The following is a 57,671-nucleotide window of genomic DNA, read 5'->3' as shown; positions in this document are numbered from 1 at the left end:
CCCTCCATTGCTGAATCAGAAAATTATCTATCATGGCCTTTACCCGTGTCCAGGTATTGCGGTCGTTAGGCTCAAAAACGAATTGAATAGTTGCCTTTTTTACCGATTCTTCTACCATATTAAAAAAACGCCTAACCGGCACATATCGCCATTCGTTACTGTTCCCGGCAAGAGTCCTCGCTCCCCAAATGAGAGAATTGCCCCTGCCTACAAAAGACCGGATCACATTAACAGATTTCCCGGCATTCACATCTACATTGAGATTTTCCTGCTGCTCATCAGTAATTTTTATAACCGGCCTTATTACATAATCTAAATTCACATTGGCCGGAGCTTTCCAGACTCCTCGTGATTCATCAACCCGGGCATAAACTCCCAGAACTCCTGGAGTTGGTGGCATTTCCAGGGGAAAGTTCCGGATGGCCTGTTGAGCATGAAAGTAAAGTGCATTATTTAATGACTTTAAATTGGAGAGTGTCCCGCTAAGAGAACCATCGCCTCCCTGATGATCTATGGTAACATTGGCATCTCCACTTCCTTCTCCTCCGTAGTAGTAATCCAGAATGGTTTCCAGGTTCGGGAAATAAGTGGCTCCATATTTTATGATGGACTCTTCAGGAGATGTTTTATCCCTCATTAATTCAATGTTACTGAGAAAATCGGTTTCACCAGGTTCCTCCCAGATATCCATCACGGCAAAACGATCTTTTAGTTTTACACACATATTCATTGTAGCCCCAAAGAGATTATAAAAATCATCTGCGTTATCCATTCCCTGGGAATCTGGATAGGCATATAAAGTGATTTCATCAACTTTTTCAGTAGAATCTAATCCTTCTTCGAGGTCACTGAAAACGAGTTGAGGATTTGTGTAATCTCCTACCGAAACTATCCAGCAGGGACCACCACCATTTGCAAAATACATTTGGAGGGCATAATGCATATTGAAGTTGGACCTGTCCAGAATCCTGGCAAGAACTGAAGTTGGGTTATTTGCATCCCCTGTTATATTGACCACTAAACCAGTCTCACTAAAAGGCATACCGAAAAAACGTTCATACTCCAGTAAAGAGGTTATACGTTTTGGCTCTTTTAATAAAGTGTTTCCTCTGTCATCGATGGCTTTCTCGGTATAACCAATAAAAGCCGGAATGGCGGTTTCCACCTGAGCTATTGATGGTGGGAGTTTAGGAATTTCCTTGATGTAAACCCCCGGTGTTTTGTATTCCATAATTTTCTTTTTAAATGAGCGAGTTATCCTAAATCTTTAATAGTCCGTTAGACTGATTAATGTGTATATCCGAATAGATTTTTTCATTCTCTACCCGTATGCCGGCTACTTTTGGGGTTGGCAAGAGTAAGTTCGTACCATTCTTGAATGGCAACAGTGTTTCTGTTAATGCTTTAGGTTTCTTAGCTACAAGAATATTTGAAGCGGCCACCTCTAAATGATTACTGGTTGCTGCAATTTCGGAGGGTGTGAAGTCGGTGTTTTTTTTATACCTCCAGTAAGATCTTCTATTTTTTAGCCTGATTTCGAATATTGGATGAGATACTTTCTGACCTCCTGCCTCTATTTTTGTTTTTAAAAATCCTTGCGTATCCAAAAGGCTGTAAGGTGAATTTACCTCTTCGAAACCAAGCTCCACAACACCAAAATTCTGGTAATCATAAAGATCATTATCCAAAAGAATGGAATAGACGATTTCTGTGGCCCCGTTAATCTTCAGATTTAGATAATAAATTCCGGAGGGGATATTTGGAGAATCCTTGTCATTCTCATCAATCTTTGAAAAATTCAGTGAGATATCTTTAAATGGCTCAGCACTATTCTTAACAATCTTCTTGATCTTATTATTCCCTGTATCTTCAAGGCTTACCTCTAGCTGTGTTACCAGTTGATAATCTTTAAATTTAATTTTAAAATTATGTGGTAAGAGTACCTTGTCTGCCCTGGTTACAAACCTCCTGTCGTCTATGTCTTCCCAGTGTGCCGGATCATTCCCGTCAGTTCTTTGATTTGCCTCCCGAATAGTTCCCCCGAAATCGAGAATTGTTCCCATTTCATAAGTTTCACCGGCTTGATGGGCAGGAGCAGTTTTGGTGAGCGGCATGGAAGTATAGGCCGGTACTGTATTCTCATTCAATAATGTCGCCTTTTTATTGGTGAAATAATTAATTGAAGGAAGGGATTTTTCAAGTTCCAAATTGGTGAAACTTTTAAAAAAAGGAAGTTTTGTGGTTAGGGAAAAAGAGAGATCAAGCTTTTTCGAAATATCATGAACTGGTTTAAAACGCAACTCTCCAGCTTCAATAACTTCGTCTACCTCAACTCCTAGGATAAATCCCGAAGAGGTTTCGGCAAAAAGAATTTTGTTGTCTCGCAGTTTATTTGCGGTAATAGGAGATATTTTAAATATTGAACCAGCTGAATATAAACCGCGATTAATCCTTTGGGTAAGTAATTCTTCCTTCTCCTTTTTGTTCCTTTGAAAAAAGGAAATCCCATCGCCCATTGTAAGAAAATAGTCGTGTAGTATTTGAACCTCTACCAATCTTTTAAACACTATTTTACCCATTTTTATCTTAATTGGTTATTTCCTCGTTGGTATGAATTTCTTCAATTGGTGGAGCGATTATTGAAGTATTTTCATGTATTCTTACAACCCGTACTTTATACATAGCGAAAGGCACCTGTTTTCCACCCAATGAACCCCATAAATGGTTAATTTGCTCAAAGGTTAAAGTGTATAATTCTACATTTAGACGCAGTTCATCTTTTATTTCCTGACTGATATTTATATCACTGGAGATGCTGGTGAATGGAGAATTCTTTACCGTAAAATTGCGCTTCGCCTGAAAAAACTGAATCACCAGAGACAACCGGTGGAGGGCAAATTCATAAGCATCCTGAAGATCTTTACCGAGAGTAGAAGAAACCAGTATATACAAGTTTAGAAATACGGCCGGCTCGGTATAATTTAAACTACTCCCTATTTTTGTAATATTTGATATATTTTTTAGAGAACTTTCTTCTTCCGTATTTACAAGGCTTATGACCAGCTTATTGCTAAGGTCCTGAGCTTCACTATCCATTGCTCCTATATTGTGTAAAATTATGTCGTCAGCGACTATAGGATCTGCAGGTCCTTTATTTTGAACAATATAATTGCTCAATTCATCTCTTAACAATTTAAGTGCAATTCCTAGCATTCTAAATTTAAATTAAAAAATTACGGGAAAGTATATGGAAATACGCGACTGATTATCAAATTATAAGATCAGAAATAAATCAATCAGAGTCAATCACTATTTCTAGTGATTTTCTAAAAGAACTTCATATGAAGGTCTAAAGACGGTAAAGTTGAGAGGCACTCTTTATAAGTTGAGCAGAATTCTGAACTCTAAATTTTTGCAAAAGATGCTTGCGATGGGAAATAACTGTATTATAGCTAATAAATAATTTATTACCGATTTCTTTTGAAGATAAACCATCGGCAATTAAATAGAGCACATCCATTTCTCTGGCCGAAATATTTAGTCTATGTAAAATTCTGGAAGCCTTATTCGTAAATTTAGTGGCAAAACAATTTTTTATTTTTTCCTCACCAGAATAGTCACAGATATAATTGAGAGCAATAATATTTTTTTCAAAAATTCTTAACTCTAGTTCATGTTTGATAAAGCACCAAAAACCTTTATTCGAGCCTATATGATATTTAAGAAAAATAGCAGATTCATTTATAGTTCGAGAATTATATAAGAAACCATAAATGCGGCTTTTTATCTCTTTTACCTCCCGGGCGTCTATTTTACTAAACCAGTAGTTCCAATCTTTGGTAATAAAATCTTTAGGCCTATAGCCCAAAATTTTATTTATGGAAGGGCTGCAACCCAGGAACTTTTTTTCCTTAACATCAAATATAATAACAATCATATTATCCGAATTTTCACAAACAGAAAGCATATGCTCCCTAACCTGTTCCCAGCAGGGATCATAAATACGGTCGTTCTGCATGGCCTGTTCAGGTGATATACGATAATACATTGACATACAGCTTAATACAATTGTTCAGAATAGTTAAATTTAATATAATTTCAACCATTATGCAATTGATGACATTACTTTCAGAGCGATTTATGTCTAAAGCTTTTGATCATGAACAAAAAAATTGAAAAGTCTCTAAGTAGTAAATTAAATTCGGATGGTAAGGTTAAAAAATAAAGTTGAAGAACATAATAATAGCAAAAACTTTATTAAACCTTCGGAAGGATAGAATAATAAAAAAATATGACATGAAAATAAAGCCTCCACTTTCCGCCTATTCGAAAGGTTAAAAAGTTAAATTTGTTAAAGCGGGACAAATTCGGTGACCAATATTTTTATACCATCTGAAAGTCCCTAAAAATACTGGAAAGTATAAAAAATGGTCGTTCCCTCCGACAATCTAAATGGATTTACCGATACCATCAGGAATGTATTCCTTGAGTCCAAAACGCAATTCTGTGTGGTTCATCAAATACTCAACGCCTGCAGGTATGTGGTGGAAGAACAAGTACACCAAGGATAAATTGTCTTTTCCAACAGCTGAGGCAATGATGAAATTTATATATTTGGCTACAAGAGAAGCAAATTAGAAAACGGTCAATGCCTATCAGGAACTGGGGCATTATTTTAAATCATTTTCTTACGATCTATGAAAAAAGGGTCAGACTTTAAAAAAGTCCAACCCCTGTAGTTTAAACTTTACATACTTTGCGGGATAGTGTCCTCTAAAATGACAATTTTCACCCTAAATAATCGAGACAACAAATCGACCTGTCCACAGACAGAATCAAATCAACCACAGGTAAAGTTATTCCAGCATCCTCTTGACCTGAGGCTTAAGATCTGTTAAGTCTGCTATTTGTACAGGTCTCCCGCTCTCTATGCTTTTTCTGGCAGCAACCCCTACGAGGACAGACATAGCTCCATCACGTAATCCCGCAGCTCTATCATAAGGATCCTTCTGTTCGGGGTGTTCAAAAACCTGCTCATGTAGGCGTTTATCTCCTCCCCCGTGACCACTTCTTTCCATAGGTACCTCAACAGTTTCAAAATCCTCCCATAGCTTATGTGTAATTACCGGTTCCAGGGATAATTCATCCTTTTCCTGAGACATTTCTGCAGCATGTAACTCTTCCTGGCTCATTTTTACGTCCTGGGTATAGGGAATATCAAGTGAGGCTTCAATTCTTCCTTTTGTTCCATTAAAAGCAATACGCCAACCTTCAAACGGAGAGTATGTAGTAAGGGAATAATTCACCACAACATTGTTCATATATTTGATCTGAGCCGACATTTTATCGTAAATGTTAATCTCTTTTGCCCACACGCAGTTGTCACGGATGTAGCCATCATGCTCTTCATTTTCGACGTATAGATTCATCAAATGAGTATCCTTTGTTATATCCCAATAAAAATCACAGTTCGATTTATGGGGACAGACTCTGCAAAAATCTCCACGAAATGGATTATTATGCCCATAGAACTCAAGGTCCCCATAAGCAAAGACCTCCTTAGGGTCAGAATCCAGCCACCAATTGAGAAGGTCAAAATGATGAGTTGATTTGTGCACCAATAAAGTTCCACCCTTTTCCCTCAACCCATGCCATCTCCTGAAATAAGAAGCTCCGTGATAGGTATTTAAATACCAATGAAAATCTACTGATGTAACTTTTCCAATTGCCCCTTCAGAAATTAATTCTTTTACTTTAGTATTATAGGGACTCCAGCGATAATTAAAACCTACTATTAATTTTTTATCATATTGACTTTCGGCATCAATTATTTCCTGACACTTCTGTTCATCTGTTGTTAAAGGTTTTTCGGAGAGCACATCGCATCCCATTTCAAGTCCTTTTACTATAAACTCGTGATGTGTGGAATCTACAGTTGTTACGATCACAAGATCAGGCTCAGATTCGGTAACCATCTCAGTAAAATTTGTAAATGTGGGACAGTTAACCTGCATATATTTACGAGCATATTCAAGTCTTCCCGGGTTTATATCGCAGAGACCTACAAATTCCAGATCATCTGGATACTTCTCAACCAGTTCCTTTCCCCAATAACTGGTTCCACGAATACCCGTACCCACTAAAGCAACTTTCAACTTTCTTCCTCCAAGGCCGAACCCCCAGGATGGTAAAGGCAGAAAACTTCCTGCAGCTAAAATACTAATCGATTTGAGAAAAGCTCTTCTTGAATCTTCCATAAAAATTTAGGTATTAAAAACATATTATTATATTATTCAAATTCTAATTTTATCTTAAATAGATCATCCTGTACTTACCTGTAGAAGGTAAAAATCATCCTAACTACAGGAAGCTAATCAATTGTCCTTTTTCATTATTATTCTTTGCAGAAAAATTTCTACTGGTTATCCCTCATAAATTCTTCGGCTTTTTCTACCATCTCTTTATTTCCGCAAAAGAAAGGAACTCTTTCATGAAGTTCCGTAGGTTTTAGCTCAAGTATTCTGGTAAACCCATCGGTACACTTTCCTCCTGCCTGTTCAGTTAAAAAAGCCATAGGATTGCACTCATATAAAAGGCGTAATTTACCTTTAGGTGATGTTGTTCCTGTAGGATATAAATATATTCCTCCCAACAACATGTTTCGATGAAAGTCTGCAACTAAGGAGCCGGTATACCTGGAAGTATATGGTCTCCCATCTTTTTCATCTATTTCCTGCACCCATTTTATATATTTCTTTACACCTGTTGGAAAGTGCACATAATTGCCTTCATTAACTGAATATATCTTTCCATGATCCGGAAATTTGATCTCGGGATGAGATAAGAAAAAAGACCCTATTCCGGGATCAAAGGTAAAACCGTTTACTCCATTGCCCGTGGTGTAAACTAAAATAGTAGAGGTACCGTAAATGATATAACCCGCTGCAACCTGATTTTCACCGGGCTGCAAAAAATCTTCCTTATTTACCGGCTCTCCAGGTTTTGAAATCCTCCTGTAAATGCTGAATATAGTACCTACGGTAATATCGACATCAATATTAGAGGAGCCATCCAGAGGATCCATTAGAACAATGTATTTTGCATCTTTATGCATATCCTCGTCAAAAACCAGATAATCCTCCAGTTCTTCTGATGCTATTCCACAAATTTCTCCCCGGTTCCTTAGCGTCCCAATAAAAACGTCATTTGCCATTACGTCTAATTTAGCCTGGTCCTCCCCCTGCACGTTTTCGTTTCCGGCCTTCCCTAGTATTTCTGAAAGCCCGGCTTTATTGATAGCCTGATTCACTACTTTTCCCGCAAGACGTATCGAACTTAGTAGCGCACTTAATTCCCCTTTTGCGTAAGGAAAATCTTTTTGATTCTCTATTATAAATTCCCCAAGAGTAATATGTCTTTCCATCTTTTTAAATTATTAGTTAAAATCGTCAGTTCAGAGAATCCCTTCTCCATCCCTTTACGAGTTAAAAATATCGTAGGAATAATAACTTTATTTGCAATTACACTTTTAACCTCTTCTCTCAGCACTCCGTGTATATAAGTGGACTACTTTATTTCATATATTCTCAGTCTGATGTGCTAATTTTCCAAAGTATTTATAATTCCAAATTCAACTCCGCGTAGTTCTGCCAGTCCCCGTAACCTTCCCACTGCCGAATAACCGGGGTAATATTGCTTTTCCTGGTCTTCCAGCATTTCATGTCCATGATCTGGCCGCATTGGAATTGGCTCCTTATCGTTTTTCCCCTGAAGTTCATAAAAGGTTCTCACCAGTTTATACATCTCTGCACTGCCTTCCAAATGATTAGCTTCATAAAATCTTGAATTTTCTTCCAGCTGAACAGATCTTAAATGGACAAAATGAATACGTTCAATATAAGTTTTAATAATCTGCGGTAAATTATTCTTTGCTGAAGCACCCAAACTTCCACTACAAAAGGTGAGTCCGTTTGCTTTCTGCGGAACCTTGTTAAAAAGATAATGCAAATCTGAAGCAGTGCTCACCACCCTTGGCAGACCAAGCACCGGCCATGGCGGATCATCAGGATGAATAGCCATAACCACCCCGGCTTCTTCGGCTACGGGAATTACTTCTTTTAAAAATTCCACCAGATGTTCCCTTAACTGTTCTGCCGAAATTCCTTTATAATCCTTGAGACCATTCCTCAATTTCTCAAGTGTAAAACCTTCTTTATCGCCAGGTAGCGCCATTAGTAGACTTTTCTTTAGAACGTCAAGTTCTTCCTGCTTCATTTCAGCATGTTTTGCTTTGGCTTTCTCTACCAGCTGTGCTTCGTAATCTGTCTCTGCATTTTCACGATTTAGAATAAACAAATCAAAAATAATAAGGTCTTCCAGATTATGAAGAAGCGCAGTACTACCATCTTCCAGTTGATATTTTACGTTGGTTCGCAACCAGTCCAATACGGGCATAAAATTGTAACATACACGGGTAATACCGCACTTGCCCAGGTTCCTGAGACTTTGCTTATAATTTTCAATATACTTTTCCCTATCGGTTCTTGCCTGTTTAATATGTTCGTGCACGGGAAGGCTCTCCACCACATTCCAATGCAGTTGGAATGGATTCTCATTATTGCTGTCTTCCAGCAGCTTCTTCCGCTTTTCAATCTCCTCCACACTCCACACCTCTCCCACCGGGATATGATGTAAAGCGGTAACCACTCCATTGGCACCAGCCTGCTTTATGGTTTTTAAATCTACAGGATCCTGCGGACCGTACCACCTCCAGCTTTGTTCAAATATTTTTTTCATGAATTCTAAATTTAGAATAATAAGTTAGTAACTAATCTCTTACCAGCCCTCATACTGAAAATTTCTGTATCAAGGTTTTTCTAAGCTATAATCAAAAACAATGTTTTTATATAATCTTCTCTCATCGGGGCAAATACATCTATTATAACCCCTGCTTCCAAACACTCTGCCCATGTCTTAAATTTGGTTGTACAAAGAATGTGTCTCCTGCTTCTAAAATTTCAGACTTACCGTCTATGGTTTTTAAATTTTCCGGAGGCAACATAGGAAGACTGAGAAAATGATCATGTACGTACCCAATCGTGCCTTTATCAAACTTAACTTTAACCATCATCATTTGAGTATTATAACCTGTAACCTGGCGAGTAATGCCTTCTCCCGTTTCAATCTGACTCTTTTTCCTTTAGAAATGTTTTTCCCTGTATCATTTATAATTTTTTGATAAATATCTTAATGTTCCCGGCATCCGAAGTTGCACAGCATCTATTTGTATCTATGTAACTTCACAGATCCTATATCGAATATCAAATTAAGGTAACGCTACTCGCTAGAAGTACTCCTTAGTATTTCCTTTCCCATTCAGGATAATCTTCTTTCAGCAATTTTTCAGCATAATTATCTATATAATTGTATCCAACCCTTCGTTCATGCTCAATTTCTGCAAGATATTGTTTAATGATTCCGTCGCGACCAACAAAGATTGGTTTTCCAGTCGTAATATCGTTAAAACGTCCCCATAGCGGACCTCCGTCCGAATCTTGAACCACAATCCGATCACGATTATCAGTGTAAGTAGAATCTTCTATCCATACCACTTTCTTACCCATCACCTTATGATCCTGAAACCACTGCACTGCACTTCTAATTGACTGCTTAACTTCACCTGAAGGATTTTCCAATTTTAAAAGATACTCTACAATTCCGGCGCTTTCTTTTCCACTTAATGAAGGAAGTTCATAAGCCCTTGCTTTTGCCGGACTTAGATCGTCTTTGTCATGCTGAGCGCACCATATGGTAAGTTTATCATTAACTTTTACCTGTGTTGCCAGTATAATTTCAAGACCTTTATCTATAGCCTGCTTTGATTTTTGTTGTCGTTGGGCATCTACAAAAGAATAAGTTGGTTTCGCGATGGCAATGTTGTGTAACAAATCCATAACTCCAATCATGGCGCCATCATTATAGGTAATATGTTCGTAATAGCCTTGTTTTATGGGATAGAATTGCGGCCAGCCTCCATTAGCATATTGCGCTTCCAGAATATAATCCAAACCTTTCAAGAAGGATTTTTTGTATCTTTCCTCACCCGTGGCATTATAAACTTTTGCAAGATATCTCAATTGAGTGTGGGTAGCGCCATTATCTATAGTAGTACCCAGTTTTGTAAACTTTTGTTTTCTTAGTTCTTCTTTCTCTGCGGAAGTCAGCTCATCTGCCATGTCAATATTTTTATACCAGCCGCCATTTTCATGTTGGTAAAGAAGAACATTATCCGCAATACGCTGTGCCTCTTCTAAAGCATACCATCCATTATCCTGATTTTGCGCCCTGCCCCATGAAATTTGTTCATTTTGAGCATAAATTGATGGCTGCATTGCTATTAAAATAAATGATATACTAATTGCAATTTTCACATACTCCCTTAAATTTATCATCATCATTTTAGTTTTTTACTGTTATTACCTTAAACCTACTTGAGGTCCAGCTGTAAATTATTATTATCTTTTTCCACTTAGTCCAATATGGCTCCTATTATTTATTGATGCATGTTTTACTTCATTAAATCTTTCTTCAGAACTTCAGGTTTTATAAATTCTTTCAATCCAAGATCCTTTTTAGAGATTTCCTGAAGTAACAGGCTCGCCACTATGGTCGCTCCGGTTTTAGATAAGTGAGTATTATCAACCACTCCTTCAGGCTCGTAGGGATCTTCCCCAGGTTCCAGGTGCAGATGCAAATTTTTAGAATCTTCAGGCCCATAAGCGATTTCCAGCTGCTCCGTAAACAACTGCATATCTATGAATGTAACCTGGAGATCTTTTGCCACCATACGTGTTACCAACGGATATTCTCCGTGAGTATCTACCAGAACTCCTTCTTCATTAAAATTCCTCCTCACTATAGAACTTAATAATATGGGAGTAGCTCCTTTTTCCCTTGTTTCCTCTACAAATTTCTCCAGATTAGCACGGTACTGAGTAAAAGGGTTTGTGTACCGGGTTGGATCTTTTACTTTTTGATCATTATGACCAAACTGAATAAAAACATAATCTCCCGGCTCCAGCTTATTCTTAACATCTTCCCACCTTCCTTCAGCAATAAAACTTCTGGTACTTCTTCCATTTACCGCATGGTTTTCAATACTAATTCCTGAAGTCATTAATTCCGGCAGCATCTGCCCCCATCCATGCTCTGGATTTTCTTCAGGATCTTTTTTATCAGACATTGTGGAATCACCTATCAGATATAAAGTTGGCTGTTCCTGTGCAGAAATTGCTGCAGAGAAAAGAATTAGAAAACAGAAAATAACATTCATCATAAAATATTCTTATTTACTACTGTGAATTTGAGAAGCCCAATACCAGTCATTGGTATTGCTGAAAATCTTCTTTATAGTATATTCTTGCGCTTCCTCGTTTGTTAGCTGATGTGACCAGTCTACCCGTTTTTCAGGGTCCGAGCCGGGGCCGATATTATTATATTCAGCATAGTAAGTAGTTTTTTCCTTATTAGGAAACATTTCATCACCAGGCCATGCGTTCCAGCCTTCCGCAACTATATGGTTTCCTAATTCAGAATTAATGAAAACCGTTTGCGCATATGGTCTCCAGGGCCTGCCGAGATACACCTCATTCACACCTTCGGCAGCTATAAGTCTGCAATTGAGAAAGACATAGCCAAATTGCTGATTTTGAGGAGTAGCAGCCGCAGTGATATAAGAATTCCGTAAGCTTTTAATCGTACAGTTTTTAAAAACGGCCGTTGCTTCTCCAAATATAAAATCTGTTGTGCCTTCTATATAGCAGTCGAGATACAGCTGCCGACTGCCTTCCGTTGCGGTGTAAATGGTATCCTGGCATCCCAAAATATTGCAATTTTTAATCACGAAGCGGTCACCTTCTACATGCAATGCCACCGCCTGACCTTCTCCACAGGATGAGTTTTTGATAGTGAGATTTTGAATTTTAATATCATCCCCACGAACCAATAAGGAATAAGAAGTAAAGGTTGAATGCTCTTTACCGGTTTGCGGATTCATTTTTCCTGAATAATCGTCGTTAACGATTATAGTTCCATCTTTACTTTCACCAATAAATGATAATTGATGTTTCCAGCTGGGAATTTCCACTTTCTCGTTATAAGTTCCATTTTTAATATGAATCACCACTTCGCCAGGCCCAAGATCACGGGTGGAATTGATGGCATCCTGAATTTTTTCAAACTCTCCCGAACCATCCTGTGCTACAGTAATTTCCCGGTAAGAATCTTTTGCCGAAGAAGAATTTTGAAGCACCTTATCCAGAAAAGAGGTGGTTAATTCCAACGTTTCGTCAAACCAGGGATGCATTAACCAAAAGGAATGTGGTGAATTTTCAAGGGTATGTACTTCATAATAAATATCATTCTCCTCCATGATCCTGGTCATATCATCCCTGCCCGCATGAAACCTTGGAAAAGAACTATTTATAAATAAGGTAGGCGGAGTATCTTCATTTATGTATTCTAGCGGAGATGCTTCTTGCCATAACTCTGGTTTTTCAGCTTTTGAGCCGCCCAGCCAGGTGGCCGCCATCCAGCCTTCTTCTGCTTCAGGATGAACAAAAGAGACAATTCCGTCTAAATTTACAATCGCCTGTACTTTATCTGAAAAATTACTATTTTCAGTATTATAAATTTCAGCATCGGGAGTTACTCCCAACAATGTTGCCAGTTGTGCTCCGGCTGAAGCTCCTAAAATGGCAATTTTCGACTTATCTATATGATACTCTTCGGCATTTTGGCGCATCCATTTAACAGCGTCTTTCAAATCCAGGACTCCTGCGGGATATATTGCTTCAGTCCCCAGTCGGTAAGCGGCAGTTACGGCAACATAACCATTATCACCCAGATGCTGGGCCATCACCCGCTCGTTTTCCTTGCTCCCGGTTAACCATCCTCCCCCATGAACAAGCAAAACCGCAGGGTCCTTTTGGCCAATTTCAGCCTTTGGCATATAAATATCTACCTTTAAATCCTTTTCAGGCGTTTTCTTATAAACAATGTCTTCTTCAGCAATAAAATTATCAGAAGAAAACGCTTGTACCGGACGAATGAACGGGTAATCCTTTTTCAGTTTTTCATATGTTCCCTCGATAGTATAAGGCTTTACTTCGTGTTCCTGGGCAACAGATTTGCATGTGAAGCCCGAGAAAATAAGCAAAAAAATGATGATGTTCTTAACGTGCATTCTATTTAGTTTTATAGACATAGGTTATACCTTTATCTGTTACTACATCATAAACAATATAATCTGGTAAACGCAATTCCCTAACCACCGCTTTTTCTGAAACAAAAGATGTTTTTACTTCAGGATTCTGATAAAATTGATTAGAATTTTCTCCTGATGCCCCAGGTACAAATTGGAAATAAAGGGACATCAGCAAAAGATCACCAGTTTCAGCAAAACTTTCCAGTCGTTCGTCTGCGGGAGTGGAGCGCGGCCATCACCCACTTTTTCATTATTTTAGGTAATTTTCAATAGGTTCTGATTCCAAAGCACCTATATCCGGGGCCTTACCACTGTAAATTTTGTCTGTTACAACACCAGCATCTACCAGTTCAGTATTTTCTCTGGGTCTCATAAAACCGATATCCGGCAGGCTGCCATCCCTTTTTCTTGGCTTTGACAATTCCGAAGTATCTACAGAAACAAAATCCTTTTCAGAGACGGTTAAATTCATCTGCCAGCTGTTATTTCTCACTTCCTCGACTTCAGCATTATATTTCCCTAAATCTCCCATAACCAGACTATTGATAATTGTTATTTTTTCAAGTCCGTTTTTTTCAGCAAAGGCGAAATTACGGCCGTTGCCAGTGGCAGAACAGTTTAAAATTGAAACTTCACCACGGTTGCTGTTATGGTCAAACCCGTCGCTCACATTATTTACTGCCATACAACGATAATAAGAAGCATTATGCTTTCGTGTCTTATTATCACTCCCGCCGGTTTTAAAGCCGTTGCCATCGCCTTTTCCTTTATTGCCATTTTTTAAATAGCCGTTATTAAAAGCCCAGCAATTTTGATAGGTAGTTTTTACATTATCCGCTTCCCTAAGGTAACCGTCCCAGCCATCGTCAAGATTGTTCCAGGCACGGCAACCAATAAACCTGTTTCCGGAACCCACATCCATTTTTACTGCAAAGCCATCTGCATTCTCTAATTTTGAATCGGCATTATAAAATGAATCGCAATTTAAAATAGTATTATTTGAAGCACCATCATCCAGCTGAAGGCCGGTGTCAGCACATTCAGAAAAACTGCAGAATTCAATAATGTTATTGTTCCCCCTTATGTGCAATCCATTATCCCCGGCTTTATAAAATTGCAGCCCCTTAATATGCCAATTATCGGCCTTTAGTACAATTCCCTGATTTGAAGAATCCTCCTTCATAGAAGAAAAATCAAGAACAGGTCTTTCTCCTGATATATCACCAATAAGAAAAATAGAACGATCTGAAGTCCCGGAATCATTTATAAATATCCTTTTGCTAATAGAATACCTGCCTGTTTTAACAAAAATAGAGTCGCCGGGTTCTGCATCGTTAATTGCTTTCACAAGCTGCTGCGATGTGCTGACCTCTATAAGTTTTTTTGCTTTTTTTTTTGGGGTAATGCTGCTGAGACTTTTCCCTCAATATCTTCTTCAGAAATATTGCTTTCTAAAAAGTTTATCTCTGCACTTTCTCCAAGTACACGTATGGAAGCTGCATTTTCATTTTTATTATAATCAAAATTGTTTATATCAACATTTTTAGTGTTATAAAGAACCAGGGAAGGTCCTTTCTTTTGTAAAACCTTTACGTTTTTTAGTTCAATACCATTTGCATCTATGATTGTAATTCCTTTTTCTGCCTCAAAAATAGCATCTTGCAGAGTTACATTCTTCAGCTTCATTTCTGGTAATCCCATAAAAAAAGCAGCGGTATTTGATCCTGTTGCTGTAATATTCCTCATATGGATATCACGAAAAGAAGGAGTTTCTTCTGTTACAGGAACCACAGATTCATCCCGTGCTTCATCAGCAACATCTTGATCTCCCTCAAGGATTGGAGAGTTTCCGCCATAAAAAAGATTGAAACGAATGGCTTCAGTGGGAATATTTACCATATCGATGTTAGAAATGTAAATATTCTCCACGACTCCGCCGCGGCCCCGGGTACTCTTAAATCTAAGACCTACATCGGTGCCCATAAAAGTGCAATTTGAAACATGTACATTCTTAACACCGCCAGACATTTCACTGCCAATCACAAAGCCTCCATGGCCGTGGTAAACAATATTATTTTTTACAATCACATTTTCGGTAGGGATTCCGCGCTCACGGCCGTCCTCATTTTTACCAGATTTGAAGCAAATGGCATCATCTCCCACATCGAAAGTATTATTGTAAATCACCACATTTTTACAAGATTCCAGGTCAAGTCCATCCCCGTTTTGTGAATACCAGGGATTTCTAACGGTAAGATTTCGAATAGTAATATCTTCACTCATTAGCGGGTGGATGTTCCAGGCAGGTGAATTCTGAAAAGTTGGTCCATCCAGCAAAATTTTTTTACTATTTACAATGCTCACCATTACCGGTCGTAAAAAATCCTTAACCCACTGCAACTCTTCATCTAAAAGCTTATCAGGAACATTAAAATTGGTGGTGCTATTATATCCTTTTTTTGAACTTTCTGTAGGAAACCAGAGTTTTCCGTCTTCAGATAAGACTCCGTCAGACTCTACAAGGTTGTTCCACTGGGAGGATGTCATTTTCCCTTTTTTGACCGGTCTCCAGGCGCCCCCGTTACCATCGATTACCCCCTGGCCGGTGATGGCGATATTTTCAACCTCTAAGGCATTAATGGGCGATTCATTACGCACAGTGTTCAAGCCTTCAAAACTTGTCTTAACAAGTTTATAATCATCAAAATCTTTGCTAAAAATAATAAAGGCACCATCTTCCAAATGAAGGTTGATATTGCTGCGGAAGTGGATAGGGCCGGTTAACCACATTCCTCTTGGCACAATTATTTTTCCCCCACCATTTTTGGCAACATCGATAATGGCCTTTTTAAAGGCTTCAGTGTTTTTGTGAAGTCCGTTCCCCACAGCGCCAAAATCCAATATATTTACGTCATAATCGGCAAATACAGGTTCCTGTACCCTGGGCATATCAAATTCTATATATTTATAGATGTTGGCAGAATCCCAAGAGGAATTTTGCTGCGCATTAACAACTCCCAATCCTGAAAGAACGAAAATCGACAGCAATAATTTATTTATTATTTTCATTTACTTGTTATTTGTGATTTCATAATCTTCAAAGACTCTGTTGCTTGAAAATATTTCAGACTCTTTTTTATATGCTGAAACAGATTTAGCATCATGCGAGCTGGTACTAATCCTACTTACTGATTCTAAAATATTGAACATCGGCATAACCACCCCTTTTAGCTTCCTGTGTACTTACACTAAATAAACCAACTTTTGCTCCAATCCACTTACCTGGCTTTGCTTTAAAGGGATTACCAATTTGTGTAAAATTCTTCCCATTTTCGCTATAACTGAATTGGCACATAGCATCGGGTGCGTTTACCTCTACCCGAAAAACAACTTCGTTAGAGCTGATATGTTTTTCAGCAATAATAAGTTCTTCCTCTCCATCTATGGCATCAATTGCCTGAGTTTGTCTTATAATAAAATCTTCCTCATCATGAGTAAGTGTTAGCGTGGCATAATCCATTCCCATCACTATAAGTCCGGCTCTTTTTCCTTCCTCAGCTTCCTGCGGAAAAAGACTGATTTTAGTTGTCGCTGTAAAGTCCGGAGCAGGAAACTTTTGCAGTAAAAGGTTTGGTGTCATCCAGAGATTTGGTGAATCTTCAGGAGTTTTAATGGAAAATAACCTCAGGTAATCATTACCGGGTAGTTTAGCATGCCATACCACTTCAGGGTTTGCCTGCCACTGCCATTGCATGCCCAAACTATCTTCTTCAAATTCAGTACTTTCAACAGGAGTTACTATAGGATAATTTTTTCCAACGTTTGGCTTTTTATAAGTTTTCACCGGCTCTCCTATTCCGTTTCCATCTTTATCCTCGCCCATTACCGGCCAGTCATTTTTCCAATTCATGGGTTGTAAATGCACTATGCGCCCATAGGCTTCCACATCCTGAAAATGGTAAAACCAATCTTCTCCTTCAGGCGTTTGAACCCAGGCGCCCTGGTGCGGACCATTAATATCGGTACTACCTTGTTCCAACACTACTTTTTCTTCATAGGGGCCGTAAATATTTTTTGACCTTAGTATAAGTTGCCATCCTGTGGAAACTCCGCCGGCAGGGGCAAAGATGTAATAGTAACCGTTTCTTTTATAAAATTTGGTTCCTTCTACTGTAGGTTGATCATCGTGACCATCAAAAACATGTTGACCGGCATCAAGGACTTTGGTTCCTTCAGCATTCATTTTATTTACTGAAAGCAGACTTTTCACTCCCGCACGGCTCCCCGCATAAGCATGAACAAGATATGCTTTGCCATCATCATCCCAAAGCGGAGATGGATCTATAAGTCCTTTGCCCTCCATAACCAGTACCGGCTCCTCCCAATTACCATAGGGATCATCGGTTTTAACCATATAAATGCCATGATCGGGATCCCCCCAATAAATATACAGTGCATTATTGTGGGACCGGATGCTTGGTGCCCATACTCCATTCCCATGCTGCGGAACAGCAAACGTTTCTTCGGGCACCTGCTTTGGTAGAGCATAATTGATGATTTTCCAGTTAATCATATCTTTGGAATGCAGAATAGGTAAACCCGGTGCGGCATTAAAGCTGGAAGCGGTCATGTAATAATTATCACCCACCCTTGCCACGTCTGGATCGGAATAATCGGCATAAAGAATTGGGTTGGTATAAGTTCCATCCTGGTTGTCTGAAACCCATACCTCAGATTTATAAGTATCGGGATTCTGAGCTAAAACACTCAAAGTGATGAATAAAAAAGGAAGTACTGAAAATAATTTCATTGTTTTATTCCTTTTATCTATCTAACTGTAGGCTGGCCAGGATGAAAGGCCCTGTTCCTTTTGGATCGTTACTCCTTATTTCTTCATTAATATAATATTCATAAGAAGCATCGCGATATGGATCCCCACCCAAACCTGCCACAGCACAAACCTGGTTTAAATTGACCACTCCATTTTCCTCCACAGTAACAAGGTTATTAAGAACACCTTCATAAGCCTTTTCAGCCACCTCCATATATTTTTGAGCGATATAGCCCTTCTTTGCAGCCTTAGCCAGGGTATAACTAAACATAGAAGAACCTGAAGCTTCGAGATAATTACCTTCACGGTCGCCCTGATCCAGGACCTGGTACCAAAGTCCGGATTCTTTATGCTGAACTTTTGTAATAGCTTCCGCAAACTGGTTCAGATATTCAATGATCCTGTCACGGCCTTCATGATCTTGCGGAAGATAATCCAGCACATCTACCATGGCCATACCGTACCAGCCCATTGCACGAGACCAGAAGTTAGGAGAAGTCCCTGTTTTTTTGTCTGCCCATTTTTGTTGTTTACTGGAATCCCAGCCATGATAAAGCAAACCAGTTTCTTCATCTTTCATATGCTCCTGAACAAGATCAAACTGGTGCACAATATCATTATAGGCTTGCTCTGCTTCTACCTCTTCGCTAAACGTTTGAGTGTAGTGGGCATAAAAAGGATGGGCCATATAGAGCCCGTCCAGCCACATTTGCTGTGTATAGCGCTGTTTATGCCAAAAACCGCCTTTTTTTGTTCGTGGCTGGGTTTCTATCTGGCTTCGTAATAACTTCAAAGCTTCCAGAAAACGTTCTTCTTTGGTTTTCGAATAAAGAAAAAGCAGCGTATTCCCAGAATTAAGCATATCCAGGTTCTGATCTGTTAAATCATAGGTTCTGATATCGCCTTCATCTGTAATCAAAGTATCAGCATAATCGTAGATATAGCCATAGTATCTTTCGTCATTGGTTTCCTGATAAACTTCTTTGGCTGCCTTCAAAACAAGACCATTAGTATAACTCCATCCTGGTTCTTCACGAAAGTCCAGTTTGGAAGCTTCAGGAAAGCGATACATTTCAGACTGCAACATTCTCTCTGACCAATTCAAGTCTTCAGGAACAATTTTATCTACAGAAGCCATTTCATCAGCTTCCTCTTTTTCAGCATTTTTACAACTAATTATAGTTGTTAAAGCGAAACATATTAATATAAACCGAATTTGATTCTTCTGAAATTTCATCATTGCTATTGAAGATTATCGTTAGAATCTAACTTGTTCAGCAGTTCATCGAGATTCGAAATAAATGCCTCTTCACTAATGATTCCTCCTTTTTCCTGTTCCCAGGCACCAAGAAGGTAATAAGTTACTTTATCTGATGTGGAATTGAAAACCAGTAAATGATCATCTGGCCCTTCTAATTGTTGCTCCAACTGGTTCTTTTTATAAAAAATAGCCATTCCCAGTTTATCTTCATCATTGACCAAGGTCTGGGTACCGTAAGTGGCAATGTAAGCCCAGTTACCGGCTTCACTTTCTTTCTGCATCAACGGAACATCCTCAAATTTCACAATACCTGTAGTTAAGCCTTCAATTTCTTCGGAAGGAGATAGCTCTACCCGGGTGTAACGGCCATCTGGATAAATAGCAAGTTTCGCGTCGAGGTCGATTACTTTGTCACCAGTTTCCCAACCTTCATAAGTTATTTCTACGGAAGAGCTATTCGCTGAATTACTTACCTCTGCATGGGTACTTTGCACATTTCTGAAATGTGCTACGGTATCATTCATATATCTTCCGTAACCACCAATTCCAAGGGAGTTACCAGCCTTAAGAATATCCTGACCCCACGGTGCTTCTTCATGGTAAGAGTCAAAATTATCCTGTCCAACATAAGGCAACACCAGGGAATCTACTTTTTTTCCGAAGATATCAATGGCATTTCTCCAATCCAGATATAACCTATAACCTACCTGACTATTTTCCCATCCCGGCCCTTCATAGCGGATATAATAAGAATGGTCCGTATGATCTTCAGGTAGTGTTATTTCCTGAACATTTTCAAAAGTTCCTCCTTTGTATTCTCTTCCTTCCCATTGACCTCCTGTTTTAACAGAAAGTTCAGCATATGTCTCACGATCAGCTTCTTTAACAGCTTCCTCCTGAAGTTCTGTTTGCGGTTGCTCCTTATTGTCTTTACAGGAAAAAGCCATTACAGAAGTGATAGCTACCAGTACAATTCCATTTTTAAATTTCATATTATTTATATTTTGGTGATTCTTGATAAAAATAAAGCTTTATTCCTGTTTCAGGTCTTCATATTCAAGAGAAGCAAGAATAAATGGCCCTACACCTTTAGGGTCGTTGTCCCTGATTATTTCATTCACATAATATTCATAGGAACCATCACGATAAGGATCACCTCCTAAACCAGCAACACCATTTACATCAGTTAAACTAATGCTTCCATCATCATCTTTTCTAATAAATTGCTCCAGAATACCCTCATAAGCTTCAATACCATCTTCCCTGTACTTTGCGTCAAGATAACCTTCGTCAACTCCCTTTAACAAAAAGTAAGCGTACATACTGGATGCAGAAGCTTCGAGGTAATTTCCTTCTCTGGTTCCCTGATCCAGCACCTGGTACCAGACGCCTGTATCTTCATCCTGATATCTTACGATCCCATCCGCAATTTTCTGAGCTATTTCCACCAATTCATCTCTTTTTGGATGATCCTCTGGCATGTAATCCAGAACGTCCACCACAGCCATACTTAACCAGCCAATACTCCGTCCCCAGTAATTTGAGGAAAGACCGGTTTCAGGATCTGCCCATCGCTGCTCTTTACTTTCATCCCAGGCGTGATGATAAAGTCCTGTATCTTCAGTATAGGTGTATTTATCTATGAGGTAAAATTGGTTGGCAACATCATCAAAAAGTTTAGATTCGTCAAATTCTTCTGCATAACGGGCCAGGAAGGTGGATCCCATATACAAGCCGTCCAGCCACATTTGATAAGGATAAATTTTCTTATGCCAGAATCCGCCTTCGGAGGTGCGGGGATGTTCACGCATTTGATCTCTTAATTCTTCAATCGCAAGCCTGTACTTTTCTTTATCGGTTTCTTCATAAAGCCCAATTAAAAATCTTCCGCCTTGCACACGATCGATATTATAATCAGATTTTTTGTAGGTTTTAATGTCTCCATCTTCTTCTACCATAAAATCTGCGAAGTTCTTAATATAATTCAAGTATTTTTCCTCTCCTGTTTCCTCATGGACTTTCTCCATTGCTGTCATAATAAGACCATGGGTATATTCCCATTTAGGTTTCTCGTTAAAATCGAGTGTCCATCCTTCAGGATTTCTTTTTATTTCTGAATCTGCCATCCAGGCGGAGTATCTTTTCTGATCCTCTGCACCCATTGCTGATTCCTTTAATTCTGCTTTATCTGAAGCATCTTCTTTACCCTTACATCCAATGGTGGTCCCGGAGAAGATTAATACCATTAACAAGGCCGATAACTGCCAAATTGAGGGGATGATTTTATTTATTGTCATAACATAAGATATTAAAAAATTGTAAATACAACGTCCGCTGGTTTAGTGCGAAGTCAATACTAAAGCTACATCGTTTGCGAAAAAATTACAACCTACTGTAATGTAATCGATTACACAAACATACACTATTGAGCTATTTAAAGCAAAAAAATTATCAGAAAAGATATATTATTCCTAACAATTGTTATAAAAATCTATACAAGAAACAATTCATCCCGCTACATCCTTAAGTTGAAGCTTGTTCTGAAAATCTTACCTCTTTTATCAGTCCTTTAAACCACGATCGTTTATCCATTCTTGTTCCAATGGAAACCCTTCCGTTTTCACCTATAGGTAAATATTCAATATCGCCGGTTAGCTGCTGCTTTCCATTGACGAACCCCTTCATTTGCCCATTTTCATAAGTTAGCCTTATCGTGGCCCATTCATTTACAGGATGAGTTAATGTAGAGTCTATAAGAGCGAGATCTTGATTTTCTGTTTTTATAAACCAGTCGCCATACCATTCGTTCCTGGAATTAAGCCGAAGCTCAATTAAAATTCTTCTGGCTTCGTTTTCAGGATCCTGGATGTGTAAAAAACGTTGCTCATTATTTTCGGGATAGCCATTGAAAGGTTTAAAATCTACTTCAATACTAAAATTATTCAAACCGACAATGGGATTCTTATCTACTAACAAACCATCTTTTTTACCGTCGAATTCCACTGCTCCTCCTGCTTCCGTCTTGACTATATTAGGATTTCCAACTACATCTGTGGGGTTTCCTCCTATTTCACTAACAGAATTTATTTTCCATATCTCAGCTTTTTCTGATGAACTAGCACAGGAAAAGAGAAATAAACAACATAAAAAATAGAAAAGGGAAATTCTTCTGAAAAAGAGAATATTCATTATAATTGTTTTTAACAACTGTTTTTTTTTAAAACTTAATATATTTTCTGAGACTGGAGAATCACTAAAAAAACATAATTCTCCAGCTTCAGAAGTTAAATAATTGCTGATTTAAAACTGTTAGTTTTAAATCACTAATTAGTGATTTCCTTCCCGTTTATAGTGACATTTTCAAAAGAAATTTTTTCGGCATTTTCTACTAACAAAGGAGTTTCAGCATTTTTAATATGAACATTAGTAAGATTCACATTTGCAACAGGTGATTCTTCCCTTCCTCTTATCAGGATCCCATACTCTCCTCCGTTTTCAACATTAATATCTTCAAGATAAATATTCCTGATTACCGGCATAAATTCCCCTTCCTGATTATCGTAAATAGCATAATGAGTATTTATTTTTAGAACAGCTTCTTTTACCTGTCCAACTTCGATATTTTTTACATAAATATTCTCTATAGTTCCTCCACGCCTGGTATTGGTTTTAATCCTGATAGCACGATCTAGATTTGGGCTGTTCATTTCGCAGTTTCTAACAAAAACATTACTCACACCACCAGAGATTTCACTTCCCATTACCACTCCGCCATGTCCGTCTTTCATAATACAATCTTCAACAATGATATTTTCACTTTTAATTCCAACTCGTCTTCCGTCATTATCACGTCCAGATTTTATGGCAATACAATCATCACCCGTGTCAAATAGGCAATTTTTGATATGCACATTTTTACTGTACTCCGGGTTACAACCATCATTATTAGGCCCGTGGCTCTCCACGGTCACTCCATCTACAGTAACATTATTGGATTTTATTGGATGCATAACCCAAAACGGCGCATTAATGAATTTTACATCTTTAATTAAGACATTACTACATTCAAAAGGTTCAAAAAATGTAGGCCTGAACTGATGACCTTCTCCAAAAACCCTGTCCTCAACAGCAACTCCGTCTTCTACCATTTTGCTCAGCCTGGGCAAATTATGCTCATCACGCTGATTTTGGTCCCCTTCTTTAAAACCATAGCGTTCTGCGCCACTCCATGGCCACCAATTATCATTACCGGCCTGGCCGTTAAAAGTTCCTTTGCCAGTAACCGCAATATTTTCTTGTTGGTAGGCATAGATAAGCGGTGAATAATCCATCATTTCCATCCCTTCGTAGGAAGTATGTACCACAGGTAAATAATCACTTGTGTTGGTGGAAAAAAGGATTTCTGCACCGTCTTCTAAGTGAAAATTGACATTGCTTTTAAGATGAATAGGACCTGATAGGTACTTTCCTGAAGGAACAATAACTTTCCCGCCCCCATCTTCACTACATGCAGCAATAGCATCTGCAAAAGCCTGAGAGTTGTTTGTAGTCCCATCTGCTACCGCACCATAATCCTGAACATTAAAGGTAGTGTCAGGAAACGTGGGGACGATAATATTCTTAATGATCTCATCTGCCTCATCCCAGGGATCTGCTATTTCGGAATTTTCGACAGCTGCAGTTTCTTTTTCTCCTGAATTGTTTTTACAGGAATATAAGCCTCCCAGGAGCAGGCATATAAGTAAAACTTTGTAATTAAATTTGTTTAAATTCATAGTTGGTAAAATTAATTTTTAGGTGAAAATTTTTATAAAAAACTTTTAGTTATTTAATTCCTTACTCTTATTTGGGGTCCAGTTATCCTCCCCTTTTAAAATATTTTCCACTGAATATTTCTTAGCTTGTTGGGGTGTAAGTTGATGTGCCCATTCCACTCTCTCCTCCGCAGCTGCCCCCGGTCCTTCGGAAGCAAATTCGGCATAAAAAGCGTTGTCTTCAGCTTCAGGTTTATTCCAGTTATGCCAGCCATCTTTTTTTATATGATCTCCCATTCTGGTATTAAGAAATACCGTTTGTGCAAATTCACGCCAGGGCCTACCTAGATAAACTTCTTCTTTGGAAGCATCGCCAGTGAGTTTGCAGTTTATAAAAATAAATCCAAAAGGAGTATCCTTGTCAGTGGAAGCCGCCGTGATGTAATGACCTCCATCTTTGGAATAGATTTCACAATCTTCAAAAACCGCTGTGGACCAGCCAAAAATGAAATCGGTCGTACCTTCGATATAACAGTTCTTATAATATTGACGGCTATTGCGCCCATGTGGATATAATGTATCCTGAAAACCAAGAAACCTGCAATTCTCAAAAATTACCCGATCACCATCCACCCGAACTGCTACTGCCTGTCCTACAGGACCCGAAGTATTTTCAAAAGTAAGACTTCGGGCTGTAAAGTCGCTGCCAAAAACAAAAAAGGAAGAAGATCCAGTTGTGCCCATTTCCTCCCCAAACCTATTGAGTTTTTTTGAGTAATCATCATAAGTAAGAATGGTAGTTTCTTTATTTTCTCCTATAAAAGTAACATTTGTTTTGGATGTAGGGAGAATGAGCTTTTCTTTATAAACTCCTTCTTTAATATATATTGTGGTTGTAATTTTTCTAAAATCGGGAACAGCATTTATTGCCTGCTGAACAGTAATAAAATCTCCAGAACCATCTTTAGCTACTAAAAAGTGAAATTCACTTTTAGGAATAAAACTATTAACAGACTGAAGGTTTTTACTGCCCAACCAGTTATTATTAGTCCGAACACCGGCAAAAACAAATAAACCCACATTTACAATCAGGAAAAAAAATACTAAGGATTTTTTCTTCATATGTTTTAAACTAATTTTATTAGAACGTTGCACGTGAATAGTTTCCTTTAAGATGAACGTCTTTCATTTCCCACTGATAACTAAATCTTTTATTATCTTCACATCATTCTTGAAATTCAACCGAAAACCAGGCGTAAAAAATTTTGTAATCGATTGCGTTAATATATATGTTTTTGCTCATTAACACAAAAAAATCATTATTTTTAAACAAATTATAAATTACTAATTGACGGCAATTCTAGCATGGGCGAGGTAATTATCTAAATACTAACGAGCTGATTAATTTTCTCCAGCTGTCTAATTTAAGCGAATCTATTTCAACCTTAACAAAATAATGAGCGGAAAAGAAAAAGTTACTATATACGATATTTCAAAAAAATTAAATGTAAGCGCCGCGACGGTATCCAGGGCGCTGAACCAGAATCCAAAAATAAGTTTAAAAACACGGGAATTGGTTGCCAAGACTGCAGCGGAAATGAACTATAAACAAAACCGTCTCGCACAGGCTTTAAAAAGTGGCAGAACAAATAATATAGGCGTAATCGTTCCCTATATTAATCGTAGTTTCTTTTCCTCTGTAATTAGAGGAATTGAAGAAGAACTTCGACCACACGGATATCACGTTATTATTTGCCAGTCTCATGAAGAAGCTGGTAATGAGGTGGAACAAATAAATACTCTTTTAAATACCCAAATTGATGGTATTTTTATGTCTGTGTCAAAAACTACCCAGAATTCAGATCACATAAAGAAAGTTCTTGAAGAAAATACGCCTCTTGTATTTTTTGACAGGAAAATGGAAATGCCAGGCGTAAGTTCAGTAGTTATAGATGATTTTAAGGCAGGATTTATGGTTACAGAACACCTCATCCAGCAAGGCTGCAGACGCATTGCTCATTTATCTGGGGAGAGCAATCTCGAAATTTACAAATATCGGCACGAAGGTTACTGTGCCGCACTTGAAGAGCACGGACTTGAATATGTGCCGGAGTATGTGATTAAAGCTAATAGTAAAATTGAATCTGGGATAGAGGCTGTTGCCCAGTTATGGGATCTGGAAATAAAACCCGATGCTATTTTTGCTGCCGGTGACTATGTTGCCCTTGGTGCTATTCAGGAACTTAAGAACAGAAAAATAAGAGTCCCTGAAGATGTGTGTGTTGCAGGTTTTAGTAACGAACCATTTACTAAATATATGGAGTTACCGATAACCTCTATAGATCAGACTCCGCAGCTTATGGGAAAGATTGCTGCACAGGTATTTTTAGAACAGGTACAGGAAAATCAAACTTTAACTATTGAGAAGAAAGTGGTACTCCCTCCTGGATTATTCGTGAGAGATTCTTCTGATAGAAGTTCTTTGAAAGTGCAGGCTGAGAATCGGTAACGCTAGTCTACAGCTTCAAATATCAGGTTGTAAGACCAAAAGAGACCCTACTTTCCTGAATTCCCACGGGTGAAGAAAAAAATAAACCCGGCTTAACCGGGTCATTTCATCTATAAAACATATATAAAATACTTCTCGTACCCAGCGAAGGCATCAAAATTTGGTTACCTCTTCTTTAGTCGCAGTAGTCGGCACTCCCGCTTCCTCTCCAATAATCACCCCTTCAAAAGTCACATTTTCAGTATTTTTTATGGTAATGGCATTATTTGCCTTCTTTACGTTAATATTGGTCAGTTTCACATCCTCAACTTTACTGTCCTTATATCCTTCAATCACTATCGCAGTTCCCGTAGCTTCTTCAGATGAAACATTATTAATAAAAATATCAGAGATCTTTGAATTAAAACCTTCACCCTCTCCATGGTAGTTTGCAGTGATAAAGAAAAGGTCTTCTACCCTTCCCAGTTCAATATTGCTGATATAGATATCTTTCATATATCCACCTCTATCAGGATTTGTCTTAAAGTATATCCCTCTTTTTAAGTCACCCCATGCCTTGCAGTTATCGACAAAAATGTTTTTCACTCCTGCAGACATTTCACTTCCAATGACTACTCCGTGCAAACCTTTCAGAAGACAATTTCTCATAACAATATTCTGTGAAGCCTGATCTGAATTTGAACGACCTTCGTGATCTCTTCCAGCCTTAATAGCAAGATTGTCGTCACCATTATCGAACTTTACATTTTCTATTAATACATCCCGCGAATACTCCAGGTCAATACCATCATTGTTATAATTATGAGCATCATATTTTAGACTTCTTAATGTAGCACTATTACATTTTAAAAGATGCAGACACCAAAATGGTGAATCTTCTATCGTAATATCTTCGATTAAGATATTTTCAGAATTCACAAACTGAATTAGCTGTGGCCTCAGAAAATGTCCTTCCCCAAATATTCTTTCTTTTACAGGCACACCTTTATGATTCATTTCCCTGCTCAATAACTGGTCTTCTTCCTGAAGCTCTTTCCAATTTGCCCAGGAATCCTTTGCTTCTCCATCTATTGTCCCTTTCCCCGTGATAGCTATATTTTCTAAATCTATTCCATAAATCATAGGACTGTAGTTGTAGAGCATAGTACCCTCCCAACTGGTAAGCACCAGCGGATAATCTTTGGGATTAGAGCCAAATTTTAATCTCGCTCCAGTTTCTAATTTTAAGTTCACATTACTAACAAAGTGTATAGGTCCGTTAATGGTATAAACGCCTTTAGGCACAATAATGGTTCCTCCACCATTTTTCTTTATAGCGCTCATTGCTTTATCAAAAGCCTCTTTATTATTGGCTAAAGAATCCCCTTTAGCACCAAAATCCAGTACAGAAACAGAAAATTCGGGAATTGTAGGAAGTTCTATTCTTTCTACAATCTCTTGAATGCCATCATTTCGGGCGTTATCATCATGTTGCCCGGACACTAAGTTTGAAAGAAACAGTATTATTGATAGGATTAAAAAATTTCTCATAAACTTCTGATTTTTATTTAAAAATCCTGAGCCCGGATAACCGGGCTCAGGACATTAACTCAAAACTAATTAATAAACATTACTATTCGTACGCTGGATTTTGTGGAAAATCCTGGTTTTGATTAAGATCGATTGCCGACTGAGGGATGGGTCTTAAAATCTTCAATTCCCCTCCATTCCCAACAAAATTTCCTTCTTCAATTAAATAATGATAAGCAGCAGCTCTTTCCACTAAGGTGCCTGTTCGCTTCAGGTCAAACCATCTATGATACTCTCCTAAAAGCTCTCTGGCCCTTTCATCAAGAATAAAATCGATATCAAAATCTGCCAGTACCGCAGGTTCTACTCCAGCCCTTTCTCTAACTTCATTTAATCGCATCAATCCTGTTGCCGCATCCCCTGCCTGAAGATAGGCTTCAGCAGCGATTAAATAGGTTTCTGCCAATCTGGATAAGATGATATCTCTGGTGCTGGTTCCCGCACCAAAAGGAGAGGTCGGATCATCAAATTTCCTTACAGGTATAGTTGAGAAATCACTAGAAGGATTGAAGAACGGTGCATACGTACCATACTCGTGATAAGTAGCTTCAGGGTGATTGGCAATGTATGCTGCTTTCTCTGCCGCAGAAGTTGCCCACGCTGGCTCATAGTAGTGTTCCACAACCAAAGCATCGTGATCTTCAACATCGTAATAGTCATAGTACCTCCCAAATACCTCGTACATGAAAGTAGCGTACCATCTTGCATCATCTTCCGTGAACAAATCTATAGCAAATTGCGTGGGGGAAAGAATACTTGTTCTATAAGGCGCATCTTCTGCCACCTCAGGTCCTCCAAGATAACTACTGTAGTAATTGGCTTGATTATGACCACGATTATCAAGATCAGGGCTTACTGAGGAATCATCATATTGTACTGAAAAGATAACTTCTTCATTTTCCTCATTTCCCGGCCACCATAATTCCTCAAAAGGAATGGTAAGCTCTTGGCCAGCGATGGCCTCATCTGCATAATTCGCAGCTGTTGTAAAGTCGGACTGATCTCCAAAATCTTCGTAACCACGAGTCAAATATACTTTTGCAAGCAAGTGTCTTACCGTACGTTTGTTTACCCTTCCGTTATAAGCTCCCTCTTCCACTAGATTAAGCGATTCTTCCAATTCTGAAATTATAAAGTTGTAAACCGCTTCAGCCGAATCTCTTTCGAACTCTAAAACAGGATTAGAAATATAATCTGTAACAAGCCCTACTCCTCCATACGTCTGTACTAATAAAAAGTAAGCATTGGCGCGCAGGTATTTTATTTCACCAATACGAGTATCCAATTGCGAAGTTTGCTCAGTTATTTCTGCATAATGAAGCGCCATGTTTGCGACCTGGATCGCTCTGTAACCAGTATTGTATAAATGCTCTACCCCTTCAGATTGAGGATTAAGTTCAGTGTACCTACTTAGCCCAATGAATGCAGGATCTCTTCCCTCTGCAAAAAGGTCAGTACCTGCAACAAACATTAAAGCATCTCCTCCGTATATTTCCCTCAATTGGGAATAATTGGCGCTTATAAGGCTTTCAAAACCTGTTTCAGTCACATAGAATTCTTCTCCCGTAACATTGGAAAGGTTTTCCTCCTCAAGATAGTCTTCGCAGGAGCTAAATAAAAAGCTCAACACTGCCATACCTAAAAATATCTTTCTCATCATTCCTACTTTTAAAAATTTAAACTAAAACCTAATTGATAAGTAACAGAACTTACCCGGCCAATTCCAAGACCGGCTGAAGCCCATTCCGGATCATATCCTTCATAATCTGTAAATACAAATGGATTTAAAACATTCCCATATATTCTTAACTTGCTAATCCCAAGACGCTCATTGACATCGCTGGAGAAGTTATAACCTAAGGCTATGTTTTTTACTTTCACAAAGGAAGCATCTTTATAATAACCTATATCCTCATCTCTCCAGAAGGGTCCTTCGTTACGCGGTTGGGGGTAAGTGTTGGAGTACTGTGTAGGTAAGCCCGCACTGTTTTCAGGAATGTACCAGTTGAGATCCATTTTTTGTCTTCCCCTATCGTAAACATCGGCAAAATTTGCGTGAAAAGGGCTAAAAACAAAAACATCCTGATTAGTGATAACTGAAGCCGATAAATCGAAGTTTCCTACTTTTAAACTGCTGAAAAAACTTCCTGACCATCCTGGATCTGAAGATCCCAAGATGATACGGTCACCCGCTGGGGTAAATCTTCCATCTCCGTTTACGTCTACTACCTTTGCCTGCCCTTCTTCCATTCCATAAGATGCAGCTTCATCAGCCTCGTCTGCCTGCCAAATTCCGTTAAACCTGTAATTATAATGAGCATCGATAGATTCTCCAATAAAGAGGTTATTTCCTATATCATCCACTTCATCCTGACCATAAATAGATTCTACGCTGTTGGTATTCTTTGTAAAAGTAAAAGAGGTAGTCCAGGTAACGGATTGATTTTGAACATTCCTGGTTGTTAGGGCAATTTCTACTCCTTTATTGCTTACAGATCCTACGTTAGCGCTAATAGATTCCCAGCCGGTTTCCAGAGGAAGCTGTTGCTCCAACAATAAATCATCAGATAACCTATCGTAAACATCCACACTTCCCGTTACACGGTTCTGAAAAAATCCAAAGTCTACCCCAAAGTTGACTTCTCTGGTCTTTTCCCATGCAAGTTGAGAATTCGCAATATTTGCAGGAATCCAACCGTTTGCATTAGTTCCGTAAAAATCATAATAGGTTTGTCTATCTAAAATGTTTATAGTAGAATAAGGGTCTATAATATTATTTCCTGTAAACCCATAACTTAAACGCGCCTTTAAGTTGCTAATCGTTTCCTGATTCCTCATAAAAGCTTCTTCACTAATCCTCCAGGCAATAGCACCGGAAGGAAACGAATCCCAGCGATTTGCTTCTGAAAGCAATGAGGAACCATCCCATCTATTGGAGAGAGTGATTAGATAACGATCTAAAAAGCCATAATTTAAACGTAGAGCATAAGAAGTAAGCGTCTGCTTAATAAAATTTGATCCTACATTAAAAGTGCTTTGTTCCCCACTACCAATATTATAAAATCCGGTCTCAAAGGGCATATTTCTTGAGCTGCCAAAGGAGCTTTCTATTCTGTTAGAGTACATACTGAATAATCCAAGAAGATTAAAAGCATGGTCTTCATTAATAGTATGATTTATATTAAACTGATTATCCCAGGTGTAATTGAAATTCTCAAGACGTTCGATATCGGCAGAAGGTAAGTCATTATTACTAACCCCTCTGTTTGTCATTGCTCCCCATGAACGCCCCCTTCTATTGTTTTCCAAACCTACAGCAAAACTAGTCTTAAGAGATAACCATTCTATAGGATCATACTGGAAAAAGGTGTTTCCAATAAGATTCCACCTGCGGATCTCGTCGGTAGAATTATTGATTTCCAGAATTGGGTTATATGTACTGGTTTTATTTATAAGCCAATCTCCATTTTCATCTGTCAGTTTTCCAGGCAGAGGAAAAAGTTCCCCATCTACTCCGTAAGGACTCAAGAACGGGTTCAGCCTGAAAGCTTCTCTCATGGCTAGATCACTTCCCAAATTTTGTTCAGTAAGAGCCACTGTCATATTAGCCCCTACAGATACTTTATCACTTATTTGATGATTAAGGCCGGCTTTAAATGAATACTTCTCCAGTGATTCATTTTCTATATTTCCTGTTTCTTTCTGATATCCAAGACCGAGGTTGTAACCTACACCACTTTCACCTGTACCGGAAATATTTAAGTAACTGTTCTGCTGAATCCCACTTTTCAATACAGCATCATACCAATCGAAGGATTCGTTATCATTTGCCCTTCTGAAAAGCTCTGGGTTGTTACCTCCTGCCGAGACACCATCTCGAAGAGTTTCAGGAGAAACCTCCCCCGTTTCAGGATCTATTGACGCTCCGGCGAGGTAAGCTGTTTGGTGATACCTCCACCACGTCTGAGGATCCATCATTTCCGGAAGCCTGGCAACCTCTTTGATACCAACAAAATTTTCAAAAGACACATTAATTCCTGGTCTAGCAGAAGCACCACTTTTGGTGGTGACTATAACAACACCATTTGAACCACGAGAACCATAGATTGCTGTTGAAGATGCATCCTTAAGCACATCTATACGTTCGATATCCTGCGGATTTAAAAAATCAATGTCATTAGCGGGAACTCCATCAACAATATACAACGGCTCCACATTGCCACTCATAGAATTCTTTCCACGGACAACTATATCAAAACCATCCCCGATTCTTCCTGTGGATGTTGTTATTTGAACACCCGGCATATTTCCTTGAAGGGCCTCGAGCGGATTTGTTAAATTTCTTTCTGTTAAATCTTCAGCACTCACACTACTCACAGAACCTGTTAAATCAGTCTTCTTTAAAGTACCATACCCGACTACAACGATTTCGTCCATAGCCTCAAGATCAGGACTTAATATAATCTGAAGAACTTCCTCGCCGTCCACCTCAATTTCCTCTGTGCGATATCCTACATAACTAGCAACAAGAACCGCATCTGACGGAACAGTTAAGGAAAAATTTCCATCAAAATCTGTCGCCGTACCATTAGTAGTTCCCTTCTGAACAATGCTTACCCCAGGAAGTGGCATCTGGGAGTCAGCTTCTATCACTGTTCCACTAACCGTAAAACTCTGTTGTCCCTGCATTGTATATCCGGATACAAGGAACAGCAAAAACAAAACTAAGGAAACAATTTCATGTCCCCGCCCTATCCATGTTCTTCTTCTCATGATATTTTTTTTAAAGTATTAATTGAAAAAAGAATTTCAGTCCTGCGACTCGAAATAATAGTCTGCCATATACTATTTACATTAAAGTTGGAAACCTCTTTCGATAGTATAAACAAGGGCCTCCTGGACTTTAGTACTTTTCTAAAAAATTTTGTCATAAATTAGTTTCGTTAAAAATTTTTAATTAGTCAGTTTAGCCAATCACACTGAAATTAGAATAAAATTACTCTCCTTAATTTCTTCCTAAGAAAGTTTTCAGAAAATGTTCTCTGAAGCTCTGAAATAAGTAAATAAGATCAGTAATTATTAAAACTTTAACAATGTAATCGATTGCTTAAATATATTTATAAATTATTAAGTACCAAATTTTTTAACTAAAAACTGATATTTATAGCATTTAGCCACCTGAATTATTACTATAAGTAAATGTTTAACAAATGATGGTAAAAAATTAGCTGGGTGGCTTATAGCTCAGAAGGAAATAGAGACAATCCATTATAATTCTTCTTCACGGAGCGCTAAATGGGTTGTAGCTTCATACATTATCGTGCTATGAAGCAATTACCGTGAAGGCCTCTACTCTATACTTTCAACCTATTTAAAATGATTAGATAATTCATTTGAGGTTTAATTAAGAAGGAGGAAATAATCCGATTCGCAGTAAACTTCATGAACTAAAAGGCGCCGTCTTGTGAGTTAATAAAAATTCACAAGACGGCGCCTGATTAAAACGAAATATGCTTTGTAACATAAGAATATTAAAATTCTTATTTTTAATTTATTTCATTTAAAACTCAAATGCTCCAAGATCTGGTGCTGAACCGTTATAAGGTAATCCTACATCTACTCCTGCATCAATTAAATCGCTATCAGATTTAAGATGAAAAAAGCTTACATTCGGAAGGCTTCCATCGGCATTTCTTGGTGCTGTTAGTTCAGAATAATCTATACTTACATAGTCATCCACTGAACTTTCAACTCCTTCCGTATCCCAACTATTATTAGTAACATCAAGTGTTGTAGCATTAATACTACCAACTTCTCCAAGCACATTACTGTTTTTGATTACGAGTTTCTCAAGAGAATTTGTACTACCAAAGCCATAATTGTTTCCATTATCATAGGCGGAACAATTATATAGGGACACATCTCCCCTGTTACTGTTATGATCAAAACCATCAGCTGCGTTTCCTACTGCGATACAATCCACATAAACTGCATTATGCTTTAGGTCCTTATCATCGCTTCCGCCGGTTTTAAAACCGTTACCATCACCTCCACTTGGGGAGCCATCCTCTAAATAGCCATTTTGGATAGCCCAGCAATTTTCATAAGTGGTAGTTACATTATCAGCTCCTCTTAAATAACCATCCCATCCGTCATCCAGGTTTTGCCATGCTCTACAGCCTACAAATTTATTTCCTGTACCTACGTTTAGTTTAGCTGCAAAGCCATCGGCGTTTTCAAGTGTGGAATCGGCATTAAAGAAGGAATCGCAATTCAGGATAGTGTTGTTAGCGGCACCATTATCTAACTGAAGACCGGTATCTGAACATTCAGAAAAGGTACAGAATTCAATCAGGTTTTCATGGCCTTCAATAAACATCCCGTTATCGCCAGCATTATATATATCGATCCCTTTTATATGCCAGTAATCAGCATTTAATTCTATCCCTCGGTTAGATGAATTCTCAGCCATCGAGGAAAAATCGAATCTTGGCCTGATTTCATCTTCAGGATGTGCCAATAAGGAAATCATATTGCCCTCACTACCACTGGTACTAATTTCTATAGTGGAATCAAACATATAATCTCCGCCGCGGATATAGATGTTTTCTCCCGGAACAGCCGCTGCAATAGCATCTAAAATTTCCTGAGAAGTACTCACTATTTCCCCTTGTACAGAAGAGGTGTTTTCACCTGTTCTGAAGGAGAAGGTATTGCTTATAGCTGTATTCTTACTATCTGTGGTTTCCACATGCCAGTAATAAATACTGTTAGGATCTACCTCTACTTCCATGGAAGTCCCGGTAATACCTTTCCATTCTTCTGGCGGTTCCTGATCGCCATCCACCGTATCTGAAAATAACGTATAGGTCAAAACATCCCCATCGGTATCAGTCGAGGCAGCTTCCCATTCTAAAGTCACTTTACCATCAACAGGGGACACCATAGCTCCGGAAGCAGGTGACATTAATGATGCAGGAAAAGGAACATTATTAGATCCGGGCTCGCCGGCTACATAAAACCGGTAAGGTTCTGAAGCGGTAGTTTCTTCTCCATCATTCTTGGAAACAACCCTCCAGGTATAGGGATTTCCCCTTTCCAGTCTAACTACAATTGCAGTAGCATTTAAATTAGGCCTCTGCGTAATCTCCTGGGTATTCAGATTTGTAATTACAAGATCATAGAAATCGGCATCACTGGCTTCACTCCATTCAAAAGCTACTTCAGCCATATTGGCTACGACATCACCTATTTCACATTCTGTATTATCCTGCGGAAGTGCCAGACTGGCCGCTCCCGGGACTGCATTATTAGTTACCCCGGCATCATCATCACTGGAACATGACACTGCTAATGCAGCCAAGACAAAGATTATGAGCGCTTTGTAATGTATATTTATAGAGTTTTTCATGATTTAATAACTTTTAAAGTTTTACTTACCGTAGCTGATTTCAATTGAAGGAAATACACTCCGTTTCTATAATTGGTCAGGTCAAGATGGATGACCCTGTCTGAAGGAATTTCCATTTTTTCTGAAATAAACTTCGTTCCACTAAGATTCATCAGCGATACATTTACATTAGTATCTGCTCCATTGATATAAACCTGAAGGTCACCCTTAGTTGGATTTGGAAACAGCACAACTTCTTCAGACATTAAAACTTCCTTGTAAAATGTGCCCTGACATTCAGAGTTTGTAGAAATTATAAATTTGTTCCTACCTTTTTCGAGGTTTAAGCTTACCCTGGATTGCGAAGTAGTGGTAATTTCACCATTATGTTCTATCGTGTAAACTTCAGCCCCATCCAGAGAAAAGGTTACTGAATTACTGGCATTGTTTATAGAAGAATAGGCCTCTAAAGGTGTTGGTCCTTCTACCGTCACATTATAACATTGCTCGTAATTGTCCTGTCCATCAACGGTTACACATAGCTCATAACTTCCTGCCGCAAGATTTTCAATATCTGCTGAAAATCCATTTGAAGAAGATAAAGTTGCAGTACCGGTTCCCGTACCAGATACAGCTACATTATACGCATAATTCGTATCTACTGCACTAATACTAATGTAGCCATCATCTTTTCCATTACAACTTACGTCATATACAGATATATTAAAATTATCTGCCGCAAGATCAAAAATCTCGCAACCAAATACATCTACAATGGAACCTTCAGGAGTATCCGGACAATCGTCCTCATAATTGATGATCCCGTCTTCATCATCGTCCTCACAGACATCTCCAACTCCATTCTCATTAACATCTGCCTGATCTGGGTTAGGAGTTGAGAGACAATTATCATCAGCATTCAGAATTCCGTCTCCATCAATATCTCCAAATGGCCCATCAGGTTCAGCTTCAAAAACGATATCACTTGTGCTTTCACCTGTTATTTCCAGCGTGTTTTCTGGAATATAATATCCATCTACACCTTCACTTTCAATGGTGTACTGAACATTTGGTTCAAGGTTTACAGAATAGGTTCCCGCATCTGTATCAATCATTGGCTTCGGAACATATAGTGCACCCGCACCCGGATCTGGAGTAAATGTTATGGCTAAATCTTCAATATTTTCATCCAGACCAACAATTGATCCAGTAACAGAATAAATTTCGACTTTTTCTATAGTAATATCATGGGTAGCTGTGCTTTCAGTTATAGTTACCGAAGCACCATCTGAAATTACATATCCATCAGCTCCTTCAAGAGCAATGTTGTAGTCAAAGCCGGTTGGCAATTCAATCTGGTAGGAACCATCGGTTGGTGTTAAGTTCCAGGTTTTACCTTCCTCAATTGAAAATACTATTGAATAATCGTCGGGAATTTCCGGCGCTTCAGTTAGATCTATATTTCCTGATAGGCTGGTATAAGTGGCAGGTGTTCTAATAATTCTGAAATAACTTGGTTTATCGGCCGTATCATAAATATGATAAGTTCCGCTTGCATTTGCCACAAAACTCACTTCCTGAAGTTCACCACCCACACTTACAACATCATTCTGTAGTTCAGGGTTTGCTGTATTCTCAAAGTAAAGCTCACCATTCCCATCCTGACCAAGCACCCAAAGAGTTACTTTATCATCTTCCTTTAGATCCAAACTTATAAAACGGTTGGTAGCACCTCTGGAATTGATATAAACCCTTCCTTTAAAATCTTCATATTCATCAATATCATCATCATATCGGGTAAGATTCAAATTGGTTGTTCTTAACCTATCACTTCCACCTCCGGTAAAACTAAGGTCACCAGCTGTGAAATCTGGCAAGGTATGGCCTGAGGTTCCCGGCGTGATCGATTCATCATACCAGGAGTTTATTCTAGCTTCATTCAGCATGTTGTTATATTGAGACTCGTCCAGTTGGGTTGCTCCAAAATCCCATACATCGGCCAGGCCTTCTACATATATTAAATCTTTTACAATATCGATATCATATGAAGAAGTACTTTCTGTTACTTCCAGACTAGAATTACTGTCGATAGAATAACCTTCAGCCCCTTCAAGAGAAACCTCATATTGATATCCAACAGGAAGAACTACACTATATGAACCTCCATTGGTAAAAGGAAGTTGCCATGTCTTCCCAAGTTCATTAGTGAATACGACACTAAAATCTGAGGGGATACCTTCAGCTTCTGCCACATTCACGTTCCCTGTTAATGTTGTATAGGTAGCACTTTTGCGTACAATCCTGAAGTAACTTGGCTTATCTGTGTCGTCATATATATGATAAGTACCTGCGGTTTTAGCCATAAAGTTGACTTCTGTAAGCTCTCCCCCCACAGCAACTACATCATTTTGAAGTTCTGGATCTGCTACATATTCAAAATGGATATTACCATTACCATTTTGAGTAAGTGTCCAAAGGCTAATTTCGTCATCTTCATTCAGTTCAAGGCTAAAATACCTGCCGGTGGCACCCGATGAATTTATATATAATCTTCCCTTAAAATCTTCGTATTCATTAATATCATCATCATAACGGGTAAGATTGATATTTGTGGTTCGCAGGCGGTCACTTCCACCCCCGGTAAAGCTAAGATCTCCAACCGTGAAATCGGGTAAATTAATGCCTGAGGTTCCCGGGGTTATGGATTCGTCATACCAAGAGTTGATCACCTCTTCGGATAATTGATTTTTGAATTGTGTTTCATCAAGCTGAGTAGCACCGAAATCCCAGACATCTGCCAGTCCATTTCCTGCAGCTCCATCCTTTTGAATCAATAGATTCAGAGCAGTATTTTCTGTAATCTCTATGTTAGAACTACCGGTAATTGAATAACCATCGGCACCTTCAAGAGAAATGTCATAGGTAAAACCTGCAGGAAGGTCCAGCGTATAAGCACCTTCAGAAACTGAAGAACTCCAGGTATCACCACTTTCATTGGTAAAAACTATGCTGTAATCACCAGGAATATCTGAGGCTGCAGTAACATCTACATTACCGCTTACCGTAGCATTGTTAGCACTTTTTCGTAAAATTCTAAAATAACTCGGTTTCCCGGTATCGTCATAGATCTTATAGATTCCGGAAGTTTCTGCCGTAAAATTTAATTCGGTAATTTCTTCTCCAACAGCAACTACATCATTCTGAAGTTCTGAATCTGAAGTATTTTCAAAATGAATATTACTGTCACCTTCCTGGGAAAGAGCCCAGATTGTTACTTCATCACCTTCAGTCAAGTCCAGACTAAAAAACCTTCCTGTAGCTCCCGATGAATTAATATAAACTCTTCCTTTAAAATCTTCATATTCATCAATATCATCATCATAACGGGTAAGATTCACATTACTGGTTCGCAAGCGGTCACTTCCACCTCCTGTAAACCTAAGATCTCCAACCTTGAAATCAGGTAAATTAACGCCCGAGGTTCCCGGGGTTATGGATGCATCATACCAGGAAATGATAATTTCTTCCGACAATTGATTTTTATACTCAGCTTCATCAAGTTGTGTGGCACCAAAATCCCAAGCATCGGTAAGATCACTGCCTGATTCTGAACTCATCGTATTACTTTCACGTACGATTCTAAAATAACTTGGTTTCCCGGTATCGTCATAGATATTATAAGTGCCGGAAGTCTCTGCCGTAAATTTTAATTCGGTAATTTCTTCTCCAACAGCAACTACATCATTCTGTTGTTCTGAATCTGCAGCATTTTCAAAATGAATATTACTGTCACCTTCCTGAGAAAGAGCCCAAATTGTTACTTCATCACCTTCAGACAATTTAAGGCTGAGAAACCTGCCTGTAGCTCCCGATGAATTGATATAAACCCTTCCTTTAAAATCTTCAGATTCATCAATGTTGTCATCATAACGGGTAAGATTTGTATTGCTGGTTCTCAGGCGGTCACTCCCACCTCCTGTAAAGCTAAGGTCTCCAACCGCGAAATCTGGTAAATTAATGCCCGAGGTTCCCGGGGTTATGGATGCATCATACCAGGAATTGATAATTTCTTCCGACAATTGATTATTATACTCAGACTCATCAAGCTGTGTGGCACCAAAATCCCAAACATCTGGAAGTTTTCCTGAGGTTTCTTGTGAATAGCCCTGTAAAACTCCCAGCAGGAGGAACAGGCCTAAGAATTGTAATTTTTTCATCATTCCATAAAGATTTAATTTGATTAAAAATGTATTTATATGAAGATTTAATCTTCCATGTAAGCTTTTAATTTACTTTAATCCAGGACCAGGTTTCTTTAAACTTGATCATCTATTGTTCCCTAGGCGCCTATTCTCCAATTATCCCAATAATTGTCCTTTTTTAAGATAAGCTTTTATCGAAATCCCTATTGCATAATAATTTTTAAAAATAAAGGGGCATATGTTCTTAAAACACATACCCCTTTATCACTATTTTAGCTTTAAAACCATATTATCTCCAGCGAGGATCGCCTATCTGATTGTCAATAAGTGTTTGATTTGAGATGGTAAAATCTCCTGATGATGGATCGGCAAATTCCGGATCTAAGTTGAAAAAATTACTATCATCAAAAATGTACTGAGATGTATCAAGAAAGCCAGGTGCGTTAAAGTAATTATTATTACTAAAATCTGGAGATTCATCTATTCCTTCCCTATCTGCATAACCTTCAGATTCAGTATTCGCAATAATTGTATTTCTAACGGTTACATCATTGGATACAAATCTTACATATAAAATCCTTCTACTATCGTCATCAGCAACTGCATATAAAGTACAGCTATCTATAAGTATATTGGAAGTTACGCCCGTGTCATTAGAGGTCCCACTGGCATCCATTCTTATAAAGTCACGTCCCGGAGCAACATTATAGAATGTACTTTCGATTAAATTTAAGTTAAGTACATCAGAATTCCTGAAATCTATAAAGTCCCCTCCTGAAGTAAAGATGTCGTAAACTATACTACTTTCAACAGTAAGTGTTTGCAAAATGGCATCAGTTTCATTACCGGCAATAAAGGAACGTCCATAATCATGGATGTTACAACCACTTATCAATAGAGAATTGAAATTTCCTGGACCAGTGTACCTTACAGCATCTGAAAGATCTGATGATCCTTCACCAAGACCCTGCAGGTCCAGATCGATCAATTCAACGTCATCAGCTCCGGCGACCAATTCGAAATTAAGTTGAAGAAGTGGCTTATCGAAACTTCTTAACCCTCTAATGGTTAAAGATTTATCCAAGGTTACCGTTCCAGTTTGGGCTGTATAATCACCCGGTTCGAGTACAAGAATGTCTCCTGTGACTGCATCTGTGATCATCTGCAACAGATCATCTTCCGGAGTAACTAGTTTACCATCTCCGATATCGATTCCAGTAGTAAAGGTTTTCACGCCTCTAATCTGACTACCGTTTAGCAAGGTGGCTGTATAATCTGTTTCTGAGCTAAGACCGGTCACAGTAGCGATTCCCGCGGCTCTATCTTCAGCAGTAATCGTATAGGTTATATCTCCAGGGCTTATACTAATTTCAGTAACCTCGCTGCCAGGCACCCATCTCAAGATGGCTTCACCAGACTTAATATCGCCATCTTCACCTTCAATAAAAATCTGTTCTGTCAAAGTTCGGGTCGTAGTGGTTGCCCATGAAGAATCGTCGAGTCCTCTATCACTAATGGTCTTTACCCTAATTGAATATAAAGTTTCACTTTCTAAGGGTACAAGAACCGGTAATTCATTCGGATTCACCTCAACCGTTCTTACAATATTGTTGAATTGTAATGAATCATTCGCAAACTCAACAATATAGCTGTTGGCATTTTCATTAACTGTCCAGTTTAGCTCTACATTTACCTGATTCCTTACGAACGCTGACAGATTTACCGGAGCGAATTCTCTGTTTACGGGAAGCTCTTCAATAAGTTCTTTATCATAGTCACAACCGGTAAAGGTTACCACCAGTAGAATAGCTATTAGTAAACTTTTAAATATATATTTTACTTTCATAACGTATTAATTAATTTTCTTTCTAGTACCCATAATCGTTTACTAATTGACCATTGCTGGCATCGATAAAGACCTGCCAAATTGGCCAAAATTGCCTATCGTCTGGATTGACTCCTGGTTTGTAAATTGTATTAATAATTTCATCTAATGGCTGATCCCAGGGAAAAGCGGAGTACTCCGGACCGGGATTTGAAGTTTCGCCTCTTTCCAAACCATAGATATCTATTGTATACCCATCTTCGTCATATCTAAAATATAATGTGGTAGGTACGTTTGCATAATCTCCGGTTCTATTTTGTAGATTGGTCAATTCTTCTTTTTCTTCATCTAATTTTTCACTTAGAAGATTCCACCTTATGAGATCCATTTTTCGATCCATCTCACCAGTGAATTCATATTTGTACTCTTCTACAATAGCATTGAACATTTCTTCTTTAGAACCAAGTGCATCCACATAAGCATCTACCTTTTCACTGTGCTGATCTGAAGGAAAGGCTCTTCTACGAATTTCTTTAAGATATGGTGCTGCTGCTGCCGGCCCCTCCAGTTCATTAGCCGCTTCAGCTGCAGTTAGTAGGATCTCGGCATATCTCATATAAATCCAATTTACTCCATCGTCATTTGTTGAAGTCACATAACGGTTCATCCATTCATATCTATATTTCCCAAAGTACCAGGTATCAATACCCGTAAGTTCCTGCTGAGCAATTCCATCCACTGCGGCACCCCATTGGTAAGGTACACATGTTACATCCCTTCTCATATCGCTCTCGTCGTAATCGTAATAAACTGTAGGTGTTGGACCTGCATCACCACCCCTGGGCTGACCGGTAAACTGATCTACACTATTATGGGGAACGGCGAATGAAAACAAAACCCTTCCGCGCCCATCAGCAAAAGGAATTTCCCATAAGGATTCCCCACCTGCATTTACATTTTCCTGATTAAATTTTTTCCAGAATCCTTCAAATGAAGGTTCAAGGGAAGCAGAACCACTATTAATGACAGACCTACTCTCATCCAGTGCCAATTGATACATATTCTGTACAGAAAGATCTGGGTCGTTACTTCTCCTTACCCCGTCGGGGTATTGTTGATGACCGGAGGCCACAAGAGCAAGTCTAGCCCTAAAGCCTTTTACAAAGGCTTTATTAATACGTTCTACGGTAGAAGTAGCCGGGCTTTCATTAGGCCATGCCACTAATGTTGAAGCTTCACCAAGATCAGCGATAAGGCGTTTGTAAATTGTATCACGACTTGTTTTTGGCAAATATAAAGTTTCAGATGTTATAGGCTCAAAACGGGCGGGAACATCCCCCCATGTCTTCATAAGATCTGCATAATACACGGCCCGGTATGTAAGTGCCGCTCCCAAAAGCTGTCCAAATTCGGTACCTGGTTCAGGATTACCAAAAGTTCTTAGACCTCGTATTACAATATTTGCCCGCTCAATCCCCTGATACATCATGGCCCAAGCGTTATTGTCAGTATTCATTCTGGAATTTCCTGGTTTCGCGTCGTAGTATAGTAAATCGGCATCTGAGCCTTCATTACCTGCTCGATAATGATATTCCACATCTGTATTAAATCCATAAAAAGGAATAAACCGGCCACGATACGAGTTCGTTTGACCCATAGGCTCGAGGATACCATCAACAGCACCTTTTGCTAAGCCCACTGTAGAAAAAATAGTAGATTCATCCAGGGTTGATTTTGCCGGAGCATCAAGAAAATCTTCATCTAAAAAATCTTCCTCACAAGATATCATCAGGCACGTCATAAAAAATATCGTACAGATTTTTATTAAGTTTTTCATTTTCATTAAATATTTTAGAAATTAAGATTTAAGCCAAATACTACTTGCCTGCTTCGGGGGAATGGAGAATAATCCACTCCCGGGGTAAGCGGGGTACTTCTCCTGGTGGACACTTCTGGATCAAGACCCGAATAATCGGTTAGGATAAACACATTATTTGCCGTTGTGTAAAATCTAAGTGTAGTAATATTATATTTAGAAAGAAATGAAGAAGGCAGGGTGTAACCCAAAGTAAGAGTGTTCAACCTAAGAAAAGAACCATCTTCTACCGCCCAATCACTAAATACATAACTTCGCATATAAGGAGACCACATCGTGGTATTTGTATTTGCAGCTGCTAGCGCATCTGGATCAGTTATAAGTTGACCGGTTTCAGGGTTTAGGTTCGTCCACCTGCTTCCATCTGCCATACTCGTACTTAAGTTTCGATACTGACTGTTTTCATTGGCTGTGGTGTATTGCACCTTATTAGCGTTATAAACATCGTTCCCCACGCTAAAATTAAAAGCTGCGGAAAAATCAAGGCCGTAGGCATAAGCATCCAGCACAAAACCACCGGTAAAATCTGGATTGGCATCCCCAATAATGGAGTTATCATTAATATCCACGACTCCATCGTCATTAATATCCTTTAACTTCAAAGAACCAGGCATTACTTCACCAATAAGTTCACTATTATCTACCACGTCTGGTTTTAGCGTATACTCATTTGTCGTGGCATCGAAATCAAAATCTGATACTTCATAGCGCCCATCATTTTGATAGCCAAACATCGCCCCTACAGGTTGTCCAACCCATACAGCATAATCACTTCCAATTTCGGAAGAGGCCCAGCCAGAATACTCCTGATAATCTTCCAGAGAACCTAAGGAATTAATCTTATTCCTGTTTGCAGATGCGTTTAGAGATAAGTTTAAACCATAGTCTGCCTTTGCAATTGCGTTAATATTTATTGAGCCTTCTACACCTGTGTTTTGAATCTCTCCAAGGTTTCTGTACTGAAACTCATATCCAGATCCCGGGGTACGAAATGCAAGTAATAGGTCTGTAGTTATATTTTTATATGCTTCAAAACTACCATTTAAAATTCCGCCAAATATATCAAAGTCAAGACCAACGTTCTGTGTTACCGTAGTTTCCCATTTTAGGTCCGGGTTGGCCAAGACCCTAGAAGCAGACCAATAAGTTGGGATTTCATTAAGATAGGTCGTTGTGTTTGATTGAAAGCTTTGCACGGTTTGTCCCGCCGGGATATTATTGTTACCAGCCTCCCCATAACTTAACCTCAACTTAAGGGCATCCAACCATTCCACGTTTTTTAGAAAATTCTCCTCTTTTAATTTCCAGGCTACCGCTGCAGAAGGGAAATATCCCCAACGATTATCACCAAGAAATTTACTGGAGCCATCTGCACGGTAAGTCGCTGTAACTAAATATTTACTTTTATAATCGTAATTAACACGTCCAAAGAAAGACAATAGCTTATCATCAGGTCTATAGAAATTATCCACGCTTTGTGGTGTTCCCTGGGTAGTTAATTTTCTTGTGGTTTCAAAACCAAAATCTTGAGGAAAACCCTGAATTTCAGAAGTTTCATCGTTATCCCGGGTTACAATCATCTCCTGACCCAACAGCAATTTAATATTGTGATCTTCATTAAGGAAATTATTAAAATCGTAATTGAATGTATTGGCATTCCTAAAACTTTCACGCTTTCTATCGCTATAAACCAATGAAGGCAAGCCTTGATTTTCTGCAGATGGTCTATTTCTTGAATAATAAGTAGAGCGTCCGTAATAACGATAATCCTGATCAATACGGTTGTCAAGACCAAAATCAGACTGAAACCTTAGATTATCTATTATATCCCAGCCAAAACTTCCCAACATATTAAAATTCTTCCTTAGCTGCTGTCTTTGATTGTCAGCAGTGGCCACAAAAGGATTAACCAAATAACCGGCTAAAGCTTGGTCTGTGTTTGTGGTTGTAAGTCCGGAAATTGGGATTGGGGAATATTGGACACTATATTTTAATCGGGAATCAGCAGAAGAAATCTCATTTTGCTCATTAGTTCCACCCCCGTGAATCTCTGTATCAGAATACCTTATTGTAAAAGACAAATCTACCTTCTCGCCAGGTTTACTTTTAAGAGCCAAAGACAAATTATCCCTTTTAAAATCTGAACCTATCATTATAGTGTTTACATCATAATGAGCATAATTAAAGTTGAAGCTGGCTTTTTCCGATCCGCCCCTAATTGCTACATCATGACTCTGGACTTCGCCCATATTACCGTAAATCTGTTTTTGCCAGTTATTGCCCTCCTTACCGACATATTGATCATAATCCTGCCAAAGTCCAAAATATCTTTCATATGAATCCAGGTTTTCCGGATCATCGAGCAGTGCATATTCATATTGCCATTTAACGAAATCCTCCGGATCTAGAACATCAAGAGTATTTGCAATCTTCTGAAATCCATAAAAAGTATTGGCATTCACACTGATTTTCCCGCTCGTTCCGTCTTTTGTAGTGATAATTATAACTCCGTTAGCTCCTCTTGAACCATAAATAGCGGTAGAGGAAGCGTCTTTGAGCACTGAAATACTTGCAATATCTGTAGGGCTAATATCGCTCATGCTATTAACAGGGAAACCATCAACAATTATCAATGGCGAACTATCTTGGGTTAAAGAACCATTACCTCGTATCCTGATATTAATTTCAGCATCTGGCGAACCTTCAGTGGAAAGCACTTGCACCCCAGCAAGTCTCCCTGTCAGGGTCTCTGCAACGCTAGATTTTGCCTGCTCGGTCAAGTCATTTCCAGAGATAGAAACCACTGACCCTGTTAGGTCTGATTTTCTGGTAGTACCATAACCTACCACCACGACCTCATCCAAAGAATTTGAATCTACCTCCAGTGATGCGTCAATAACACTTCTCCCATTTAAATCAACCTCAAGAGTTTGAAATCCAACATAACTAAAAACTAAAATAGCATCTTCACTTGAAACCTGCAGAGAATATTCACCATCAAAATCTGTCACGGTTCCGTTAGAAGTTCCTTGTTCTAAAACCGTAACCCCGGGAAGTGGGCTTCCATCATCTCCAGCGATTACTGTTCCCGTTATCGGGGTAGTTTGAGCAAAAAGGGGATTACCTGAACCTATAAGAAAAAATACAAGTAAGATCACCAAAGATATACCGTTATGCTTCCCTTCCGAAAATGTAGTCCTACAAAGACAACATAATTTGTAGTGTAATTTTTTCATCATAAATACTTCATTTAAATAATGTGAATACGTTTTAGTCAAGGTCCTTTGGTCGAAAACGATTTCGTTAATTGTTAAATAAATTTTAATACAACTCGATAATACAGTCTTTCACTAAAAAAAGCAGAAACAAATTTATAAACCTTTAACAATGTAATCGATTACGTAAATATATTCACAAATTATCAATAACAAAAATATTCTTAAAAAAAATTTAATTCTTTTCGCTTTATTTATTACCTGCCTCGCGTTAAACCAAGATTAGGGTTGAAAATAGTGGAAACACAAATAATTAATAGCTTTCTAGAAATGCGCTTAATTTTCTATCATTGTTATCTATTTTCCATAAGAGGTTAAAATTTGAGTTCGATTAAAATAACCAGCTTTTGTTTTTGAAGAGTCTGAAATTTGATTAATGATTTTTTGGGCAGGAAACTGTAAGTTATTTTCCCACGGATAAGGTTTGTCATAAAGTTGCCGAAGCTTCTGTGCCTTAAGAGCTCGATCTGGTTTATATTTTTGCTTTCATCGTTTGCAGTCTCTATAATAGAACGCTTTCTCAGCAGTATTTTGTCCGAGAGTGTCATCAGTGAATTCTTCATATTGTTCGAACACCTTTTTTCGCTTTATGCGATTGTTCTTACATAATGCACCTTCACATAATACTGATAAAAATGATTGAACGCCCTGAAACCGCTAAACTGTAAGATAATGGCAATGGTAATGACTTTAGAGGGGTTGCCTAATAAGTGGTTCTCGTTGACTTGATCATATTCTATGCAAACTCGTCCACAAGACAAAAAACTTGGGTAATTATATAGTAGATCATTATAAGCAGTTTACTAGTTAAAATTATAATCTTAAGAACTTTAGGTTTATAGAGTACAAGGGGATCCCTGTTGCCTACCGCTTTTCGCATTCGTGTACCATTGCCCCAGACTGGTTCATCTTTTAGGAGTAGATGGGTCTGTATGTCTATACTGGAAAATGATTTTTTGAAGCACCACTAAAAAACGAGGTTTTGTACCAGATAAAAAAAGAAAACTTTATGATTGCATCATCTTCGCCATTGCGGAGGGAGACTAACTATATGTTTCTATTTGTAATGGACTTATTGTAATAGATTAAAGGATCGGGAAGATTAGAAATAGCCTCCACATTGGATTCGTCAGAATTAGTTGCACTAGCATCCGAAGGATTTCCAGAAGGTCCTCGTCTAAAAAATCAATCTCTGATTTTTCAGCATATAAAATAATTCATTGGCAATCCTAACCCGCAGCTCCTAAGGAAACAATTCTTCAATGGATGGAGGAAAAACCCAAGCCTTCTTTTAGCCATGTCCTTTAAATTCGACTTATTTATTTTACTTTCAGTACTAAAGTATAATGCACTGTACCCTTCCCCTGATTTTAAGTTACTATTCCATAGAGTTTCTACCTCCAATGTTGCTAAGTTTATAGGTGAAACTGAACATTGCGTAGCGGGTTAAGATCAAACTACTGGAATCCCGGATGTAATCTTCTTCAATAATCCTTCTTGTTTCTACATTTTGATCCAGCAGATCATAAACCTTTATCTTTACCGAAGCATCATCTTTTAAAAATTTATAGCCCAGGCTTAAATTCCACAAAATTATGGAATTATCAAATCCCGGTGCCACGTTTTCAAGGTAACGGTAAGAAATATCATTGGCAAAAATTAGATCTTCAGGCCAGTAAGTGGTGAATTCTAAACCGGCGCTGTGATTTATAAACTTCTGATTCCTGTCACTGTTAATATCATATATTGAGCTTTGATAGGAAAGTTCATATTCGGGATTTATTTCCAAAATTTCTTCGATGGAATAGGTGAACCGTAAATTCGGACTAAAGGAAAACCGCTCCGCCTGAAATTTTGTAGCATTTGTAAAACCCAGGTTTTTGTCGTAAGATCCGTTTAATCTTACTCTAAATCTGAACTGGCTGATTTCTTTTTTTATTTGCTTACTGTAGGATATTCCTGCATTAGCATTCATGCCCCCGTCAATATTGGTGAACCTGGTGGTCCTCACCAGGTTATCATTAATGGTTGTTACGGAAACTACATCGTTCTGAATTAGATTGAAAGATATCCAGCTGGAGATCCCGCTGCGCGTGTCGTAATCATAATTACGATATCTCAAATCCATGTCGTGGGTATAGGTAGGCCTTAAATCGGGATTCCCTATAATAATATCAAGAGGATCGGTGCGGTCCACCACTGGCTGAAGCTGTCTTATGGAGGGAATATCTGCTTCGGTTTCATAATTTATAGAATAGCGATCTTTTCCCTCCTCCTCATGTTCAATTTCTATTTCCAGGTTTAAATTAGTGTAGTTGTTTTGAAGGAAAGTCTCCTGGAAAAGGTTAGTATTCTCCAGTTCGGCATATAAAAGACCAAGATCAGTCTCAATTTCCCAGGCATCTTTTTCATATTTAAAGCCAATATTCGGGGAATGTCTTTTGCTTAAAACTTTAAAATCATTACTTAACAATTCATTTATTCGGGTGTAATCGGCAGCGTTTTCTTCATCAGATTCATAGACATATCTTTGATTGGTCGCGTAGCTGTAATCAAAGTCATAGGAAGCATCGAGGTCAAAAAACGGAGATAAGGCAAGGCGGTACCTTACTTCAGCCGAATATTGATCTTCCTTTTCTTCTTCATCTATATATTGGTCCTGTATGGCAATACTGTCGTTATCTTCCAGGAAGAAAATGCTTTCTGAATAGTAAACATTCTCGTTTTTCTCTCTTTCATGACTATTTGAAAATTCTAAATGTAAGAAAGAACCATTAGCACCAAAGCGTCTTGTAAAATCAATTTCATTATCCAAATCCAAGCCGTTACCAGACTCATTTTCATCGGTTGTAGTGTTGTTAATGAGATCTCCATCTTCATTTAAAGATTCGGAAAAACTCTCGCTGTAAGATTCTCCAAAATTGGTATTTAGATCAGATTCTATGGAGAGCCTAGTTAGCGTATCAAATTCTATTTCAAATTCCACATTAGCACGGTGACTGTCATTGAGGTTATTGCTCTCCCTTTCAGAATTTTTGAAGTATCTGGAACCGGGGATTAGATATTCAGTTTGGGTGGCAGAGCGACGTTCGGTATCATTCCTTCCGTAAAAATAGTCTCCGCTAGCCTCCACTTCTTCAACCCCCCATATATTGTTCCATTCATTGGCAGCATTGATACCGGCAGATTCAGATTTGGTGATCCCTCTTCCCCCGTCATTTCTCACAGCACTGCGCCCCATCATACCAAAGGTTTCGTCGTAGCTAAAACCTGAGCTGTTAATATTGTTGGAACTAGCCAGAATACTTGTCCTGAATTCATCATTGAAATAATTGAAAATTCCGCTTGCTTCATATCGGTCATCCGTGCCATAGCCGGCCGTAGCACGGGCAAAATATCCTTTATTTTTATCTTCTTTAATGGTAATATTAACAGTTTTATTGTTGGAGTCTCCCGATTCTCCGGTGAATTCCTGGGATTCGGTTTTTGTATCGGTGATCTGGATTCTATTGATAATCTCCTTCGGAAGGTTTTTTAGCGCGATTTGCGGGTCATCTCCAAAAAATTCTTCTCCGTTCACAATGATTCTCGAAATTGGAGTTCCGTTGATGGTAATATTCCCTTCACGATCTATCTCCACACCGGGAAGTTTCTTCATTATTTCTTCCAAATTGGCATCCGGCCTGGTTTGAAACGAATCTGCATTAAATTCTGTTGTATCTTTTTTAATTCTTACAGGAGGATTTGTTGCGGTTATCATCACTTCTTCCAGTGTATTTTCCTCTATTTTCATCTTTATCGTCCCAATATTCACCTCCTTCTTTATTTTTAAAGTAGATTTATAAGGGCTAAAACCTGCGAAGGAAACGAAAAGATTTCCTTTATCTTCGGAAGTGGTGCCCTTTAGTTGAAATTCACCATTTTCTTTCGAAAGGGCGTAACCTACCATGGCGCTGTCAGTTACTGTTTCCAGGTGAATGGTCGCAGATTCCAAAGGTGCTCCTTTCTCGTCTAATATTTTCCCACGGATTGTGATCTCCTGAGCAAAAACAGAAGATGTGAAAAATATGGCAATTATGATGGTTCCATGAACAGCAAGAAAATTCTTAATCCATTCCATGAAATGACGCTTTCATTAAATATTTTAACATTATATATATTTTTCAAAAATAAAAAATACTTGTCCTAAGCCAATTTATTCAATACACCAGTCTGCCCGTTCCTTGAATTCGGCCTGATAGTCATCTTTCCATTTTGAAATAGTAGACGCACCAGGTCCATCCACCCAGTGGTTCGTACCTTCTTTGCGAACATATGCTCCGCCCCAACTGGGTTGACTTGGGTCTTCAGGATCATTAATACCCCGATTGGCACTGATCAGATGCAAAAAAGTGGGCGTGTCTCCCTCGATAACTCCGGGGCCCGCCATGGCTTCTGGCGGATAGATGGCACAAAGCGGCCCATGATTGTTGATAATGTTCTCCTGGGCCCATTCTTTACTGTCACTGTGAAACATACCATGGTATGTTTTCCTGGATTCGATAATAAACAGGTCCGGGAATTCGTTCATGAGCCATTCATGCGAAGCATCTTGACATGCGATCAAGTAGACTCTTAGCTTGCTGATAAAAGTTTTCAGTTCCTCTTCGCTTCGCGTATTCCTGACATCCCAGATGGCCTGGGCAATTTCTCTGGGGCCACCCCATACACCGATCCATATTGGCCGTGAATCGGGCTTGTCGGCAGCGGCGATGATGGCATTTGAAGCTTCACTACTTTTACCCTCTCCAATTATATCTTCAACGGGTTGTTTGTCACATCCCCATTTTATTTTAATACCGTTGTTATTGCCCTTGCCCTCATAGGTAATGGCCCGAAGGGCATCGGCCGTAGGGTATTTGGCATCGTGCTTTCGTAAATTTTCGTCAACCTTATCGTATTCATCAAGAGCGGCCAAGATATTTTCCTTTTCCGCAACCATATCAAATGTACCGGCGGATGCAATTAACCCCTCCACATCTAATTCATTGGAGTAAAGCAAGAAACGAACGATCGACTGCACGTCATCAGGGTCACTATTGGTCACCGGAAATGGTGGAAAGTCAGATGTAATGATAACGCGATAACGCTCATTGGCGGTAGTTTCAGAGGAAGTCGGTTCCTGGGCAGCTAAGGGTTTGCATGCCATAACGGCAACCAGCGCAAGAAGTATAGTTTTCACATAGATTTGCATTTCGATATATTTTAAGTTAATATTATTCAATGTAAGTTATGTTTTTATTGCTTCGTTATTAGGATTGAACGGATTCTCCAGACCTGCTTCTATAAAATCGGATATTTTTCTTTTAGTGCTATTAAACTCGCGCTTATCAAGTTTATATCGACTTCCATCCTCCCCACTCCCGGATTCTTAAAAGCATTTAATCCATTAGCTTCAATCCCCAGAATATCTAAATATTCAGAACCCAGCGAACCGTTCCATAGATCAAAATAACCACAGAAAATAGAGCTAATGGGCTTTGAAAGGGTTAATTTGCCTAAAGGAAAGGTTAAGAAAGTTAAGGAAAGGTGAAGCGGCTATAAAATCCAACATATTTTAACTATTATTATGTATGATTAATAGGTTCTTGAATAAGTGGATAGATTTTGTTAAGGATCATATCTATATAATAACTATACTCATTTTTGTTTCTTTAGTGGGCCTTCTGCTTGTTCAGTACCATCTTATTAAACTGGAAGTAGATATCCAACAGCATAATTTTAATGAAGAAATAGATGATGTTCTATTGGATATGCATCATAGAATAGAAGATGATGAATTGTTAAGTAACCAGGTTATTGATCTGATTGGCAACAAGGTTAAGCCCGTATCAAAAAAAGATTCCATTGAAACAGCGCTTACAGATGAAATTCGGCATTTTACTGACAGTATTATGACTAAAAGGGGCGTTGGTTTTCTAGATTACGATTTTGCCTTTTATCAGCGCTATGAAGATACCATTGTCTTTGCTTCAGCCAAAGAGATCAAACAACCGGATGTTCAGGAATATTCCATCAAAGCCGGATGGAGAATTAAGGAGATGTATGGAGAGGGTGTCTTCCGTTTTGGTCTGGTTTTTCACAACAAATCCCTATATATACTTTACCAAATATATTCTATTCTTATCATTACGATAATTTTGATAGTTATTCTTCTAGGTAGCTTTTTTAGTACCTTCTTAGTGTTAAAAAAACAAAAACAGTTGTCAGAATTAAAAACCGATTTTATCAATAACCTAACCCATGAACTTAAAACCCCTATTTTTGCTTCTTCTATCATCTATAAAATAATCAAAAAAAAATATTCGGAATTTTCTGAAAGTGAATTGAAATACAACTTAGCTCTTTTAGAGAAAGAAAATCACTTACTAAAAAGTAAAATAGAGAAAGTATTGGAATTGACGGATTTGGAAAGGACAAATCCGGATGTAAAACTTGTGGTTATGGATTTACATGAAACGATACGTCAAAAAAAAGAAATATATAAACTTATTATTGAGTCGGCTTCGGGTACACTTTCCTGTAACCTGGAAGCATCTGATTTCTTAATTTTAGGAGATTCCGTCCACATTGCCAGTATTATCGACAATCTTTTGGACAACGCCATTAAATATTCTGAAAATGGACCTAAAATTTCAATTTCTACTTCTAATTCCGAAGGTGAAATTATCCTTAAAATTACAGACAAAGGCATAGGAGTAGAGGAAAAAAATTTACCATATATTTTTGATAAATTTTATAGGGTAAGCCATGGGGACCTGCACAATATTAAGGGTTTTGGTTTGGGGTTGAGCTATGTAAAAATGATGACAGAAATTCATGGAGGAAAGATAAATTTTCAGAGCAAAAAAAACCAGGGAAGTACGGTCACAATTATTTTTCCCGTTTACACTAATAATAAAATTAATATAGATGAATCCTCGAATCTTATTGGTAGAAGATGATCAGACCCTTGGATATGCTCTAAAGACCTATTTGGAAATGAATAATTTTATAGTTTCCTTAAAAGGTGATGGCCTATTGGGACAGAAAGCTTTTGAAAACGAAGTTTTTGACATTTGTGTTCTGGATGTAATGATGCCAAAAATGGATGGGTTTATGCTCGCAACTGAATTAAAAAAATTAAATCCTGATATTCCCATTATTTTTCTAACGGCGAGGTCGATGAAAATTGACAAACTTCAAGGCTTTCAAAAAGGAGCAGATGATTATATTATAAAACCAGTTGATGAGGAAGAATTGGTTGCCCGGATAAAAGCCGTTTTAAGAAGAAGTCAGCAACAAATTAATCAACAAACTACCTATAAAATAGGTGTCTTAGAATTTGATTGGGAAAGTCGTAGGTTGGTTTCCTCTAATGAAACCATTATTCTTACTGAAAAAGAAGCTGAATTACTGCGCCTTTTATGTCAAAAAAAGAACCGGTTATTGAATAGAAAACTGGTTTTACGAGAACTATGGGGAAGTGCCGATTACTTTAACAGGCGTAGCATGGACGTACACATGTCTAAATTGCGGAAATATTTAAGGCTTGATCCAAAAATAAACCTTATAAATATTCACGGAAAAGGATACATATTGGAGGATTTATAGAGGGAAGTCTAAAATGAATCCTTCAATTAAAGTAATTGGAATTTTACAAACTCCCTTAACTATGGGGCACCAATTTTTTCAGGAAGGAAGACCTGACAAATCATAGCTTAATCGTCAATTACATTCCAAATAAAAAACCGCCTCATTTTAGTAAACGAGACGGCTTCTTTGTCGGGATGACAGGACGCTTATAAGGCTCTGAAACCACCTGTATTTTCAAGGGTTTTCGTGAATCCGATTTTTTGAACTCACGATTAACACACATTAGAATTAAAATGTAGTAAAGTAATTGGATATCTGTACTCTTTAAAGATAAGGATTTTTTCATTTATACATTTTCTTCCATGTACAACAGAAAAAAAATCTATTTTATTTCGTGAAAAGTTCATGTGAATTTTCATCTCTGAAATTTTGGTGTTCAATCTTGCTAAACTAATTCCATTTCTATTCAAGAGGGTAAAAGAGAATAAAAAAAATTCAAATAAAGAGGCTAGAGTGTATATAATTCTAATTTCAGCTCTATTCCTGCGGTTTCGAAGCGCCTCCATATAGCGTGCACCAACCTAGGCACCTTAATCTTAACCTATTAGGTTCCATGGATAGAAAAAGGACAAACTCTCCAGGATGATCTTCAGTTAATCATATCGTTTCCTTTACATCAGGTGAACGGTATAAAAGTGATATATCCTCAGCACATTCCCTTTCATTCCGCTCCTCTTCATTTCAGGGATGGCCCTTCGTTAAAAAAGATCATGGACCCATACCGTAAATTCTTCGTAATTTCTTTGTGCTATACTAACCGCTTTTTTCGTTACAATCCTATCACCCCCAGAGCGCTCCATGGGCTTGCCCCGGAAAAAATTTACTTCGCCCCGGAAATATCCCAGAGCCGGTTCAAAGCTAGTCCGCCACTAGTACATTAAAAGTCCACTTTTTGGACTAGTTAAATGTTTAATAGATGAATTAGTTATATAAAAAAACAACCTCTTTATTTTAATAAAGAGGCTGACATTAACTAAATTCCTACCAGTGTTAGAACTGAAGTGCGTATTGGATTTTCAGGCCAAACGCCAATGTCTTTACTTCTTCCACATATTCAGTAGAGTCAGTATTATTTGCCGACGAAAGTAGACTTCTATTCATGAAATTCGTTGGATCTTCAGTATTGTAGGCAATAAGATTCTGCTGGTTTTGTTCAGGCTTTACATCCTTTAGACCATAGTCTATGAACAAGCCCATGTAAAGAGCTTTATCATTTTCCAGCATAAATTTGACTCCTGCTTCCATATTTAATATGAAATTGGTTCTGAGTCCTAGTTCTGATCTTGATGTATCCATAGAACCAAATTCTCCAAATCCGGCAAATCTTGGATTACGAAGTTCTGCATCATATTGTTTATAGTATCCACTGGTTGTTAAAGAAGAAGCCTGTGCTTCGTATTCTGATTGAAGAACAAAGCCTGCTTTCAAACCTCCTGCTGCATAGAACCTGGTGATTCCCTGGGTTTCGTATTGAACCTGAAGAGGTATGTTCAGGAAATATGCATACTGATACTCAAAGAAATCTTCAGCGCGGTAGCGAAACTCAAATTCTTCGCCTTCCATATCTAAGGAGGTGTAAGCATCTTCTATAGATGAAAGGTAAGCAGAGCCTTCGGTGTACTGAAGCTCGGCACCTGTACCAATACTCCAATAATCAGAAAGATAGTAAGAGTAGCCTACACCAAAGTTTAATCCGTTTTCCATATCGTTTTTCTGCCCTAGTACTTCATAGTCAAGTTTAGAGAATAAGCCCTCGAGGGAGAAAGAAACTTCGTTTTTAGATTGAGCATGGGAAGTCCCTATGGCCCCGGAAATCAGCATGACCAGTAATAACCTCACTTTTGTTTTGCTCGGGTAAATATTTATATTATTGATTTTCATTATATTTTATTTGATAGTTTAAATTACTGCAGTGGTTGAATTAGCGGACAATAAATTTCACAGAATTATTGCGCTTACTTGTTCTTATGCTGAGAATATAAACCCCTGCCTGCATGTTGACTGGTAAATCAATCGTGGTGATTTTCCTATTTGAACTTAGTCGTTTTACAAGACCTCCGTTAAGCGTATGTATTGCAAGTTCCATTGTCTCCAATTCTTGTTTAGGATAATCAGCAAAAAGCTCTAATGATTCTCCTGCGTTCACTGGGTTGGGAGTTAGTACTACCTTATACGAACTTCTAAGTTGAATGGAAGTGGAGCAGGTTCTTAGTACTTCTCCATCTTCTGTTGTCATTTCTACAGAGTAAGTACTCTCAGAATTCAGCTGATCGCTGGCATTATCACCTTCAGAAAAATATTGGTCTGTTCCAACTAATAATCCATTTTTAAACCATTTGTAGCTCACGAATTTATAGCCACCATTGGTTTCCGGATTGTTGTTCACAAGCAATACGTTATTAAATTTCTGAACCACGATATCTTCAAAATTGAAGTTCTTTTCGATGGTGATATTGTAGGATCTGGTGATACTTCCATCTTCTGGAGTTACAGTGACAGTTTGATAATAAAATCCTGGAGCCGGTGTTGCTATTGTAAAGATTTCTTGCTGGTCTACTGAAGAACCAGGATTTGGTTCCAACTGAATTTCAACTTCATTTTCTTCACCACTGCAACCAATGAGATAATAAATCTCAGCGGAAGGATTGGTATATGTAGTACCGTTAATAACAACAGTATCTAATCGCCCTTCGCTATTGCGAACCGTGAGGAGCATGGTAACAGGCGCTGCCGCTTCATAATTATTATTTCCTTCCTGAACTGCGGTAATGGCTATTTGCCCTGCCTGCAATAATCTTACAAAACCACGTGGCCCAACTGTAGCAGCAGGATTTTCTGTCTCATACGTATAGGTGTAAATAACAGGTAATCCGGAAGTAGAAGTCGCCATTAATTGAAAATCATCGCCTTGAAGGCTTCTGTCTGCAATTTCATCAAAAGTGATGTTCTGTGCTGCCTTGTTGATCAACAGATTGGCAGTGAGCACTTGATCTGCATACCCAGGCTGGCTTACAGTAGCAGTTACTATATAGGAGCCGGCGTTAATTTGACCATTATCGGCATACGCTACGGTAGCACCTTCTGGAAGGCCGCTGACAGCGATGCTGTGTGCAGTGCCATCATAAGTGAAAGTAGCGCCTTCAAAAGCCAATCCTGTGATTTCTGCGTTTTCGATCACCAAAGACACTTCTTTTGATGCAGCCAAATAGTTGTCAGTTGCTTCGGAAGTCACAGTAACTTC

At 38.4% G+C, this 57,671-nt stretch carries 36 protein-coding genes and 2 pseudogenes (1 of these 38 running past the window's edge); 4 read left to right on the top strand and 34 right to left on the bottom strand.

All coding sequences use genetic code 11. From position 1 onward, the window contains the following. The 4 genes from RM541_RS11540 to RM541_RS11525 all read right to left on the bottom strand — a co-directional run. Window positions 1-1,231: the 5' portion of a phage tail sheath family protein gene (locus RM541_RS11540; protein ID WP_311500303.1), read on the bottom strand. Its footprint begins 179 nt before the window's first position; the window shows 1,231 of its 1,410 coding nt (coding positions 1-1,231); the start codon lies at window positions 1,229-1,231; its stop codon lies beyond the left edge, outside the window. A gap of 28 nt (window positions 1,232-1,259) precedes the next feature. Then, a complete protein-coding gene (locus RM541_RS11535) occupies window positions 1,260-2,579 on the bottom strand; it encodes a hypothetical protein (protein ID WP_311500302.1) in 1,320 nt (439 codons plus the stop codon). Window positions 2,580-2,586: 7 nt separating this feature from the next. Further along, a complete protein-coding gene (locus RM541_RS11530; RefSeq protein ID WP_311500301.1) occupies window positions 2,587-3,213 on the bottom strand; it encodes a Pvc16 family protein in 627 nt (208 codons plus the stop codon). Between the two features lie 136 nt (window positions 3,214-3,349). After that, window positions 3,350-4,048, bottom strand: coding sequence for a response regulator transcription factor (locus RM541_RS11525; protein WP_311500300.1), 699 nt, complete (start codon window positions 4,046-4,048; stop codon window positions 3,350-3,352). 379 nt (window positions 4,049-4,427) lie between these two features. Here RM541_RS11525 and RM541_RS11520 point away from each other — a divergent pair. Continuing rightward, window positions 4,428-4,720: pseudogene (locus tag RM541_RS11520) on the top strand (transposase); the annotation flags it as partial. A 136-nt stretch (window positions 4,721-4,856) separates the two neighbouring features. Here the strand turns inward: RM541_RS11520 and RM541_RS11515 are convergent. The 17 genes from RM541_RS11515 to RM541_RS11435 all read right to left on the bottom strand — a co-directional run bounded on the left by RM541_RS11515 (window position 4,857) and on the right by RM541_RS11435 (window position 25,232). Further along, window positions 4,857-6,257, bottom strand: a complete 1,401-nt coding sequence (locus RM541_RS11515; protein WP_311500299.1) for a Gfo/Idh/MocA family oxidoreductase — start codon at window positions 6,255-6,257, stop codon at window positions 4,857-4,859. A 158-nt stretch (window positions 6,258-6,415) separates the two neighbouring features. Beyond that, complete coding sequence (gene fbp / locus RM541_RS11510) at window positions 6,416-7,423, bottom strand: class 1 fructose-bisphosphatase (RefSeq protein WP_311500298.1); 1,008 nt, start codon at window positions 7,421-7,423, stop codon at window positions 6,416-6,418. A 176-nt stretch (window positions 7,424-7,599) separates the two neighbouring features. Next, a complete protein-coding gene (gene uxuA / locus RM541_RS11505) occupies window positions 7,600-8,796 on the bottom strand; it encodes a mannonate dehydratase (RefSeq protein WP_311500297.1) in 1,197 nt (398 codons plus the stop codon). 142 nt (window positions 8,797-8,938) lie between these two features. Then, window positions 8,939-9,133: a cupin domain-containing protein gene (locus tag RM541_RS11500; RefSeq protein WP_311500296.1), complete on the bottom strand. Its 195-nt coding sequence runs from the start codon at window positions 9,131-9,133 to the stop codon at window positions 8,939-8,941. 223 nt (window positions 9,134-9,356) lie between these two features. Further along, window positions 9,357-10,457, bottom strand: a complete 1,101-nt coding sequence (pelA, locus tag RM541_RS11495) for a pectate lyase (RefSeq protein ID WP_311500295.1) — start codon at window positions 10,455-10,457, stop codon at window positions 9,357-9,359. A 110-nt stretch (window positions 10,458-10,567) separates the two neighbouring features. After that, complete coding sequence (locus tag RM541_RS11490; protein WP_432264678.1) at window positions 10,568-11,332, bottom strand: rhamnogalacturonan acetylesterase; 765 nt, start codon at window positions 11,330-11,332, stop codon at window positions 10,568-10,570. Window positions 11,333-11,344: 12 nt separating this feature from the next. Next, the gene (locus tag RM541_RS11485; protein WP_311500293.1) at window positions 11,345-13,243 is read right to left on the bottom strand and encodes a pectinesterase family protein; all 1,899 of its coding nucleotides are present in this window, start codon (window positions 13,241-13,243) and stop codon (window positions 11,345-11,347) included. A gap of 1 nt (window position 13,244) precedes the next feature. After that, window positions 13,245-13,433: a hypothetical protein gene (locus RM541_RS11480; protein WP_311500292.1), complete on the bottom strand. Its 189-nt coding sequence runs from the start codon at window positions 13,431-13,433 to the stop codon at window positions 13,245-13,247. 81 nt (window positions 13,434-13,514) lie between these two features. After that, entirely contained in the window at window positions 13,515-14,639 is a 1,125-nt protein-coding gene (locus tag RM541_RS11475) for a right-handed parallel beta-helix repeat-containing protein (protein ID WP_489752723.1), read from the bottom strand. Further along, on the bottom strand, window positions 14,636-16,333 hold the full coding sequence (locus tag RM541_RS11470; RefSeq protein ID WP_311500290.1) for a glycoside hydrolase family 28 protein: 1,698 nt from the start codon (window positions 16,331-16,333) through the stop codon (window positions 14,636-14,638). Before RM541_RS11470 ends, RM541_RS11475 begins: the two co-directional genes overlap by 4 nt. 112 nt (window positions 16,334-16,445) lie before the next feature. Continuing rightward, complete coding sequence (locus RM541_RS11465) at window positions 16,446-18,074, bottom strand: glycoside hydrolase family 43 protein (RefSeq protein ID WP_311500289.1); 1,629 nt, start codon at window positions 18,072-18,074, stop codon at window positions 16,446-16,448. Window positions 18,075-18,087: 13 nt separating this feature from the next. Continuing rightward, window positions 18,088-19,335 (bottom strand): glycoside hydrolase family 88/105 protein, encoded by a 1,248-nt coding sequence (locus RM541_RS11460; RefSeq protein ID WP_311500288.1) that lies wholly within the window; start codon window positions 19,333-19,335, stop codon window positions 18,088-18,090. Window positions 19,336-19,337: 2 nt separating this feature from the next. Further along, window positions 19,338-20,348, bottom strand: a complete 1,011-nt coding sequence (locus RM541_RS11455) for a DUF4861 family protein (RefSeq protein WP_311500287.1) — start codon at window positions 20,346-20,348, stop codon at window positions 19,338-19,340. Between the two features lie 39 nt (window positions 20,349-20,387). Further along, window positions 20,388-21,653: a glycoside hydrolase family 88/105 protein gene (locus RM541_RS11450; protein ID WP_311500286.1), complete on the bottom strand. Its 1,266-nt coding sequence runs from the start codon at window positions 21,651-21,653 to the stop codon at window positions 20,388-20,390. Between the two features lie 226 nt (window positions 21,654-21,879). After that, window positions 21,880-22,545, bottom strand: a complete 666-nt coding sequence (locus RM541_RS11445) for a LamG-like jellyroll fold domain-containing protein (protein ID WP_311500285.1) — start codon at window positions 22,543-22,545, stop codon at window positions 21,880-21,882. 134 nt (window positions 22,546-22,679) lie between these two features. Continuing rightward, a complete protein-coding gene (locus RM541_RS11440; protein WP_311500284.1) occupies window positions 22,680-24,131 on the bottom strand; it encodes a glycoside hydrolase family 28 protein in 1,452 nt (483 codons plus the stop codon). A 45-nt stretch (window positions 24,132-24,176) separates the two neighbouring features. Then, the gene (locus RM541_RS11435; protein ID WP_311500283.1) at window positions 24,177-25,232 is read right to left on the bottom strand and encodes a pectinesterase family protein; all 1,056 of its coding nucleotides are present in this window, start codon (window positions 25,230-25,232) and stop codon (window positions 24,177-24,179) included. Window positions 25,233-25,566: 334 nt separating this feature from the next. On the opposite strand from RM541_RS11435, the gene RM541_RS11430 reads away from it, so the two are divergent. After that, window positions 25,567-26,619, top strand: a complete 1,053-nt coding sequence (locus RM541_RS11430; protein ID WP_311500282.1) for a LacI family DNA-binding transcriptional regulator — start codon at window positions 25,567-25,569, stop codon at window positions 26,617-26,619. Between the two features lie 153 nt (window positions 26,620-26,772). Here the strand turns inward: RM541_RS11430 and RM541_RS11425 are convergent, their stop codons facing one another. From RM541_RS11425 to RM541_RS11375, 11 genes and pseudogenes are all read right to left on the bottom strand, one after another. Next, window positions 26,773-28,149, bottom strand: a complete 1,377-nt coding sequence (locus tag RM541_RS11425) for a glycoside hydrolase family 28 protein (protein ID WP_311500281.1) — start codon at window positions 28,147-28,149, stop codon at window positions 26,773-26,775. Between the two features lie 82 nt (window positions 28,150-28,231). After that, window positions 28,232-29,848 (bottom strand): RagB/SusD family nutrient uptake outer membrane protein, encoded by a 1,617-nt coding sequence (locus RM541_RS11420; RefSeq protein WP_311500280.1) that lies wholly within the window; start codon window positions 29,846-29,848, stop codon window positions 28,232-28,234. An 8-nt stretch (window positions 29,849-29,856) separates the two neighbouring features. Then, entirely contained in the window at window positions 29,857-32,961 is a 3,105-nt protein-coding gene (locus tag RM541_RS11415) for a SusC/RagA family TonB-linked outer membrane protein (protein ID WP_311500279.1), read from the bottom strand. Between the two features lie 787 nt (window positions 32,962-33,748). Next, window positions 33,749-35,599 (bottom strand): right-handed parallel beta-helix repeat-containing protein, encoded by a 1,851-nt coding sequence (locus RM541_RS11410; protein WP_311500278.1) that lies wholly within the window; start codon window positions 35,597-35,599, stop codon window positions 33,749-33,751. Further along, on the bottom strand, window positions 35,596-39,798 hold the full coding sequence (locus RM541_RS11405; protein ID WP_311500277.1) for a T9SS type A sorting domain-containing protein: 4,203 nt from the start codon (window positions 39,796-39,798) through the stop codon (window positions 35,596-35,598). The genes RM541_RS11410 and RM541_RS11405 overlap by 4 nt, the downstream gene beginning before the upstream one ends. A gap of 271 nt (window positions 39,799-40,069) precedes the next feature. Then, on the bottom strand, window positions 40,070-41,626 hold the full coding sequence (locus tag RM541_RS11400) for a DUF4957 domain-containing protein (RefSeq protein ID WP_311500276.1): 1,557 nt from the start codon (window positions 41,624-41,626) through the stop codon (window positions 40,070-40,072). 22 nt (window positions 41,627-41,648) lie between these two features. Further along, window positions 41,649-43,442: a RagB/SusD family nutrient uptake outer membrane protein gene (locus RM541_RS11395; protein ID WP_311500275.1), complete on the bottom strand. Its 1,794-nt coding sequence runs from the start codon at window positions 43,440-43,442 to the stop codon at window positions 41,649-41,651. A gap of 14 nt (window positions 43,443-43,456) precedes the next feature. Further along, window positions 43,457-46,720, bottom strand: coding sequence for a SusC/RagA family TonB-linked outer membrane protein (locus RM541_RS11390; protein WP_311500274.1), 3,264 nt, complete (start codon window positions 46,718-46,720; stop codon window positions 43,457-43,459). A 350-nt stretch (window positions 46,721-47,070) separates the two neighbouring features. Beyond that, window positions 47,071-47,325: pseudogene (locus tag RM541_RS11385) on the bottom strand (transposase); the annotation flags it as partial. Window positions 47,326-48,134: 809 nt separating this feature from the next. Continuing rightward, complete coding sequence (locus RM541_RS11380; RefSeq protein ID WP_311500273.1) at window positions 48,135-50,876, bottom strand: outer membrane beta-barrel protein; 2,742 nt, start codon at window positions 50,874-50,876, stop codon at window positions 48,135-48,137. Between the two features lie 75 nt (window positions 50,877-50,951). Continuing rightward, window positions 50,952-52,019 (bottom strand): DUF1593 domain-containing protein, encoded by a 1,068-nt coding sequence (locus RM541_RS11375; protein ID WP_311500272.1) that lies wholly within the window; start codon window positions 52,017-52,019, stop codon window positions 50,952-50,954. Between the two features lie 349 nt (window positions 52,020-52,368). On the opposite strand from RM541_RS11375, the gene RM541_RS11370 reads away from it, so the two are divergent. Both RM541_RS11370 and RM541_RS11365 read left to right on the top strand, forming a co-directional pair. Next, entirely contained in the window at window positions 52,369-53,739 is a 1,371-nt protein-coding gene (locus RM541_RS11370; RefSeq protein WP_311500271.1) for a sensor histidine kinase, read from the top strand. Beyond that, window positions 53,708-54,388 (top strand): response regulator transcription factor, encoded by a 681-nt coding sequence (locus tag RM541_RS11365; protein WP_311500270.1) that lies wholly within the window; start codon window positions 53,708-53,710, stop codon window positions 54,386-54,388. The genes RM541_RS11370 and RM541_RS11365 overlap by 32 nt, the downstream gene beginning before the upstream one ends. A 1,032-nt stretch (window positions 54,389-55,420) precedes the next feature. Here the strand turns inward: RM541_RS11365 and RM541_RS11360 are convergent. Together RM541_RS11360 and RM541_RS11355 are read right to left on the bottom strand one after the other, a co-directional pair. Beyond that, window positions 55,421-56,311: a porin family protein gene (locus tag RM541_RS11360; RefSeq protein ID WP_311500269.1), complete on the bottom strand. Its 891-nt coding sequence runs from the start codon at window positions 56,309-56,311 to the stop codon at window positions 55,421-55,423. Window positions 56,312-56,351: 40 nt separating this feature from the next. Beyond that, window positions 56,352-57,671: T9SS type A sorting domain-containing protein (locus tag RM541_RS11355; protein WP_311500268.1), on the bottom strand; the 1,320-nt coding region annotated here is incomplete at its 5' end.

This window comes from Autumnicola psychrophila, from assembly GCF_031846645.1.
GTDB lineage: Bacteria > Bacteroidota > Bacteroidia > Flavobacteriales > Flavobacteriaceae > Autumnicola > Autumnicola psychrophila.
The sequence above is the reverse complement of the archived record's forward strand: the minus strand, read 5'-3'. Positions and strand labels throughout refer to the sequence as shown.

Bases quoted from the DNA above. Each gene is read 5' to 3' on its own strand.
- RM541_RS11535 (WP_311500302.1), bottom strand. From the start codon at position 2,579: ATGGGTAAAATAGTGTTTAAAAGATTGGTAGAGGTTCAAATACTACAC.
- RM541_RS11530 (WP_311500301.1), bottom strand. From the start codon at position 3,213: ATGCTAGGAATTGCACTTAAATTGTTAAGAGATGAATTGAGCAATTAT.
- RM541_RS11525 (WP_311500300.1), bottom strand. From the start codon at position 4,048: ATGTATTATCGTATATCACCTGAACAGGCCATGCAGAACGACCGTATT.
- RM541_RS11515 (WP_311500299.1), bottom strand. From the start codon at position 6,257: ATGGAAGATTCAAGAAGAGCTTTTCTCAAATCGATTAGTATTTTAGCT.
- fbp (WP_311500298.1), bottom strand. From the start codon at position 7,423: ATGGAAAGACATATTACTCTTGGGGAATTTATAATAGAGAATCAAAAA.
- uxuA (WP_311500297.1), bottom strand. From the start codon at position 8,796: ATGAAAAAAATATTTGAACAAAGCTGGAGGTGGTACGGTCCGCAGGAT.
- RM541_RS11500 (WP_311500296.1), bottom strand. From the start codon at position 9,133: ATGATGATGGTTAAAGTTAAGTTTGATAAAGGCACGATTGGGTACGTA.
- pelA (WP_311500295.1), bottom strand. From the start codon at position 10,457: ATGATGATGATAAATTTAAGGGAGTATGTGAAAATTGCAATTAGTATA.
- RM541_RS11490 (WP_432264678.1), bottom strand. From the start codon at position 11,332: ATGAATGTTATTTTCTGTTTTCTAATTCTTTTCTCTGCAGCAATTTCT.
- RM541_RS11485 (WP_311500293.1), bottom strand. From the start codon at position 13,243: ATGCACGTTAAGAACATCATCATTTTTTTGCTTATTTTCTCGGGCTTC.
- RM541_RS11480 (WP_311500292.1), bottom strand. From the start codon at position 13,433: ATGTCCCTTTATTTCCAATTTGTACCTGGGGCATCAGGAGAAAATTCT.
- RM541_RS11470 (WP_311500290.1), bottom strand. From the start codon at position 16,333: ATGAAAATAATAAATAAATTATTGCTGTCGATTTTCGTTCTTTCAGGA.
- RM541_RS11465 (WP_311500289.1), bottom strand. From the start codon at position 18,074: ATGAAATTATTTTCAGTACTTCCTTTTTTATTCATCACTTTGAGTGTT.
- RM541_RS11460 (WP_311500288.1), bottom strand. From the start codon at position 19,335: ATGATGAAATTTCAGAAGAATCAAATTCGGTTTATATTAATATGTTTC.
- RM541_RS11455 (WP_311500287.1), bottom strand. From the start codon at position 20,348: ATGAAATTTAAAAATGGAATTGTACTGGTAGCTATCACTTCTGTAATG.
- RM541_RS11450 (WP_311500286.1), bottom strand. From the start codon at position 21,653: ATGACAATAAATAAAATCATCCCCTCAATTTGGCAGTTATCGGCCTTG.
- RM541_RS11445 (WP_311500285.1), bottom strand. From the start codon at position 22,545: ATGAATATTCTCTTTTTCAGAAGAATTTCCCTTTTCTATTTTTTATGT.
- RM541_RS11440 (WP_311500284.1), bottom strand. From the start codon at position 24,131: ATGAATTTAAACAAATTTAATTACAAAGTTTTACTTATATGCCTGCTC.
- RM541_RS11435 (WP_311500283.1), bottom strand. From the start codon at position 25,232: ATGAAGAAAAAATCCTTAGTATTTTTTTTCCTGATTGTAAATGTGGGT.
- RM541_RS11430 (WP_311500282.1), top strand. From the start codon at position 25,567: ATGAGCGGAAAAGAAAAAGTTACTATATACGATATTTCAAAAAAATTA.
- RM541_RS11425 (WP_311500281.1), bottom strand. From the start codon at position 28,149: ATGAGAAATTTTTTAATCCTATCAATAATACTGTTTCTTTCAAACTTA.
- RM541_RS11420 (WP_311500280.1), bottom strand. From the start codon at position 29,848: ATGATGAGAAAGATATTTTTAGGTATGGCAGTGTTGAGCTTTTTATTT.
- RM541_RS11415 (WP_311500279.1), bottom strand. From the start codon at position 32,961: ATGAGAAGAAGAACATGGATAGGGCGGGGACATGAAATTGTTTCCTTA.
- RM541_RS11410 (WP_311500278.1), bottom strand. From the start codon at position 35,599: ATGAAAAACTCTATAAATATACATTACAAAGCGCTCATAATCTTTGTC.
- RM541_RS11405 (WP_311500277.1), bottom strand. From the start codon at position 39,798: ATGATGAAAAAATTACAATTCTTAGGCCTGTTCCTCCTGCTGGGAGTT.
- RM541_RS11400 (WP_311500276.1), bottom strand. From the start codon at position 41,626: ATGAAAGTAAAATATATATTTAAAAGTTTACTAATAGCTATTCTACTG.
- RM541_RS11395 (WP_311500275.1), bottom strand. From the start codon at position 43,442: ATGAAAAACTTAATAAAAATCTGTACGATATTTTTTATGACGTGCCTG.
- RM541_RS11390 (WP_311500274.1), bottom strand. From the start codon at position 46,720: ATGATGAAAAAATTACACTACAAATTATGTTGTCTTTGTAGGACTACA.
- RM541_RS11380 (WP_311500273.1), bottom strand. From the start codon at position 50,876: ATGGAATGGATTAAGAATTTTCTTGCTGTTCATGGAACCATCATAATT.
- RM541_RS11370 (WP_311500271.1), top strand. From the start codon at position 52,369: ATGATTAATAGGTTCTTGAATAAGTGGATAGATTTTGTTAAGGATCAT.
- RM541_RS11365 (WP_311500270.1), top strand. From the start codon at position 53,708: ATGAATCCTCGAATCTTATTGGTAGAAGATGATCAGACCCTTGGATAT.
- RM541_RS11360 (WP_311500269.1), bottom strand. From the start codon at position 56,311: ATGAAAATCAATAATATAAATATTTACCCGAGCAAAACAAAAGTGAGG.